General features: G+C 59.7%; 48 protein-coding genes and 4 pseudogenes (1 of these 52 running past the window's edge). 25 read left to right on the forward strand and 27 right to left on the reverse strand.

Annotated features, from left to right (window positions below):
- Window positions 1-114, forward strand: a pseudogene (locus AB4Y40_RS38645) (IS5/IS1182 family transposase); the annotation flags it as partial.
- A gap of 622 nt (window positions 115-736) precedes the next feature.
- Here AB4Y40_RS38645 and AB4Y40_RS38650 read toward each other — a convergent pair.
- On the reverse strand, window positions 737-2065 hold the full coding sequence (locus tag AB4Y40_RS38650; protein WP_368692335.1) for an IS4 family transposase: 1329 nt from the start codon (window positions 2063-2065) through the stop codon (window positions 737-739).
- An 852-nt stretch (window positions 2066-2917) separates the two neighbouring features.
- On the opposite strand from AB4Y40_RS38650, the gene AB4Y40_RS38655 reads away from it, so the two are divergent.
- The 4 genes from AB4Y40_RS38655 (at window position 2918) to AB4Y40_RS38670 (ending at window position 6454) form a co-directional block, all read left to right on the forward strand.
- On the forward strand, window positions 2918-3571 hold the full coding sequence (locus AB4Y40_RS38655; RefSeq protein WP_368692388.1) for a YfiR/HmsC family protein: 654 nt from the start codon (window positions 2918-2920) through the stop codon (window positions 3569-3571).
- On the forward strand, window positions 3568-4836 hold the full coding sequence (locus AB4Y40_RS38660; protein ID WP_368692336.1) for a diguanylate cyclase: 1269 nt from the start codon (window positions 3568-3570) through the stop codon (window positions 4834-4836). The genes AB4Y40_RS38655 and AB4Y40_RS38660 overlap by 4 nt, the downstream gene beginning before the upstream one ends.
- A gap of 89 nt (window positions 4837-4925) precedes the next feature.
- A complete protein-coding gene (locus AB4Y40_RS38665) occupies window positions 4926-5432 on the forward strand; it encodes an OmpA family protein (protein ID WP_368692389.1) in 507 nt (168 codons plus the stop codon).
- A gap of 209 nt (window positions 5433-5641) precedes the next feature.
- Complete coding sequence (locus tag AB4Y40_RS38670; protein WP_368692390.1) at window positions 5642-6454, forward strand: class I SAM-dependent methyltransferase; 813 nt, start codon at window positions 5642-5644, stop codon at window positions 6452-6454.
- 177 nt (window positions 6455-6631) lie between these two features.
- Here the strand turns inward: AB4Y40_RS38670 and AB4Y40_RS38675 are convergent, their stop codons facing one another.
- Window positions 6632-7144, reverse strand: a complete 513-nt coding sequence (locus AB4Y40_RS38675; RefSeq protein ID WP_368692337.1) for a hypothetical protein — start codon at window positions 7142-7144, stop codon at window positions 6632-6634.
- Window positions 7145-8346: 1202 nt separating this feature from the next.
- Here AB4Y40_RS38675 and AB4Y40_RS38680 point away from each other — a divergent pair.
- The 7 genes and pseudogenes from AB4Y40_RS38680 (at window position 8347) to AB4Y40_RS38710 (ending at window position 15697) form a co-directional block, all read left to right on the forward strand.
- The gene (locus tag AB4Y40_RS38680) at window positions 8347-9006 is read left to right on the forward strand and encodes a hypothetical protein (RefSeq protein ID WP_368692338.1); all 660 of its coding nucleotides are present in this window, start codon (window positions 8347-8349) and stop codon (window positions 9004-9006) included.
- 224 nt (window positions 9007-9230) lie between these two features.
- The gene (locus AB4Y40_RS38685; RefSeq protein WP_368692391.1) at window positions 9231-9950 is read left to right on the forward strand and encodes an IS6 family transposase; all 720 of its coding nucleotides are present in this window, start codon (window positions 9231-9233) and stop codon (window positions 9948-9950) included.
- Between the two features lie 413 nt (window positions 9951-10363).
- The gene (locus AB4Y40_RS38690; protein WP_368692339.1) at window positions 10364-10933 is read left to right on the forward strand and encodes a plasmid pRiA4b ORF-3 family protein; all 570 of its coding nucleotides are present in this window, start codon (window positions 10364-10366) and stop codon (window positions 10931-10933) included.
- Between the two features lie 37 nt (window positions 10934-10970).
- Window positions 10971-12329 (forward strand): annotated as a pseudogene (locus AB4Y40_RS38695) (ISKra4 family transposase).
- 189 nt (window positions 12330-12518) lie between these two features.
- A complete protein-coding gene (locus AB4Y40_RS38700) occupies window positions 12519-13739 on the forward strand; it encodes a porin (protein WP_368692340.1) in 1221 nt (406 codons plus the stop codon).
- Window positions 13740-14003: 264 nt separating this feature from the next.
- Complete coding sequence (locus AB4Y40_RS38705; RefSeq protein ID WP_368692341.1) at window positions 14004-14822, forward strand: molybdenum cofactor biosynthesis F family protein; 819 nt, start codon at window positions 14004-14006, stop codon at window positions 14820-14822.
- A gap of 206 nt (window positions 14823-15028) precedes the next feature.
- Window positions 15029-15697, forward strand: coding sequence for a response regulator transcription factor (locus AB4Y40_RS38710; protein WP_368692342.1), 669 nt, complete (start codon window positions 15029-15031; stop codon window positions 15695-15697).
- Here AB4Y40_RS38710 and AB4Y40_RS38715 read toward each other — a convergent pair.
- From AB4Y40_RS38715 to AB4Y40_RS38730, 4 genes are all read right to left on the reverse strand, one after another.
- Window positions 15675-16364 carry a TetR/AcrR family transcriptional regulator gene (locus AB4Y40_RS38715; protein WP_368692343.1) on the reverse strand — a complete coding sequence of 230 codons (690 nt, stop codon included), beginning with the start codon at window positions 16362-16364 and terminating at the stop codon, window positions 15675-15677. The genes AB4Y40_RS38710 and AB4Y40_RS38715 overlap by 23 nt on opposite strands.
- A gap of 99 nt (window positions 16365-16463) precedes the next feature.
- Window positions 16464-17765: an NAD(P)/FAD-dependent oxidoreductase gene (locus tag AB4Y40_RS38720; RefSeq protein ID WP_368692344.1), complete on the reverse strand. Its 1302-nt coding sequence runs from the start codon at window positions 17763-17765 to the stop codon at window positions 16464-16466.
- A 125-nt stretch (window positions 17766-17890) separates the two neighbouring features.
- On the reverse strand, window positions 17891-18703 hold the full coding sequence (locus AB4Y40_RS38725; protein ID WP_368692345.1) for an SDR family NAD(P)-dependent oxidoreductase: 813 nt from the start codon (window positions 18701-18703) through the stop codon (window positions 17891-17893).
- Between the two features lie 69 nt (window positions 18704-18772).
- Window positions 18773-19531, reverse strand: a complete 759-nt coding sequence (locus AB4Y40_RS38730; protein WP_368692392.1) for an SDR family NAD(P)-dependent oxidoreductase — start codon at window positions 19529-19531, stop codon at window positions 18773-18775.
- A 326-nt stretch (window positions 19532-19857) separates the two neighbouring features.
- Between AB4Y40_RS38730 and AB4Y40_RS38735 the strand changes: the two genes are divergently transcribed.
- Both AB4Y40_RS38735 and AB4Y40_RS38740 read left to right on the forward strand, forming a co-directional pair.
- Window positions 19858-21366: an aldehyde dehydrogenase gene (locus AB4Y40_RS38735; RefSeq protein ID WP_368692346.1), complete on the forward strand. Its 1509-nt coding sequence runs from the start codon at window positions 19858-19860 to the stop codon at window positions 21364-21366.
- 60 nt (window positions 21367-21426) lie between these two features.
- Entirely contained in the window at window positions 21427-22866 is a 1440-nt protein-coding gene (locus tag AB4Y40_RS38740) for an APC family permease (RefSeq protein WP_368692347.1), read from the forward strand.
- 40 nt (window positions 22867-22906) lie between these two features.
- On the opposite strand, the gene AB4Y40_RS38745 is transcribed toward AB4Y40_RS38740, so the two are convergent.
- Window positions 22907-23629 carry a TetR/AcrR family transcriptional regulator gene (locus AB4Y40_RS38745; RefSeq protein ID WP_368692348.1) on the reverse strand — a complete coding sequence of 241 codons (723 nt, stop codon included), beginning with the start codon at window positions 23627-23629 and terminating at the stop codon, window positions 22907-22909.
- 1151 nt (window positions 23630-24780) lie between these two features.
- Between AB4Y40_RS38745 and AB4Y40_RS38750 the strand changes: the two genes are divergently transcribed.
- The gene (locus AB4Y40_RS38750; protein WP_368692349.1) at window positions 24781-26043 is read left to right on the forward strand and encodes an adenylate/guanylate cyclase domain-containing protein; all 1263 of its coding nucleotides are present in this window, start codon (window positions 24781-24783) and stop codon (window positions 26041-26043) included.
- 225 nt (window positions 26044-26268) lie between these two features.
- On the opposite strand, the gene catA is transcribed toward AB4Y40_RS38750, so the two are convergent.
- Genes catA through AB4Y40_RS38765 form a run of 3 tightly spaced genes read right to left on the reverse strand, consistent with a single transcriptional unit; the run spans window position 26269 to window position 28701 of the window.
- Complete coding sequence (catA, locus tag AB4Y40_RS38755; RefSeq protein ID WP_368692350.1) at window positions 26269-27204, reverse strand: catechol 1,2-dioxygenase; 936 nt, start codon at window positions 27202-27204, stop codon at window positions 26269-26271.
- A gap of 41 nt (window positions 27205-27245) precedes the next feature.
- Window positions 27246-27536, reverse strand: a complete 291-nt coding sequence (gene catC, locus AB4Y40_RS38760) for a muconolactone Delta-isomerase (protein ID WP_254317753.1) — start codon at window positions 27534-27536, stop codon at window positions 27246-27248.
- 28 nt (window positions 27537-27564) lie between these two features.
- A complete protein-coding gene (locus AB4Y40_RS38765; RefSeq protein WP_368692351.1) occupies window positions 27565-28701 on the reverse strand; it encodes a muconate/chloromuconate family cycloisomerase in 1137 nt (378 codons plus the stop codon).
- Window positions 28702-29068: 367 nt separating this feature from the next.
- Between AB4Y40_RS38765 and antA the strand changes: the two genes are divergently transcribed.
- From antA to AB4Y40_RS38785, 4 genes are all read left to right on the forward strand, one after another.
- Window positions 29069-30457: an anthranilate 1,2-dioxygenase large subunit gene (antA, locus tag AB4Y40_RS38770; RefSeq protein ID WP_368692352.1), complete on the forward strand. Its 1389-nt coding sequence runs from the start codon at window positions 29069-29071 to the stop codon at window positions 30455-30457.
- A 3-nt stretch (window positions 30458-30460) separates the two neighbouring features.
- A complete protein-coding gene (gene antB, locus AB4Y40_RS38775) occupies window positions 30461-30952 on the forward strand; it encodes an anthranilate 1,2-dioxygenase small subunit (protein ID WP_368692353.1) in 492 nt (163 codons plus the stop codon).
- Window positions 30953-30968: 16 nt separating this feature from the next.
- A complete protein-coding gene (antC, locus tag AB4Y40_RS38780) occupies window positions 30969-32006 on the forward strand; it encodes an anthranilate 1,2-dioxygenase electron transfer component AntC (RefSeq protein ID WP_368692354.1) in 1038 nt (345 codons plus the stop codon).
- 96 nt (window positions 32007-32102) lie between these two features.
- Window positions 32103-33101: a helix-turn-helix domain-containing protein gene (locus tag AB4Y40_RS38785; RefSeq protein WP_368692355.1), complete on the forward strand. Its 999-nt coding sequence runs from the start codon at window positions 32103-32105 to the stop codon at window positions 33099-33101.
- Between the two features lie 284 nt (window positions 33102-33385).
- Here AB4Y40_RS38785 and AB4Y40_RS38790 read toward each other — a convergent pair whose 3' ends face one another.
- The 5 genes from AB4Y40_RS38790 to AB4Y40_RS38810 are packed head-to-tail and all read right to left on the reverse strand — an operon-like array spanning window position 33386 to window position 38300.
- Window positions 33386-34339, reverse strand: a complete 954-nt coding sequence (locus AB4Y40_RS38790) for a transporter (protein ID WP_368692356.1) — start codon at window positions 34337-34339, stop codon at window positions 33386-33388.
- 40 nt (window positions 34340-34379) lie between these two features.
- On the reverse strand, window positions 34380-34913 hold the full coding sequence (locus tag AB4Y40_RS38795; RefSeq protein ID WP_368692357.1) for a flavin reductase family protein: 534 nt from the start codon (window positions 34911-34913) through the stop codon (window positions 34380-34382).
- Window positions 34914-34936: 23 nt separating this feature from the next.
- Entirely contained in the window at window positions 34937-36175 is a 1239-nt protein-coding gene (locus AB4Y40_RS38800; RefSeq protein WP_368692358.1) for a styrene monooxygenase/indole monooxygenase family protein, read from the reverse strand.
- 55 nt (window positions 36176-36230) lie between these two features.
- Window positions 36231-37019, reverse strand: coding sequence for an SDR family oxidoreductase (locus AB4Y40_RS38805; RefSeq protein ID WP_368692359.1), 789 nt, complete (start codon window positions 37017-37019; stop codon window positions 36231-36233).
- Window positions 37020-37055: 36 nt separating this feature from the next.
- The gene (locus AB4Y40_RS38810) at window positions 37056-38300 is read right to left on the reverse strand and encodes a dienelactone hydrolase family protein (RefSeq protein WP_368692360.1); all 1245 of its coding nucleotides are present in this window, start codon (window positions 38298-38300) and stop codon (window positions 37056-37058) included.
- A gap of 365 nt (window positions 38301-38665) precedes the next feature.
- Between AB4Y40_RS38810 and AB4Y40_RS38815 the strand changes: the two genes are divergently transcribed.
- The 3 genes from AB4Y40_RS38815 (at window position 38666) to AB4Y40_RS38825 (ending at window position 41701) form a co-directional block, all read left to right on the forward strand.
- Window positions 38666-39679, forward strand: a complete 1014-nt coding sequence (locus AB4Y40_RS38815; protein WP_368692361.1) for an AraC family transcriptional regulator — start codon at window positions 38666-38668, stop codon at window positions 39677-39679.
- Between the two features lie 183 nt (window positions 39680-39862).
- Complete coding sequence (locus AB4Y40_RS38820) at window positions 39863-40912, forward strand: YhcG family protein (protein ID WP_368692362.1); 1050 nt, start codon at window positions 39863-39865, stop codon at window positions 40910-40912.
- Window positions 40913-41398: 486 nt separating this feature from the next.
- Window positions 41399-41701 carry an acylphosphatase gene (locus AB4Y40_RS38825; protein ID WP_368692363.1) on the forward strand — a complete coding sequence of 101 codons (303 nt, stop codon included), beginning with the start codon at window positions 41399-41401 and terminating at the stop codon, window positions 41699-41701.
- Between the two features lie 284 nt (window positions 41702-41985).
- On the opposite strand, the gene AB4Y40_RS38830 is transcribed toward AB4Y40_RS38825, so the two are convergent.
- The 9 genes and pseudogenes from AB4Y40_RS38830 to AB4Y40_RS38870 all read right to left on the reverse strand — a co-directional run bounded on the left by AB4Y40_RS38830 (window position 41986) and on the right by AB4Y40_RS38870 (window position 52198).
- The gene (locus tag AB4Y40_RS38830) at window positions 41986-42180 is read right to left on the reverse strand and encodes a hypothetical protein (protein ID WP_368692364.1); all 195 of its coding nucleotides are present in this window, start codon (window positions 42178-42180) and stop codon (window positions 41986-41988) included.
- Window positions 42181-43119: 939 nt separating this feature from the next.
- Window positions 43120-44586, reverse strand: coding sequence for a UvrD-helicase domain-containing protein (locus AB4Y40_RS38835; RefSeq protein WP_368692365.1), 1467 nt, complete (start codon window positions 44584-44586; stop codon window positions 43120-43122).
- A 245-nt stretch (window positions 44587-44831) separates the two neighbouring features.
- Entirely contained in the window at window positions 44832-45152 is a 321-nt protein-coding gene (locus AB4Y40_RS38840; RefSeq protein WP_368692366.1) for a hypothetical protein, read from the reverse strand.
- Between the two features lie 104 nt (window positions 45153-45256).
- The gene (locus tag AB4Y40_RS38845; protein ID WP_368692367.1) at window positions 45257-45832 is read right to left on the reverse strand and encodes a hypothetical protein; all 576 of its coding nucleotides are present in this window, start codon (window positions 45830-45832) and stop codon (window positions 45257-45259) included.
- A 1288-nt stretch (window positions 45833-47120) separates the two neighbouring features.
- Window positions 47121-47979, reverse strand: a pseudogene (locus AB4Y40_RS38850) (DMT family transporter); the annotation flags it as partial.
- 34 nt (window positions 47980-48013) lie between these two features.
- Complete coding sequence (locus AB4Y40_RS38855; protein ID WP_368692368.1) at window positions 48014-48781, reverse strand: SDR family oxidoreductase; 768 nt, start codon at window positions 48779-48781, stop codon at window positions 48014-48016.
- A 64-nt stretch (window positions 48782-48845) separates the two neighbouring features.
- Window positions 48846-49970 carry a succinylglutamate desuccinylase/aspartoacylase family protein gene (locus AB4Y40_RS38860; protein WP_368692369.1) on the reverse strand — a complete coding sequence of 375 codons (1125 nt, stop codon included), beginning with the start codon at window positions 49968-49970 and terminating at the stop codon, window positions 48846-48848.
- 46 nt (window positions 49971-50016) lie between these two features.
- On the reverse strand, window positions 50017-51162 hold the full coding sequence (locus AB4Y40_RS38865; RefSeq protein WP_368692370.1) for a succinylglutamate desuccinylase/aspartoacylase family protein: 1146 nt from the start codon (window positions 51160-51162) through the stop codon (window positions 50017-50019).
- Between the two features lie 64 nt (window positions 51163-51226).
- Window positions 51227-52198, reverse strand: a complete 972-nt coding sequence (locus AB4Y40_RS38870; protein ID WP_368692371.1) for an ornithine cyclodeaminase family protein — start codon at window positions 52196-52198, stop codon at window positions 51227-51229.
- A 206-nt stretch (window positions 52199-52404) separates the two neighbouring features.
- Between AB4Y40_RS38870 and AB4Y40_RS38875 the strand changes: the two genes are divergently transcribed.
- Both AB4Y40_RS38875 and AB4Y40_RS38880 read left to right on the forward strand, forming a co-directional pair.
- Window positions 52405-53187, forward strand: coding sequence for a transporter substrate-binding domain-containing protein (locus AB4Y40_RS38875; protein ID WP_368692372.1), 783 nt, complete (start codon window positions 52405-52407; stop codon window positions 53185-53187).
- A 91-nt stretch (window positions 53188-53278) separates the two neighbouring features.
- The gene (locus AB4Y40_RS38880; protein ID WP_368692373.1) at window positions 53279-54403 is read left to right on the forward strand and encodes an aminotransferase; all 1125 of its coding nucleotides are present in this window, start codon (window positions 53279-53281) and stop codon (window positions 54401-54403) included.
- Window positions 54404-54516: 113 nt separating this feature from the next.
- Here AB4Y40_RS38880 and AB4Y40_RS38885 read toward each other — a convergent pair whose 3' ends face one another.
- From AB4Y40_RS38885 to AB4Y40_RS38895, 3 genes are all read right to left on the reverse strand, one after another.
- Window positions 54517-55164, reverse strand: coding sequence for a transcriptional regulator (locus AB4Y40_RS38885; protein ID WP_368692374.1), 648 nt, complete (start codon window positions 55162-55164; stop codon window positions 54517-54519).
- Window positions 55165-55795: 631 nt separating this feature from the next.
- On the reverse strand, window positions 55796-56140 hold the full coding sequence (locus tag AB4Y40_RS38890) for a response regulator transcription factor (RefSeq protein ID WP_368692375.1): 345 nt from the start codon (window positions 56138-56140) through the stop codon (window positions 55796-55798).
- Window positions 56141-56436: 296 nt separating this feature from the next.
- Window positions 56437-57111 carry a response regulator transcription factor gene (locus tag AB4Y40_RS38895; protein ID WP_368692376.1) on the reverse strand — a complete coding sequence of 225 codons (675 nt, stop codon included), beginning with the start codon at window positions 57109-57111 and terminating at the stop codon, window positions 56437-56439.
- A 160-nt stretch (window positions 57112-57271) separates the two neighbouring features.
- On the opposite strand from AB4Y40_RS38895, the pseudogene AB4Y40_RS38900 reads away from it, so the two are divergent.
- Window positions 57272-57671, forward strand: a pseudogene (locus AB4Y40_RS38900) (Tn3 family transposase); its annotated part runs 214 nt beyond the window's last position; the annotation flags it as partial.

Genomic DNA, 57671 nt, shown 5'->3' on the forward strand with positions numbered 1-57671 from the left:
CGTCGGCTTCGCATTCGCTTCGATCGCCGTAGCGACATTCACGAAGCATTCCTCAAATTCGCTTGCTCGCTCGTGTGCTGGAATATATTCAAACGAGCGCAGTCGGCTTTTTGAACTGGCCTCTTAACGTTCGTGCGAAATCGTCCAACACCAGTTCGAGATGCGCGGTAGGGTGGGCCAGCAATTTGCGTTCGGTGATTGCCCAGATGCGACCATACCTGTGACTATCGGCCGAAACCAGCGCACCATGTTTTTTGATTCCTGTCCACGCCCGCTCCCGGACTATCCAAAAGAGAACCCGCGCATGGCGGGCCAGAGGTTGAGGAGACCAAGGGCGAGTGACACCCTCACTATCGAATCTGGAGCATATCAGGCTAGCGGGCACCTATCTGAACGGGCAGGGTAGGCGCTGCGCACCTGGCCTGCGGTACCGTGTTCATTGCACAATGCGGATCGGAGCAATATGGCCAGCTCCGCCTACCGGATTATCGAACACAACACGCCGGACGGTGAGCACCTATGCCGGGTCCACGAAATCAGCTTTGACGATGAAGCGCGGCCGAGCGCGTATGTAGCAATCCCCATCGAGATTGGGTGGCACCTGAAGGGGGGGGCGGGGCGGGACTGGAAATGCTCGACCGTATCCGAGAGGCGTTCAGGGGCACGTGCAGCACGCGTCGGATTATGGCGTGAGCGTGCTGGATGAAAAAAAGCCCGCATAAGGCGGTAATGCCGTTCAGTTAAGGTCTTTTTTAAGGTACCGAACGGAGTAACGCGAAGGGCGGGACTTGACGACCCGGTCGCATGCGCGGCCGGGTCGTTTTTCGTTGGGAAGAGACTTCAGCCGCTCCCGCAGGCGCTGAAGGCAGGCGGGTAGTTTTGCGTAGGCCGGCGGGAGGGGGGCCCACATCATTTCGTGCTGAATTGTATGGAGCGCTCGAACGAAGCTGATATCGGTCGGTGCGAGCTTCGCTTCCCATGCGGCGCTGGCGATCTCACGGCGAATCAGGTTGTAGGCGATCAGCGCACCCCAGATCTCCTGATACACCCCTTCGACTGTGCGACTGCGCAAGGTCAACTCCGAACCCAGCATCGATTGCTTGAGCTCCCCGAAACTGGTTTCGATTTGCCAGCGGCGCTCGTAGCAGCCAACGATATCGGCGGGTTTTAAACGTCGGCGATCCGTCAATGAAGTCAGCAGGACGCGTTCGCGTCCGCGCGCGTCGATGGTCCGGATAGCTCGCGCATTCCAGAATTCAGGCAAGGCCGCACACTTCTTGCGCGCCTGCGGCGAGACGCGCATGCGCACCATCGCATCGTCTGCCGTGCCGGCGGTGACTTCCCAGCAGGTATTGGATTTGGCGGGAATCAGGAAGGGACGATTACGTCCGTTCATCGTCAGGCCGCACAGGATCTCCGCGGCCAGAAAGCCCTTGTCGAACACCGTCAGCGAATCGTCCGGTATCTGCGGCAGAAGGCTTTTGGCATACACCATTTCGTTGGTGTCGTAGCAGCCAAAGTTGATGTCGGCCACCAGATGCGTGGGGATCGCAGTCAGCGTGACCGCCCGCACCTGCGGATAGCTGGCCACCTTGCCACTGGCATAGCCCTGCGCGCCAAAGTGCTCACGGTTGGCCGCACTGTCGGGCGTGCGCAGCGTGGTGCCGTCCATCGCCCACAGACTTAACCCCTTGTACGCATGGTGAGGCGCATCCTGAGTCGTCCACGCCCGCGCCGTCTGCTCGAACAGCCAGGCCATCGGCGCCTCGCCAATGCGTTGGCGTGCCTGCACCACCGCGCTCTTGCTGACAAACGGCGCGGCCTCGTTGGGCAATGCCAGATCGAGACTGTCGAGCACCTCGCTAATCGACCAGTGCCGGTACATCGCCAGCGCGATTACCAGCCAGACCACCTGCTCAGCAGGCAAACGCCGGCGCCGAATACTGGCCGCCCCGGTAGCCTGCACCGCCCGCTCGATCCATTCATAGGGCAGATGCTCAGCCAGCCGGCTGAGGTCGGCCGGCTGTTGCGCTTCGAGCAGAAAGGTCAGGTGACTGGAAAGCATCGCGCCGAAAAGTTAACAGTTCGGCGCGTCGTTTACAACACCTTCTCGCCATCAAAACAACAATGCCGTTCAGGTCTTAACTGAACGGCATTACGCATAAGGCGGGCGAGTTCGCTGCTCGGGGTTGCCGGGCCGTGCCACCTACCTGGCGGACCTATCGTAACCCGAATGAATTGTTGGCAGCGTTGCCCCGAACCCTAGGCCGACAAGGCCCCGCTGATTCACCCTGGGTCAAATAGCCATCAGACTACGCGTAATCGTAAGCGCAAGATGGGGTATCCGTACCTTTCGTGGAATTTCTGGCGCTTGCGACCTCTGGCACCCTACACGACGGGGCTTTACTGGCAAGTCATTCGCGCTACACTCACCGGTATTCAGCGTGGCAAAATTGCTGACGCATTCGACTTGATCAATAAGGTGTCTTAAGCGATTTTCATGGAATCCGTGATTCGGCATGCGAGCCATCGTTCGCGGATTGACGCGTGTGCCAACGACAAGACCAATCCAGTCCACGTAACGCTGACGATAGAAAGCGCGCGCGCTGCGCACTTCGATACGCTCTGCCTTTCCTTGCAGCCTGCCCGGGGGCCCCAGGCCTGCACCGACGGTTTTGACGCGTCAATATTCAGATGAATCTGCTGCAAGGCGGCAATCGTCGATAGCTACAACGAAAACAGGTGTTTCCGACTGGTTGATTGTGCGACTTTGCGCCTAAGATGAATTTCGATGCGCACAAGCTGGTGCCGGCCCTCAATTGGCGGGAGCCGGATGGCAGCGCGCGGATCGACGCCAACAAGTGGTTTCATCATGGATGCGAGCGTGCGCGGGGCGGGCGCCTGTCGTGCGACTACAATGACGCACGGGTGCGCGAAGGAGATCATTGTGCTGGCGACGTCTGGCCGGCCTGGCTGGTCGGCCTTGCTTCGCCGTGTCTTGCTCGCAGTGGCTTGCGCGCTAGGCGCGGCAACGGCCTCGCACGCCGACGCGCACGCCAATACTGTCGATCCAGCCAACACGGCGCACGCCGTTACCGCAGCGAGCCGGACCGATCCCGCCATTTCGCCACGCGACGCCGCCGTGCGTCAGGTCGTGCTGGGCATCATCAGCTTTACACGCTGGCCGACGCCGCCCGCACACCTGCACCTGTGCGTGACGGGCCGGCCCGACTATGCGCAGGGCCTCGTCGACACGCTGCAGGCCGGGTCGACGCCGCTCGAGGTACAGCACGTCCAGTTTGATGATTCCACCCTCGGCACAACCTGCCAAGTCGTCTATCTAGGCGACCTGAGCGCCTCCGAGCGACAGCAGGTCAGCGCCGCCCTGGCTGGCCATCCGGTCCTGACGATCGCAGAACACGATCCGTCCTGCACCGTGGGCAGCATGTTCTGCCTCAATTTCGATGTCGAACGCGTCACGTTCGAAATCAATCTCGATGCGGTGGCGCGCAGCGGCGTACGAGTCCACCCGAATGTGCTCAACCTCGCGCGGAGGCCGGTGACGCCATGACGCAGCCCGCGCCCCCCGTTTCCCCTCCGCCTACGCCGCGCCTGACGCTGCAAAGCGTATTGCGCCGCGCGCACCTGCGTCTGGCGTTCGTCGCTGTCACAATGGCCGCGGTGTCGTTGATCGTGGTCGCCGTGATCGCGTTGCGGGCCTACGCCGGCAACAACCTGAACCTGTTGGCCCGCTCGCTCGGGTATACAGTCGAGGCGGCGCTGGTGTTCGGCGACCGCGTCGCAGCGACCCAGGCGATCGAACTGATCGCCAAAGAAGAGGACGTGGCTGAGATCGTCGTCGCGGATAGCAGGGGGCGGCCGTTCGCGGCATGGCGCTCGCCTGCCGCCAGTGCGATCGCCAGACTCGAGAGGGCAGTCGCCGACATTGCGCTGCCCGGGCCCGTGACCGTACGGGTGCTGCACGACGGCGTCGTAGTCGGTTACGTCAAAGTACGCGGCCAGGGGCACCAGTTCTTCGGCTTCCTTCTCGGCGGCGTTGGCGGTATCCTGGCCTGCCTCGCGGTTAGCGTGCTTGGCGCCTATGTCAGCTCGAAGCGCGTGGTGCGCAACATCGTCGCTCCGCTGCGCGCGCTGGCCGGCGTCGCCCACGCGGTGCGGCGCGAACGCGCGTTCGAGCGACGTGTCGAGCCCGCTGCAATTGCCGAACTCAACCAGCTAGGCGACGATTTCAACGCCTTGCTCGATGAATTCGAAGACTGGCAAAACAACCTGCGCGACGAGAACGCGTCGCTCGAACACAAGGCAACCCACGATGCGCTCACTGGCCTGCCCAACCGTTTGCAGTTCGAGGCTCGCCTCAAGCGCGCCCTGTGCGAGGCCATGGTGACGGAGCAGCGGGTCGCCGTCCTCTATCTCGACTGTGACCGTTTCAAGGAGATCAACGACTGCCTCGGCCATGACGCCGGCGACGCGGTGCTGATCGGCATTGCGGCGCGACTGCGCACGCAGTTGTGCGAGGTCGATCTGGTTGCGCGCCTGGGCGGCGACGAATTCGCCGTGATGCTGGCGCCGATCCGCGAACTGGCCAGCGCCACCCGTATCGCCGAGGACATACTGTCCGGCATGATGACGTCTATCACGTTGTCCGACGGCCGCACGGTGGCCACCATGTTGAGCATCGGGATTGCGCTGTATCCCGATCACGCGAGCGACGCGACCGGCTTGCTGCGCGCTGCAGATACAGCGATGTACCGGGCCAAGCGTGCGCGGCCGGGCTCGTGGCAGTTTGCCGAAGGTGTCGCCGGGCCGGCTTGACGTGATGGCATGGCACAGCAGATGGCCCCGTCACTGGAATTCGAATGAGTGCGCGCCTGGCCGGCGTGCTCGAGGGGAATGCGATGAAGATGCACTCGTTTGCTGCAAGTATCTGGCGAACAGGCGTGGGGAGCGCGCTGCTCCTGTGTCTGCTGCTTGGGGGCTGCAAAACGCCGCAGCTTTACCGCGGTCTGACGCATACGCAGGTTCAGGCACTCACATCGGCGGGGTTCCAGGAGACCGAGCAGGGTTTCGAGTTCGGCTTGACCGGACCCATCCTGTTCGACTTCGACCGTTACAACCTGAAGCCCGACGCCCGCCGGATTGTCGAGCGCGTTGGCCACACGCTTAGCGCGGCGGGGCTTAACAGCGTGCGCGTCTATGGCTACAGCGACGGGGAGGGTTCGAACACGTATGACTTCGAGTTGTCCAGACGCCGTGCGGAGGTCGTGGCGCTCGAACTCGTCGACACCGGCCTTTCTGCCGAACACATTGAAATCATCGGGAAGGGCAAGCGCGATCCGGTTGGCGACAACCGCACGGAAGCCGGCCGCGCACAAAACCGCCGGGTCGCAATTGTTGTCTCGCCGCGCTGAACCGGCACAGCGTTCCGTCTCTGGGCACCTTGATCTGCAATGAGGTCGATTCGCTGTGGCGCCAGGGCGCTCAGAAAGCTTGTATCGTATGGCAAGCCAAACACGACGACACGCCAATGATCGAGATCCGCCGGCGCCCGGCACCGTTGAGTTATTTATGCAGGCTACTAATGGCCGTTCTTTCCATCACCACGGTATCCGCTGCGGTGATGACCGCGGGCTGCACCGCGTCCTCGCAAGCGGTTTCTCGCGACTCGCAAGCGTCCTCGTCGGAGGCGGCGTCGCTGACTGCGGCCATCGACGGCCCCCAGCGCAGCGAAAAGGCGAGGGCGCGAGATGTCTATCGGCATCCGCAGGAAACACTGCAGTTCTTCGAGATCGGTTCGACGCAGACGGTCCTGGAGGTCGCGCCGGGCGGCGGTTGGTACACGGACATACTCGCCCCGTATCTGCACGGCCATGGGCATCTTTACGAAGCGCAATACATCAGTACGTCGGCCGCTCTGGCGGATGAGGACCGCCCAACGGACGCGGCATATCTGCGCAAGCTGGCGGGGGCGCCGGCTATTTACGGCAATGTCGTGGTCGGAACGTTACGCGCCGGGGAATTCTCGGGTTTCGACGCGGATGGTCAGTTTGATCGTGTGCTCACGTTTCGCAACATCCACAACTGGATGAAGGACGGTCAGTTCGACGCGAATCTCCGGGCCTTTTATCGCGCACTCAAGCCCGGCGGAATACTGGGTGTCGAGGAACATCGCGCGCGGCCGGGGACAACCCTGCAGCAAATGATCGACACCGGTTACGTAACGGAGGACTACGTGATCGAACATGCGAAAGCGGTTGGCTTCACGCTCGCCGGACGTAGTGAAATCAACGCGAACGCCCGAGATACCAAGGACTATCCGCACGGTGTCTGGTCGCTTCCGCCGACATACGCGGGCGGCGACGTCGATAGGGCACGCTACGCTGCGATCGGCGAATCGGATCGCATGACGCTCAAGTTCGTCAAGGCGCAATAGCCTGCCGTACACAAGGCAGCAGGTCAACGTTTCCAGTCTAGGTAATGCGGTCGACTCCCCCTGGTTTCGTCCGCTCCCGGAAATTGCGAGCTGCAACACCAGTAGCACGGCGTGCACGAGCGTGCCCCGCACGCTCCATGCGAAAGCGTTCGAATTGGCTTGCGTATCCGTCTTCGTTCAGAACCTGTTGCGCTGGCTAGGATCGTATTTCGGGTCTGGCTGCTTCTGCGTTTGCCTGAGTATGCCCTGCGGATCGAAATAGAAATTGAAGATCATGTGGAAGACGTTGCTCTCCATGTATCGATACGACCACACCTCTCGGTCCATTCGCTTGAAATATGCCGTCTCGAATGGGCGCCCGAATGCGACCAGCAAGTCGTTGCGGGTCCACTTGTTGACTTCGGCGCGGTAAAATTCAGTTTCCTTAAGCACTTGCCGCACACTGGTCGAATTTCCCGATGCATCGAGATCGACGGCGGTGGTGGTCGCCCCCGCGGGTTGCGTGGGCCACATAAGACGCTTGCCGCCGTTGGGCAGGTCGTACGTCTCCTTTGGCGGACCGAGCTTCGCGATAATCGCCTGCTCATTCATGCCTGTTTGCACGCGCTGCTCGGGCTGTGCGCAAGCGCCGAGCACGAGCACGACGACGCACGCGCCAGATTTCAACGCGAGTGCGATGCTTTTTCTCATTGGTCTCTCCCACGGATATCGCGAACGCATCCTTGGCGACTGTGTTCGCCTGATAATCCCACTTTACCCGCTTCAGGCGTTCAGGATCCGGCGTGTGCAAATTCTCCCTCTCGCCGCGTGACCTGCAAAACGTGACGGGCGTCACGTGTGGCTTGACGGTGGCGGCATCGGCGATGGTCATCGCTTCACAGCCGACCTCGCCGCCCAGGTCGCGCCCTATGGTGCACGCCTGGCCGCTTCTCTCTACGTGCGACACCTGCGTCGTCTGGTCGAACAATCTCAATGTGGGTGATTCGCGGTACCGCGCCGTAACCACATTGCGAAGCTGCCGACGCGATACAGGATCACCTGAATTGCTGTAGCGTAACGTGTAACGTAGCGATAACGCAGTTCGGGGTTTCTGAGCGTGTGTCGGCACCGCTTAATCATTTCCCGCCTCGACAGTACGACTTTGGTCCCATTGTGCGACTGCACAATAGCCAACACGCTCGCCCTGACCGACCCGCCAAAAGCGCGAAATCCGGATGTTCGGAGCCGCGCCATTGCTGGTTTGCAACCGCAGCCGCTATCTATCGGTCGCCATACCGGATCGGCCGTTGACCGGACTCGCTCCCTGCTGCGATGCGGTTATCGACGCGGCCGCTTTTAACGGCCGGTATCGGCGGGCATGCGCATGAGATAAGCGCACGTCGTGCGGCACGCCGGCTGGCCTGGCCCTCAGATCGACTCGGTCGCGAAGGAGGTCGGTGAGCCGGATCTGGTGCAAATAGGTGGCGTGCCGGCGATGCCTCTTATAGATTTGGATACCTTATCGATTGAAAAGGACAGAATTCCAGGCAGCGGAAGCAGTGATATCCGCAAGCGCGAGAGAAGTGAGGTCGAATTGCCCCTTGCGAATGCGCTGCATAAAATCGATGCCTGAGATCGTGACCGCGGCAGCCCTGAATCGTTTGAAGCCGAGCATCACGTTCGTTCTGGAATGAGGGGCTGCCTCCCGTCTGGGAAGGTCGCGCAGAAAGTGGCCCGGATAAAAACCGGTCCGGTGATGGAGCCAGCCACGGAGGTGCGGCCCAAACTCGCAGCGCCGGTTCGCTGACAGACATACAGGCGCGGCGCATTCGAACAGAATGCGGCTCACACCCAATACAGACCCGCCTGCCAATGCGCAAGTCGGGCGCTATCAGCACACCGGGGGAAAGCACATGCACACCATTCGTTTTCGGCCATCCGCTCTGGGTGGTCTGCTCGCGGCGTTCACGTTTGCTGCTGCACTCGCAGCTTCAGCCCATACCAACGCGCCTGGCAGCGAGCCCGCCGGGACGGCCATCTATGGCATCGCCCTGTACAAACCGTTCACCGCGATGCCAGAGTGCCTCTTCAAGCCGAACAGCTATCCGGGCGCCGACAACTCCTACACAGACGCCCCCCCGCACCCGTGCTTTGAGCACGCCGACCGCTCGCGGATTGGCATGGCCCCAACAGGTACGGAGATGCTCGATGTCATGTACCCCGTGGACAAGTCTCCCGAGATGTACACCAGCTTGCGCATCAGCCTCATCGAGGGCATTGTGCCCGGCGTCTACCTGTTGACGCCGGGCGTCGACACGCAGGTACGTGACTATGCATTCCTGGAGTACAAGTTCGGCAAGCCCCAGGTCAAACGCTCCGTCACCGTGCAAGACCGGATGCGCGGCACCTACCAGGTCATCAAGGCAAGCTGGCAACGATCGGGCGGCGTCTCACTGTCGTTCACCGGCGCGGCCGACGCACCTAACGCCGGAGAATTCACGGCAACGACGCCGCAGGAGGGTGCGCGGCAGCAGGCGCAGGACGACCAGCAGCAAGGTCTGGCAAAGCTGTAACGCCGCGGCCAGGCGGGCACGCGCCGATGACGCTGCACGCCGGGGCAGCAGGCCATGCAATGGCTCCCGTTGCGGCCAGAAAGAAGCGAGTCGAAACCGTACTCGGTTCAATGTAGTTCGCAGCACATCCAGCAATGACCACCAACGTAGAAGAAAGGGTTGTGGTGCAAATAGCGACCTACGAATCGGTTAGAGTCGCGGGCTGCGCGATTTTGGGGCCCGCTATGAGCAAACTGAAGAATCTGGACGGGCTGTTCGCTGGCCGTCACTTTGACCGCGACGTGATCATTCTTTGTGTGCGCTGGTATCTGCGCTACAAACTCAGCCTGCGCGATCTCGTCGAGATGATGGCTGAGCGAGGGCTCTCGCTTGCCCACACGACGATCCTGCGCTGGGTGCGGCGCTATACGCCTGAGTTCGTTAAGCGCTGGAACCACTTCGCCATGTCTGCGGGGCGGTCCTGGCGGGTTGACGAGACGTATCTCAAGATCCGGGGCAAATGGGTTTATCTATATCGGGCGGTGGATCGGAGCGGCCAGACGGTAGACTTCATGCTCAGGGCAAAGCGCGATGTGGCTGCAGCGAAGGCCTTTTTCAGCAAGGCAATCAAGCATCAGGGCCGACCACCGGAGACGGTTACGCTTGATGGGTATGCCGCGTCGCATCGAGCCGTGCGTGAGATGAAAATTGATGGCCTGCTTCCCGAGGGCACGAAGGTGCGCTCTTCGAAGTACCTCAACAACCTGATCGAGCAGGACCATCGCCACATCAAGTCCAGAATGAACGTGATGCTTGGGTTCAAACGGTTCAGAACTGCCGCGACCACGATATCAGGCATCGAGTTGATGCATCGCATTCGCAAGGGGCAGTTCGACCTATCCGCTCTCGCGCTTGAGGACATCACTGCTTCCTCTGTCTGGAGCGCTGTCCTTTTCAATCGATAAGGTATCCATATTTATAAGAGACATCGCGGACTCGCCATCTATTTGCACCAGATCCGTGTGAGCCACCTCGCTCCAGCCTGATCATCGATGGTTCATGCTTCGCCGCTTCTGCGCCGGCCGTCACCTTCGGAACGCCGGACGCAAAAGAAGCGCGTGGTTCGGGTGCCGTTTCCCGCCGAGTCAACCAACGGCGAAATAGTGCTTGGCGAAGCGGTCGGAATGCACTTCCCACGAGATCGGCGTGCCTTATTCAATGAACCAGCTGTCGCCTGCCTTGTACCGGACGGTTTGACCCGTGTGTTGGAGACCGCGCAAAAGCGGGGGCTGAAGCCGGGTCCCAGCGAATATGGACGAAGGAAGGTTTATAGTGGGTCAATGGACTCCGCCCTTCCGATCCGCCTTCCGTCCTCCAGTTGCGAATCAGTCTGCGCGGCGTCAGCCCGCCGGTCTGGCGGCGGGTGTTGATTCCCGAGCAGATCACGATTGCGCAACTGCATCAGGTGATGCAGCTCGCCATGGGCTGGAACGACGAACACCTGCACCGGTTCATCATCCGCGGATGGCGTTACGGTGGACATCGCGACGGCGCGTTCCAATTCTTTGACGGCCCAGACACCCTGTCGCTGTCGGTGTTTGACCTGCACGACCATGAGCGTTTTGCCTACCTGTACGACTTCACCTCGTGGTGGTTACATGACGCGCGCGTCGAGCGGCGCACGTGCAACCAGCGGTCAGGGCCGCTACCATGCTGCATCGCGGGCTCCGGGCGTTGTCCGCAAGAAGACAGCGGAGGCCCCGAGAGATGCATGAACGCTCTGGAAGTTCATGGCGAGCACGAATTTCTCGAGTGGATCGAGACTTTGCGCGAAGGCCGGATTGACGTGAACGATCTGCGCGTTAAGGCCGACGAATGGCTGATGTGGCTGGATCGGGGTTTCGACCGGCGTGCAACGAATGAGTGGCTGCAGATCCTTGCGCGGTAAGCTCATCGTGCGAGCTACGCCGCCGCGGGAGACTGCGATGCAAATCAGCGTGCAGATTGTGGTTCATACCGAAGTCGACGAACAGGCGAACATTACGGAGATAGCCCGATTCGAACGGGACGGATTCGATGCTGGTTCTCTCGGCTTACATCTTGAGGAGGCAAAGGCGCTGCTGGGCCGGCTGCAGCGTTCGATGATCGATGCCCAGGCCGCCGAAGCGATCGCCCGAGTGAGCGTGTGTACGAAATGCGGCTCCCGTCTGACCGTCAAGGGCCACCATCGCCTGGTCTACCGCTCGGTCTTCGGTCGGCTATCGATCGACAGCCCGCGGTTGTACCAATGCAGGTGCTGCGCAAGCGGGCGCCGATCCGTCAGCCCGCTGGCCGGCTGCCTGCGTGAGCGGACCAGTCCCGAACTGCAGTTCCGGGTGCTCGAAGAGGTGTTACCGCTTAAGCATGTGCTCGCCGCTACCACGATCCGCAGACGCGTCGACGCACTGGGCCGTCGCCTTGACAGCTCTATGGCAACGATCGCTGTCGAGCAACGGCGATACGTCGATCTGCCTGCCGGCCGGTGTGCTATACCACAGCTAAGTTCAGTGCGCGCCGTGGGAATCGACGGCGGGTATATCCGCCTGGCCGGACACAGCAGCCGGCAGGACGGCTGGTTCGAAGTCACCGTCGGAAAATCACTGCGCGACGACGGTCGCGGACACAGCTTCGCTTACGTTCACGCACTCGAGCACTAGCCTGCCGATCGAATGCTGGCCTTTCTCGCGCAGGAAGGCGTCGGCGCCGACCAGCCGGTAACTTTCCTGTCCGACGGCGGCGACACCGTGCGGCGCGCCCAGTTGGACTTAGGCGATTGTGGCGAGAGGGTACTCGACTGGTTTCACGTCGCCATGCGTGTGCAGAATCTCGAACAAATGATCAAGGGGTTGCCGGACCGCGACGAACGGCCATCCGTCGACGCGCTGGTCGATGGGCTGCGCAGCGCAAAGTGGCACCTCTGGCACGGTTGCCCTTATCCGGCGCTGCAGCGGCTTGAAAGCCTGGGCTGGGAACTCGCTGCGGATGGCAGTCGCGAGGAGGCCAGGCTGCTGGCCAAACTGGAGGAGTTCGTCGGTTACCTCGAGAACAACCAGCGCTTTATAGTGAACTACGGAGACCGCTACCGTCATGGCGAGCCGATCACCTCGAGCTTCGTCGAGTCGGCTGTCAACCAGGTGGTCAGCAAGCGCTTCGTGAAGCGGCAGCAAATGGCGTGGCGACCGGCTCATGCGCAGGGCCTTCTGCAGGCGGGGACAGCAGTTCTGAATGAGCAGTTGCGCTCATGCTTCGAGCGATGGCTTCCGGCGCTCGCTGTCAACGATCATGCTCACGCTATCACGGGATAGAGCCCCCGCTTTGGCGCGGTCTCCGTGTTGGTAGTTTCCCTCAGGCCATCGTGAAATCAGTCTAACGGTTGATTTCAGCAATAAATCGTCCAATAAGAATATCCGCACTCCCGTCGGTAGTGCCGCGATCTGCGGCACTCCGTGCGAGCGATTTTTTCTGCACAAACTGGTTGCGAGGAGTCGGAAGTGATGGATCAGAAGAAGACGAAGAGGGCGGGTTGGCTTCTTGGCGTGATGGCCGCAGCGTGTTCACCACTAGCTCATGCGCAGAGTAGCGTAACGCTTTACGGAACGATCGACACGGGCCTCACATATGTGAGCAATCAGCAGGTTTCGACGTCGGGCGGCCAGGTGTCTGGAAAAAGTTCAGTGTCGGTGACGACCGGAAACCTGGCGCCTGCGTCTTTCGGCTTTCGCGGCACGGAGGACCTGGGTGACGGCACCAGTGCGATATTCAATTTGCAGAATTACTATCTATCGAACAACGGTGCAATGTTTCAGGCAAATAACCTGTTTGATGCTACGGCGATGGTTGGACTGAAATCGGACAGATGGGGTCAACTGACGCTCGGGCGCCAGTTCGACTCATACACCAATGCACTCGCACCGTTTGCAGTCAGCAACAACTGGGCGGGGCCATTCGGTGCGCACTTCGGAGATATCGACAACCTGAACGCCGCATTCAACCTGAACAACAGCATCCAATATTCGAGCCCGGCTTTTCACGGACTGAGCCTGAGCGGAACCTTCAGCCTGGGGGGGCAACCCGGAGCCTTTGCCACCAACCGCGCATGGGCTATGGGCGCCAGCTATACCGACGGCGCTCTCTCGCTGGGAGCGGGCTATCTGTCATTGCGCGATCCCCTCACAGCTGCGCTGGGTGGCAGTTCAGGGTATATCGGCGAATTGAGCTGCGGGCAGAGTCCTTCCAGCTATTGCGAATTGCATGACGCCGACGAACTGCGGACGTTTGGACTGGGTGGCAATTACACGGTGGGTAATCTGACTATTAGCGGCACGCTGACGCGCGCGATGCTGCTGGGAAGCCGGTATCTGATATCCACGGGCGGGCCCGTCAGCGATTTCCGGTTCGATACTGCGGAACTGGGCGGATTGTATAGCGTCACGCCAGCTCTTCAGGTAGGACTCGCCTACAGTTACACGCGTGCGAAAATTCAGGTGCTCGACTCGAATACGAACATCAACAAGATTTCGCTTGGCGGCATTTATTCGCTGTCGAAGCGGACCCAACTCTATGCAACGGGCAATTTCGAAAAGATGAGCGGTGCGGGCCTCGGCATTAACCCCGTGACAGGTGCTTTCGAAAACTACGCCCAGCTAGCGTATCTGGGTACCTCAAATTCTTCGTCCCAGCTCGAGATATCGGTGGGGATCAAGCATAATTTCTGACGTCGAAATGTGCCGGAAAGCGCAGATCACGAGGAGAGCGGGTTGCCGACGGAGTTCCTCAGTAACCATCCCGCGGGCAGCGCCAGTCCCCCGGATCCGTTCGGGGTTCCGCTAAAAAATCAGCCATGAGGTTGACGTCGGCAAAGATAATATTCCGCAGAATCAACCTCTGTATGCCCCACCTGGAATCAGGTGGAGTATTGAACGATCGGCTTGTTTCTAAACAAGAAACATCGAGACATCTTCAATTGATAGGAGCACATTATGGACTACAGCATCGATCAAACGATTCAGAACCACAAATATGTCCCCGAAAGCGAGTGGGTGACGCTCGAGGAGATGGCGGATGGCTTTTCCGAGCACAAATATCCGAACACGTCGTTGCTCGCGGGGGTTCGGGAAGTTTTTCGTTTCGACAACGGCTGGCTGATCGAGCATCACTTCATCGACGAAAAAACGCTGACCTGGAAGATTATCGAGGGTGACGGCGTTGGAATGACCGGCACGCACACCTATGAAGCCATGGAGCTGCGGCGGGGGATCGTTTTCGTCGAATTTCTCAAGGAAGAATTCGAGGAATCGGTGACGCTGGTCTGGAAGCTGGAAAGCGGCAATATCTTCGTGGCGGCGTCGAGCTTTTACGACCGCGATGGCGAGAAGCGGACCAAGACCGATTTCCTGAACGCTACCGTTCAAGGCAAACCGGGCGATCAGCCCATCAGGCAGTCCTCGTCCCTGGTCGGCAAGCGTGTCCTGTACCGGTATAGCTCCGATGACTGGTACGAGCACGTGTACTTTGGCCGGGAAGTGATGGCCTGGCATTGCGTCAACGGTGCCGAACGAGGTGTGGCCGATGTCGAGAAATGCGCCTATTTCGATGTGGCCCCGGATTTGACGATCCTCTTCTGGAGCGAAACCGTCATGCCGGTGGAATCGATCGTGGTGGTCGATATGCAGCGCATGCGCTCGACGGGCCGCTTTTTCTGCTGGGATCCGAAGCCCAGCAAGCTGGTGCATCTGACGTTCGGTTCGAAAGCGACGCTCCTCAACGAAACGACGTATCCGTCATCGTTCCAGGATTGAGAGGGGACCCACGCGATCCCGGTCACCGATGGGGTTATCTCCGACCCCATCGATTCGTCCCCAAGCAAGCGCTAGATGAGGGTTAGCGCTAATGCAATGTCGAGCGTTCCCGGCTAATAATAGGTCGTATGGCCTAGTTGTGCCGGGTCGATTGCATACGTAATTGGGGGTGGGATGTCATGGAGCAGGGAAAACATCGACCGTCGATGGAGCAGTTCATCGACGAGACGCTGAATTGCTTCACTCGCGTGACTGGCGCGCAAGCGCTGGCGTTTTATACCTGCGGTGGGCATCAGGAGATCCGCTATTTCGAACGAAGGGGATTGCCGGACGCGTTTCATCGCTTGTATGTGGACGAAATGTATCGTCTCGATCCGTTTGACGAGCACATGGTCGATTTCCCGGACGTCGACGTGGCGCTGCTTTCAAATCATCTCGGGATGCACGAATCGCACCGGGAGTACCGGCAATTTCTGTCGATGTTTCGGATCAGCAATATTATCGAACTGGTATTCCGGTCTGAGGGGCATCCGCAGGCAGGCATGAGTGTATGTCTGCCGGAGGCTTGCGACGATCAGGCTGCTGCTTCGATTCTGGCGGCGGCTCGCGCGCTGCACCCGTATATTGGGTTCAACCTCGCCGCATCATCGGCGATCGCAGAGGACGACGCTCGGCCCAATACGGGCGGTCGATATGGTTTGTCGAAGCGCGAGGCACAGGTAGCAGAACTGGTTTGTCGTGGGTTCAGCAACGGCGATGTCGCGTCGTCGCTCCACGTCAGTGTGGCAACCGTCAAAACCCATCTGCTGCATATTTTCGACAAGGCTGGCGTCACGAGCCGCACGGCCCTGGTCAGCCGGTTGTTGGCGAGCTAGTAGGTGCACTGGCAAGTGCCATCATGGCTCGTATCACCTCGGTTTCGAGTCCTTTCAAATCACGCGGAAAGCTCTTGCGTTGAGGAATCAGGATCATCAGCCCCTCCATCTGGCACGAGATCAGTGCCGCCCGAAGTGCGCATTCATGTTCGGTGAGCGCCGGATTAATCTGTGCAATAAAGCGAGCAAGGATAGCTCGCTGCGCTTTGTAGATCCGGTCGACAATCTCGCGCGCAAAGTCCTGCGTCTGGGCGAGCGCCCAGATATTGAAGAAAATTGATTGCACGCGCGGCTTTTTGTCTTCAGTCAGCGTGTGTCGCAAGAGCACTTCCAGACGGTCCTCCGGGCTGAGACGGGCATCCTGCGCGAACACTTCATATTGCTCGAGATATCGAGCCGTCAGCTGAATAATGACTTCGCCAAGCAGATCTTCACGCGTTTTGAAATGGAACTGCAGATTGGAGAGACTGATACCCACGCTGTTCGCAACTTTGCGCATGGTGAGTTCGCCGTAGCCTTCCTCGCATAGCATGTCGGTTGCTACGGAGAGAATCCGGGCAATCGCGTCCCGGCCGCGTTGGGTCGGGGCGCGTCGTCGGCTTGCCTCGGTGGTGCCAAGATCGGATACTTCGCTATCCAGTCGGGCGGTAGATGCACTGCGGGGCATGCGCTACTCCATGCGTTGGGAGAAATACACATTCTCTCGCAGTTTTGCGCTCTCCGGGTCATTCTCAAATATCGAAATCGACCCGGAGCGGCCAATATCTTATCGCCGACCGTTGACGTAGCCGTGCAGCTGATGCGTCACTTTCCCTAGCGTGCAAATGACATTTCGGAAATTTTCCTTACCAATTACTCTGGCCCGAGGAATCGAACTCATCACGTCCCATTCATAAGATCCCTCCAGCATGCCATCCACCACGACGCGGCTGACGACATGGCTTGGGGTCACGCCGAATCCTGAATAGCCCTGGACGAAAAAAGCATTGGGTTGACCCGGAAGCGTACCGATCTGCGGGAAAAGCGTTGCGGAGCACTCCATCGGACCGCCCCATCCCAGGTCGACCTTCACGTCCTGCAAATACGGGAAGATCCGAAGCATGGCGTTTCGGTTGTATTCCTTGAAGTCCTTCGGGATATATTCCAGAAAATGCGTGACGGTGCCGAAGAGCAGCCGATTCTCATTGGTGACGCGGTAGTAATCGATCGCCGGGCGCACATCCGTGAATGCTCCCCGGATTGGGCTGATTCTCTGAATGAGGTCGTCGGAAAGGGGCTCAGTGACGAGCTGAAACGAATAGGTGCTGATGATTGTCTTATCAAGCTTGGGTTCAAGCCGATTGATGAATGCACCGCATGCGAAGCAGACCTTATCTGCAGTGACTGAACCCCTGGCGGTGCGCACCTTGATCTTCTTGCCATACGTCACTTCCACCACCGGCGTGCTTTCGTAAATTCGCCCGCCGAGCTCGACGACGGCGCGTGCTTCGCCAAGCAGGAGATTGAGCGAATGAATGTGGCCATTGCCCATATGCATCAGCCCAGACCTATAGGCGTCTGAGCCAAGGATGTTTCTCAGCTCAGCCCCTTCCAGGTAAGCAATGTCTTGCCCCGGATTCAACTCCTTGAATTCCCTTTCCCATTGCTGAAGAAGTTTTCCCTGGCGACCATTGAAGGCGAGATACCCGTACCCTCGGCGGAAATCCGCATCAATGCCATAGCGATCAATGCGCCGTTGAATCGTGCTGGCGCCTTGATCGCTTATATTGAAAATGGCCTTGACACCGTCATCGCCGACGTACTTTCGGATCTTCTCCAGATCGTGACCGATGCCGGCCATTACGTGCCCGCCGTTGCGCCCCGAACCACCGAACCCGAGATAGTTTGCCTCGAGCACGACCGTATTGGTGATGCCTCGTTCGGCAAGCTCCAGCGCAATATTCACCCCCGAGAATCCTCCACCGATGACCACGACGTCCGCCTCGATATCTTTTTCGAGCGGCTCGTACCGATCGTGATACTTGCGCGTCATCGTGTAATAGGTGGTGGGGCTTTCGACTGACAACATGTTCGCTCCTGGTCACAAATGCTGGGGATCAGACCATTCCTTAAATACTAGGTCATATGACATAGTATCGAGGGTGCGGACGCACTTTGGCATTAGCGTTTACGCGTGCCGCACGAGCCCTGACGTCAGTCGCGATGACGCTGGGCGAAGGTGACGCGTGGATCCAGGGCAAGGGTTCCCGGGTCGCCAGCGACCATCCCGCCATCGACCGGTATGACTGCCGCGTTGATATAGGACGCCTGTTCGGATAGCAGCCAGGCAATCAGATGGGCCACTTCAACAGCATCCGCCGCTCTGCGGGCCGGGACGAACGAGGTTGCGATGTCGTACGCTTCCTGATACCCGACCCCAAGTCCTGTGCCGATCTCGCGCATCTCCATATCGGCCATCTCGGTTCTGATCCAGCCTGGGCACACGGTATTAGCGCGCACGCCTTGCGGGCCATAATCCACCGCAACGGACTGCATCAGCATGGCGAGCGCGGCTTTGGTCGCGTTGTAGCCGGGAATTCCCCCTGTCGCTCTCAGCGCGGCAGCCGAACTGACGCCGACGACCGCTCCTTTTGCTGCCACAAGATGAGGTAGTGCGGCCCGCAGCAATCGGAACGGCCCGGTCAGATTGGTGCGAACCATGTCATCCCAGGCGTCGTCCGCGAGCTCGCTTACCAGTCCGGCCCGGACGATTCCGGCGTTCAACACGAGGCCATCGAGAGATCCAAAATTATCCAGCGTGCTTCCCACCAGACGCTCGAGATCATCTGCCGATGCTGCGTCTGCGACAAACGGGATGGCACCGGTGGACTCCGCGACGCGCTGAAGCGGCTCGGGGCGGCGACCGCAGATAACGACTTCCCATCCGCTGGATCGGAGAACTTTGGCCGTTGCGGCGCCAATACCTGTGCCTCCGCCAGTGATGACGGCGACTGACCGATTGCTCATCTTTAATCCTCTATAGAGACGGTTACTACCTGTGGAGATTGCCTTAATCGAGGAACTGCGCTGATAGGCTTACTTGAAATCGAGCGCGGGAAGGGCGGATCGTGCTACGTATCCGAAATCGGTAATCAGACTGGTCCCGTTCATGGGCGCGCTCACCGGGGAAGCCAGAAATACTGCGTGTCGTGCAATCTGCGAGGGCGACATGATAGGCAAGTCCGTACCGGCAAAGCCTTCGGGTCGTCCGAGGTCGGCGCGTGACATCGGGGTGTCGACGATGCCGGGGCACAGACAATTCACCCTGATTCGGGGATGGTCCACAGAAAGTGACTTCGCGAGCATTAGTACCGCGCCTTTGGATGTGCTGTAAGGAGCCATACCTTCGAATGCGACCAGCGCTGCGTCGGAAGCGAGGAACACCAGCGTTCCGACCTCACTTGCGCCGAGCAGTGCCAGGGTGTGCTTGGCGATAAGGAAGTTACCCTTGACGTTGACAGCCATGACGCGGTCCCAGTCCTCCGTGGAAATGTCAGGCGCGGTCGATCCGACAGGGCCGGAGATTCCAGCGCAGGCGATCACCGCGTCAAGCTGACCGAAGCGGTCCTTAGCTTGCTTTACGGCTCTGCGGATATCCGTCTCGAGGGTCGTGTCGGCCTGCGCGAACTCAACGCAATATCCCTGCTGTCGAAAGCTGCCGGCGACTTTAGCCCCGCTTGGGTCTCTATCGACGATCAGGACGCTGGCGCTCTCGGCAAGTACGGCCTGAACACACGCACGGCCGATACCCGAGGCGCCACCAGTAATCAAAACCACACGGTCGCGTAAATGCATGTCCACGATACCTGTCTCCTGTAAATGATCAGATGTGTCGAATGATGTGATGCCTCGGAACCTGGCAATTTCTGCGCATTTTCAGCAGCGCATTTTTTCCGGTCAATCCTGCTTACGGCTGAATTTTTGAACGACCAGCGATGCGGATAAAGATCCAACTTTCGGTGGATGCGCGACCGGACTCGGGCCAGTAGCCTTGCACGTGCCTTCTTCCGTCGCGAAGGAGGGCATTGACATCGGGATTCGGGTTCAGGCGCTCTTGCAATCGACCGGATTCTGCATTAAAAAATAGGTCGATAGACCTAGTTAAAATTGGAGGCGGTGCTGTGGAGCGAAACCTGGGATCCCGGTTGGTCGAGATTCTTCCCGAAGTCAGGGCATTTCTCGATCGGGCGCATGGTGCCTTCATCGACGGAAAGTCGGTCCCGTCGACTACGGATCGATACATTGATGTTCATAACCCGGCGGATGGCTCTGTCATCAGCAGAACCATCGAGGGCTCGCGTCATGAGGTCGATCTGGCAGTCGATAGCGCCCAGCGCGCCCTGGGTGTCTGGCGCGCCATGAGGCCCGCCGACCGGGAGCGGTGCCTGGTCCGGTTCTCTGAAGTCATCGAGGCTCATGCCGAAGAACTGGCGCAAATCGAAACGCTGAATCAAGGCAAGTCGATCAATCTTGCGCGCGCCGTCGACGTTGCTGGATCAGTCGAATATGTTCGCTACATGGCAGGCTGGGCGACCAAGATTGAGGGTTCGACGCTCGATCTGTCGATACCGATTCCGCCGGGAACCAGGAATCTCGGTTTTACATTGCGCGAACCGGTCGGCGTGGTAGGGGCCATCGTGCCCTGGAATTTTCCGATGATGATCGCGTTGTGGAAGATCGCGCCGGCACTGGCGTCGGGATGTACGATTGTCGTCAAACCGTCGGAAGACACACCGCTTACCGCATTGCGGGTGGCTGAACTGGCGCTCGAGGCTGGCATTCCGCCAGGTGCGGTCAATGTTGTCCCAGGATACGGGCGGGATGCGGGCGCGGCGCTGGTCGAGCACGCCGGCGTCAACAAGGTGACGTTTACCGGCTCGACCGAAACTGGCCGTCATATTGGCATGTCGGCGCTGAAGAACATGACACGCTTCTCTCTGGAACTCGGCGGCAAGAATCCGTTGATCGTCCTGCCCGACGTCGACGTTGATCAGATCATGCCGGGCATCATGGGCGCGTGTCTCCTCAATCAGGGGCAGGTGTGCGCGGCGGCGTCGCGGCTTTATGTGCATCGCTCAATCTATGACCGGGTCGTAAGCGGGATGAGCGACGCCATGAAGCGCTTACGTATGGGTCCGGGCATGGACCTGAGTGCGGATCTGCAACCGCTGGTGTCGCGCGCGCACGTCGAAAAAGTCGCCGCGCTGGTCGGGCAGGCGGCCAAGACGGCGGACATCGTCACGGGCGGCAATCGTCCGGATTCCAGAGGCTTCTATTTTGAGCCGACATTGATCGTCAATGCCGACGCCAATAACCCTGCAATGCGCGATGAGATCTTCGGGCCAGTGATCAGCGTCACGCCGATCGAGTCACTGGATGACGCAGTGACCCTGGCGAACGCTTCTCGAAATGGTCTGGCCGCGAGCGTGTGGACCAATGACCTCAACTCGGCATTGCGCGGCATTTGGGCACTGGAAGCCGGCACTGTCTGGGTCAACAGCCATATTCCGGTGGATCCTAACTTGCCGTTCGGCGGCTACAAGCAATCGGGTATCGGCAGGGAGCACGGCCGGCAGATGATCGAGCAGTACACGGAGATCAAGTCGGTGTGTATTCCGGTTCCGCTGTGAGAGATGCCCAGGAATCCATATTAGTCGGAACAGTTGATAAGCTAAATATTGGAGACGTCAATGAAAACGATGGAGAGTAACCAAACCTCGCTGCGCAAGGACGCGCTGGGTTGGTTGAATATTGTGTTTCTGGTGATTGCGACCAACGGTCCTCTGACGGCCCTGGTTGGCGGCGCGCCACTTGCGATCGGCATGGGTAACGGGGCCGGCGCTGCGGGTACGTATGTCGTGGTTGGCTTGCTGTATCTCGTCTTCAGCATTGGCTTTTGCGCAATGAGCCGCTACGTGAAGAATGCCGGTGCATTCTATGCGTATATCGCCCAGGGGTTGGGACGCCCGTGGGGGATCGGTGGAGCATTTATGGCAATCCTCGCGTATAACGCCATGCTGATCGCCTGCTATGCGATGATCGGCTTTTTCATCAGTTATGGCGTCCAGTTACATTTTGGTGTTGCAGTTCCATGGTGGATGTGCACATTGGCCTCGATGGTGGTCGTGTTTTTCTTTGGCTACAAGAACATCGCATTTAGCGGTCGTGTGTTGTTCGTACTGATGCTTGCCGAAGTCTCCATCATCCTGATTCTTAACGGAGCCATTCTCGGGAAGAGTGGTGCGAGTGCGGTTGCCTTGACGCCGTTTATGCCGTCGAATGTGTTTGGTCACGGGTTTGGCGCCTCGTTCGTGTTCGTCGTCAGTTGCTACATGGGTTTCGAGACGACGGCCATCTATGCGGAGGAAGCACGCAACCCGGAACGTTCGATTCCCCGCGCCACGTATGCGGCGGTCATCCTGATCATGGCTCTGTATGCAGTTTCCGTGTGGCTGGTGATGAATGCCTACGGTATTCCCGAAGCGGTAGCGCAGGCCTCGAAGGACCCGGGCAACATGTGGTTCATCATCACGCAGCGGTATCTGGGTGCCACTGCGGCCGATATCACCAATATGCTGATGATCACGAGCCTGTTGGCGGCACTGATTAGCTTCCACAATGCCTCGGCGCGATATCTGTTTGCCCTCGGACGCGAGGGTGTGCTGTGGTCGCGCTTCGCCAAACTGCATCCGGTTCAACAGACGCCTCACGTTGCCGGTATATTCCAGATTCTGGTCGGCGTCGCGGTCATCGTGCTGGCTGCGATCTATAAGGCCGACGCCATGCTCGTCGTGGTTCCGCTGTCCAGCGTTCCGGCGGCGGTCGGTATCGTTGCGGTGCAGGCGCTGACTGCGCTTGCGGTGATCGGGTTCTTTGCGCGTAATACCCACGGAGTGTCGATCTGGCAACGTCTGATCGCGCCGACGATCAGCGGCGTGGGTCTCGTGCTTTGCGTCTATGAAATCACCAGCAACGTGTCGCTGCTCACGGGTACGAATTCGTGGTTCTCGGAAGCGCTTCCGTGGATAACGCTTGCGGTTGGTGTCTTTGGCGCAGGCTTCGCCTATTGGCTGAAAGCTGCCCGTCCTGAACTCTACAAGGGTATGGGGCGGCTGCTCGACGAAGCGTAGGCCGTGTAGCGGTTGCGATATTCGCCCTCACCAAGTACGCTTAGTGAGGGCGAATTGCGTTGGCTGAGGAGGGCGCGGCAGCGAGAGCAAGCATCGTCCGCACGGCTTCCTCTTCGATACCATCGAGGCCGTGAGGATAGGCTTCGCGCTGGGGAATCAAGCTCATCAGGCCTTCTATCTGGCACGAGATCAGCGCGGCGCGCAGCGAGCAATCATGCGCGCTGAGGCGCGGATTGGCCTCTCCGATAAAACGCGAAAGTTCTGCGCGCTGCGCCACGTAAATCTGCTCGACGATCGAACGAGCAGATTCCTGGGTCTGTGCGATCGCCCACATATTGAAGAAAATCGCCTGTGTGCGGGGCTCCCGATTGCCAGCCAGCGTATGACGGAGCGCCGCTTCCAGCCGTCCTTCTGAACTCAAGTGCGCATTGCCAGCCAGGGTGCGGTACTGTTCGAGGTATCTTGATGCCAGCAGCGTCATGACTGCACCGAGGAGATCTTCGCGGGTCCTGAAATGAAACTGCAGATTGGACAGGCTGATACCCGCTTTGCTTGCGATCTTCCGCATCGAGAGTTCGCCATAGCCCTCGTCGACGATGATGTCGATGGCGATGCGCAAAATTCGTTCGATGGTATTTCGACCACGCTGCGTGGCTGCCGATGTGTTTTCAGTCGTCGCGGCAATTTTTGTGGCGACGCTATTGGTGTCGGCATCTACTGACATGTCTTGAACTGCATGAGTGGCATGCACACTGAGGGACATTCGCGTTGGCTCCAAAGAATATTATCCGCTTTCATTTTCACACAATTCGCGTGGGAGAGAATTTTAAAATTCACTGCGATTTTTGTGAAATAATCCGAATGGCTGATTTCGGTGAAGAGTTTCCAAAAAAATGATTTTATTCCAGAGCGCCACGCGGTGAAGCGGCGTTGGAATTCGTGTGAACGTGTACATTTTCATCTTGAAATCGCGACGAAAGCGCGGTGGAATTTTGCGCGATGGCGGCATTCTATTCACCCGTCAGTCATGCCTAGAGAATGAAAGAGACGGGGACGTCCCTTTCATTCTCTAGATGGCGCTAAGCAGCGTGGCTGGCATGGCGTGTCATAAGGAAGGACGACCCCTTGCAGGCAAGTTCGGCTGTCGTCGAGATGGGACTGTGGTCACGCGATCTCACGGCGAAAATCGGCTGCGACTTGCCGAACGCGATAAAGCGCCGCTATCACATGCACTATTCCGTGATAAAAGGGGCAAAACTGAACCAGCCCGTTCTCGACGCGGAGGCGGGCTTCCTGATTCCCCCGATGCTGCGCGGCGTCCGCCTGACGAGAGGTGTCGAACTGGGTTATCGCCATACGGCCAGGACCCCGGTTCAGCTCGAAGCCGACGAGGCGCTCTCATGCGGCCTTTTTCGGCCCAGCGCGCGGGCGGATCCCGCGCCGTGGTGCGGTTGCCGCCCCTGCACGCCCGCATGTTGCCGGTCATTGTGCCAGCGCCGACGCACGACAACCTCTGTTTCGCATTCGGACACGCCCACTACGATCTGGCGCTCTGGCCGATTACCGTCCGGCTAATCGCAGAGATGATGGCAGGTGTGCCGACGTCGTGGGTCTGAGACCATTTCACGCCTGGCTCTGAACCGAAACAACTGTGTGGACTGGGCTTTGGAATCAGTGAGGCTCTCAAACTGGTCACCAACAAACTCAATGCCCAGTACGGTGCCGGTGGCTTAAAGATAATGTTGAGCTGGATTTGGAGCGCGCGCCGCGCATGCATTGTATTTGTATGAAAATATCAATGCTCGCATCTTCTGTGTGCGACTGGGTACACTGGGAGCATCAGATCGATAGCATGCTGAAGGCAATGGGGTGAGCAAGCGCCGCACCGGATGCCGGAGGCGCAAGAGGTGAAGCATGGCCGCGATCCATCTCCAGTGTTTCTCTACAGTCGCAGAATTTCGGGTGGGCGACGTGACGCTCTCTGCAGGCGATGACCTCCAGACACAGCGGAATAAGTTAGCGCGCATCATGTTTGACTCGATGTATCAGTTCGTAGGTCTACTGGATACGGACGGGACAATGCTCGAGATCAACCATGCTGCGCTTGAAGCCGCCGGGATACGAATGGATGACATTCGTGGTAAACCGTTCTGGGAGGCGCGTTGGTGGGTCGTTTCGGGGCAGACCCAGGCCCTGCTCCGGGAACTGATTCACCGCGCTGGCGAAGGCGAGTTCGTCCGCTGCGATTTCGAAGTCTACGGTCACTTAGCGGGTGCGGGGACGATCGTCGTCGATTTTTCGATTTTGCCGATCAAAGATTCAAACGGTGACGTCGTATTCCTGCTTCCTGAGGGCCGCAATATCACTGAGAAAAAACGGGCGGAAGTCGAGATTACGCGTAAGAACGAGGAATTGCGGGCGAGCTGGGAGCTAATCCAGCGCCAACGCGACGAACTCCAATGCCTCTATGACAAGCTCGCTGTCGAGCAAAAAATGTCGGAGCGGCTACTGCTCAATCTGCTGCCCTATCCGATCGCTGAGCGGCTGAAAGCGCGCCCGGACCTGATCGCCGACAGTATTCCTGAAATCATCGCGGATAGTTTTACGGATGTCACGGTTCTATTCGCTGATATTGTGGCGTTTACACAGTTTTCGGCGCTCATGGAGCCGGAGCAACTAGTCGCTTTACTCAACGAGATTTTCGCCGAATTCGATAACATCGCCGACCACTGGGGCCTTGAAAAGATCAAGACTATCGGTGATTCGTACATGGCAGCATGTGGGCTGCCAGACCCAGCTCCTGACCATGCAGAGAGGGCAGCTCATATGTCACTGGATATGATCGATGCGCTTGCGCGATTCAATCGGCGCCACGGCTACAGCCTCCAAATGCGTATTGGCATCAATAGCGGGCCTGTGGTCGCCGGTGTCATCGGCAGGCGAAAGTTCATCTATGACTTGTGGGGCGCTGCAGTCATCACCGCCAGTCGAATGGAGTCACACAGCGTGGCGGGGCGTGTGCAGGTTACCGACGCCACGCGGGGCCTTCTTGGTGATCGTTTTCTGTTTGAGGAGCGAGGCGAGATTGAAGCGAAAGGCATAGGTACGCTGCACACCTGGTTCCTGACGGGCACAAACCCGCTATACGCGGAAACGGGCGACAAGTCAGCGCAATAGCCGTTTCATCTTTTGACGCGGCTGGATTAGACGCTTGGTTCGTGGACGTTGCGCATATCAGCGCTTCTGGACAGCTAGCCACATATTCGGCATTTAGCCGATGTCACGTCTTCTACGGTCGATCTTCGTACGTGGGTTTATATAGCACGCGTCGCGCGGGTAGCAGCGGCCAGTTCACTATACTGACCGGCGGCAGCGTTGCGGCGCCGCCACCGGCTCGGGCAACTACGCTGTGGCTGAAGCGCGAAGGCGATTGACGATATGGTTATCCTTGCCCTGGACCAGCGGCGTGAGCGTGAAGTTGAACTCGATGTCCTTGTACGTATCGGCTTTCAGGCCGAGCGCCGTGCCGCCGGTCTTCTCGACCACCGGCGGAATCAGTTCTTCACGCGTCGCGTAGGCGAAGTCATCCCAGATCAGCGGGTCGCCTTCAATATTGAACTGCGTGGTGAGCTTGCGGCTGTTGTCGGCCGAGACGAAGAAGTGCACGTGCGCCGGGCGGTTGCCGTGGCGCCCGAGGCCGTCCAGCAGGCGCTGGGTCGAGCCCTGCGGCGGGCAGCCGTAGCCGACCGGCATGAGCGTGCGGAATTCGTACTTGCCGTCCGCGCCGGTCTTCACCGCGCCGCGCAGGTTGAAGTCGTCCTGTGCGCCGGTCGGGTCGAAGTGCGAATAGAAGCCCTTCGAATTGGCGTGCCAGCATTCGACCAGGGCGCCGGCGAGCGGCTTGCCGTCGAGGCCGGTGACCGTGCCGTGAATGACGAGCGGCCCGGCATCGGCGTCGGCGTTGAGGTCGATGCGCGAAACGCTCTCGCGCACCGGCGCGCCCGCCACATACAGCGGGCCTTCGATCGTGCGCGGCGTGCCGCCTTCGAGACCCACCGCCTTGTCGGCGGCGTCCATGCGGACGTCGAGGTACTTCTCGAGGCCGAGACCGGCGGCGAGCAGCGCCGCTTCGCCGTCCTGGCCGAGCTTGTTCAGATAGTTCACGCCGGCCCAGACTTCATCGGGCGTGATGTCGAGATCGTCGATGGCCTTGAACAGGTCGCCCAGCAGTCGATAGACGATCTGCTGGAAACGCGCGTTGCCGCTGCCGCCGTTGAGATTCGCAGCGGCCTTCAGCAGGTCCTGCACTTCCTTCGTGTCGAATACTTTTGCGCTCATCTTTGTCTCCTGGTGCTTGCTGGTATTGAGGGGGAATCAGCTCAGGCGTCGTTGTCCCTGACGGAGGACGGGTGGCGACACAACGGCGTGACCGTTATCTTCATGTACGGAAAAAGTGGCAAGGCGGTGAGAATGTCGTGCAGCTCTGCATTGCTCTCGACATCGAAGATGCTGTAGTTCGCGTACTCGCCCACCAGTCGCCAGATATGGCGCCACTTGCCGCTGCGCTGCAGCTCCTGCGAGTACTCCTTTTCACGCGCCTTGATTTCGTTGGCGACATTGGCCGGCATGTCGGCCGGGATGTTCACATCCATGCGTACGTGGAAAAGCATCGTCTTGTCCGTTTATCAGGTGTCCGGATTACTTCGTGACTTTCATCAGGCCGTCTCGGGTGAAGCGCCTGACCTTCGCTTCGTCCAGTTCGATGCCCAGGCCCGGGCCGTTCGGCACCGTCAGCTCGAAGTTGCTGTAGTCCAGCGGGGTCGTCAGAATTTCTTCGGTGATCAGCAAGGGACCAAACAGTTCGGTGCCCCACTGCAGGTTGGCGAAGCTCGCGAACAGGTGCGCCGACGCCGCCGTGCTGAACGCGCCCTCGAGCATCGTGCCGCCATACAGCTCGATACCCGCGGCGTCCGCAATCGTGGCCACGCGCTGCGCAGCGAACAGTCCGCCGCTTTGTTCGATCTTGATGGCGAACACATCGGCGCCCTCGTTCTTCGCGATCTCGAACGCGCTTTCCGGCCCCTGGAGGATTTCATCGGCCATCAACGCCACCGGGAACCGGCGCATGAGGCGCGCCAGCGCCGCAGGCGAAGCCACCGGCTGCTCGACCAGTTCGCAGCCGGCATCCGCCAGCGCCGGAATCGCCCAGGCCGCCTGCGTCTCGCTCCAGGCCATGTTGACGTCCACGCGCACGGCGGCGCGATCGCCTACCGCCTTCTTGATGTCGGCCACGTGCTTGATGTCGGTCTTGAGGTCCTTCGCGCCGATCTTCAGCTTGAAGATCTTGTGGCGGCGCACTTCGAGCATGGTCTCGGCTTCGGCGATGTCCTTGGCGGTATCGCCCGAAGCGAGCGTCCATGCCACCGGCAGGCGTTCTCGGCGACGGCCGCCCAGCAGTTCGCTCACCGGCACGCCGAGGCGCTTGCCCTGCGCGTCGAGCAGCGCGGTTTCCAGCGCGCACTTGGCGAAATGATTGACCTTCACGAGCTTGCCCAGGTGCGCCATGAGCGCCTGGATTCGCGTGGCGTCCTGGCCGATCATCGCCGGGGCGAAGTACGCGTCGATCGCCAGCTTCATCGCTTCCGGGCTTTCGGGACCGTAGGCCATGCCGCCAATCGTCGTACCTTCACCGATGCCGGTTACGCCATCGCTGCAATACACCTTCACCAGCATCAGGGTTTGCCCGTACATCGTGGCGACGGACAGCTTGTGAGGGCGAATCGTCGGCAGATCGACGAGGCGGGTTTCGATGCGTTCAATCGTCGGTGCGGTCATGGCAGAAGCTCAATGATGTACGTGGAATCCAGTGGACATGAGCCCGCGGGCGCTTGAGCTCGGTGTCTGTTGCTCCGAAGAGCATCTTGGGGCATTGACGGCATTAGATATCCAGGCCCGCGCGAGCGCTATCCGTCTACTGGACACTCACTATCCGTTTATTCCGGCGCGGTCGTGAAACGCCAGGCGCCGGGCCGGTTGTGCGGCGTCGCGAAGACGCGCCCAGCAAAGCGGACAAAAATCGCTGCAAAAAAAGCGGATAGCGAATGCCGACCAGGCGGATAGCGCCCGCACCGCATCGGGTATTCAATCCAGCTCATCAAGAACCCGGTCGCAAGACCGCTCAACGGCAGGAGGAGAACCCATCGTGAGTGCAGACAAAAACACGTCGCAATGGCAAGAATTCATTGGCGGATGCCTAGATTTCCGTCCGGCAGAGGGTGTCTATCGCATTGCGCGGGAGATGTTCACGGAGCCGCAACTGTTCGACCTGGAGATGGAGTTCATCTTCGAGAAGAGCTGGATCTACGCGTGCCACGAGAGTGAGATCCCCAAGCCCCACGACTTCATGACGATGCGCGCAGGGCGCCAACCGATGATCATCTCGCGCGACGGCAACGGTCAGCTCAACGCGATGATCAACGCATGCCAGCATCGCGGCGCGACCCTCACGCGTATGGGCAAAGGCAATCAGTCGACCTTCACCTGCCCCTTTCATGCGTGGTGCTACAAGAGCGACGGACGCCTGGTCAAGGTCAAGGCGCCAGGTGAATACTGCGACGACTTCGACAAATCCACGCGCGGCCTGAAAAAAGCGCGCATTGCAAGCTACAAGGGCTTCGTGTTCATCAGCCTTGACGCCGATGCGACCGACACGCTAGAGGACTACCTCGGCGATGCGCGCATCTTCTTCGACATGATGGTCGCGCAATCGCCCACGGGCGAGCTCGAGGTGCTGCCGGGCAAGTCCACGTACACCTACGAAGGCAACTGGAAGCTGCAGAACGAAAACGGCCTCGACGGGTACCACGTGAGCACGGTGCACTACAACTACGTCGCCACGGTGCAGCACCGCCACGAATCGAACGCCCAGAAGGGCGGTGCGACGAGCGGAACGCTCGACTACAGCAAGCTTGGCGCGGGCGATTCCGAGACCGACGACGGCTGGTTCGCATTCAGGAACGGCCATAGCGTGCTGTTCAGCGACATGCCGAACCCCAGTGTGCGTCCGGGCTACGGCAGCGTCATGCCGCGCCTCGTCGAGGCACAGGGGCAGCAGAAGGCTGAATGGATGATGCATCGTCTGCGCAACCTGAACATCTATCCGAGCCTCTTTTTCATGGATCAGATCAGCTCCCAGCTTCGCATCGTGCGCCCGGTCGCCTGGAACAAGACTGAGGTCATCAGCCAGTGCATCGGTGTGAAGGGCGAAACGGATCAGGATCGCGAGAGCCGTATTCGGCAGTTCGAAGACTTCTTCAACGTTTCAGGAATGGGTACGCCGGACGATCTGGTGGAGTTCCGTGAGCAGCAACGCGGCTTCCAGGCGCGCCTCGAGCGCTGGAGCGACATCTCTCGCGGGCACCACAAGTGGGTGGCAGGCGAAACGGCGAATACGCGCCTGCTCGGCATCGAACCTGTGCTGTGCGGCACGGAGCTGACCCACGAGGGGCTTTACGTCAACCAGCACGGTGCGTGGCAGACGTACCTCATGAAGGGGCTCGCACAGAAGTCGAACGTCACGAAGGAGGCCTGAACCATGTCTGTCACCCTGCAACAATCGGTCGAGCAGTTTCTCTATCGCAAGGCCGAGCTCTGCGACACGCAGAGCTGGGACGAGTACCTCGCCCTCTTCGACGAGAACAGCGAATTCCACGTACCCCAGTGGGACTCCGAGCATGTGTACACGACCGACCCGAAGCGCGGCATGTCGCTCATCTACTATGCGAACCGCACGGGGCTCGAGGATCGCGTGTTCCGCCTGCGCACGGGAAAGTCGGCGGCGTCGACGCCGCTGCCGCGCACGTTGCACCAGATCACCAACGTCCGCATTTCGGAGAGCGATCGCGGCGAGCTGGAAGTCAAGGCCAACTGGGCCACGTTCTACGCCCGGCATGGCGTTGCCGAACACTTCTTCGGACACGTCACCTACCAGCTGCGCCCAGCCGGCGAGACGTGGAAAATCGCTCGCAAGCACGTGCTCCTGCTGAACGACACGATCAACGCAGTGCTCGATTTCTACCATCTGTAAGCGGGAGTGCCACGAGATGAGCCACAAGGTTGCCTTCAGTTTCGCCGATGGCAAGACGGCGTTCTTCGATGTCCGAGCGGATGAGCTCCTGCTCGACGCCGCGCTGCGCAATGGCGTCAACATCCCGCTCGACTGCCGTGAGGGCGTGTGTGGAACTTGCCAGGGGCGCTGCGAATCGGGCAGCTATACGCAGGACTATGTCGACGAAGAGACGCTGTCTGCCGACGACCTCGCTGCGCGCAAGATCCTGTCCTGCCAGACGCGCGTGCAATCCGATGCGTCCTTCTACTTCGACTTCGATTCGAGCCTTTGTGGCGCGAGCCGGACTACTTTGCTAACTGGCAAGGTCACCGCCGTGAAGCAGGTTTCAGAAACGACGGCGATCCTGCATCTGGACGCGAGTGCCCATCCCGGGCGGCTCGATTTTCTGCCGGGCCAGTACGCCCGCGTGAAGGTGCCGGGCGCGGACGTTTGGCGATCCTATTCGTTCGCGCACCGGCCCGAGGACGGAAACCAGCTCCAGTTCCTGATCCGTCTGCTGCCCGACGGCGCGATGAGCAACTATATGCGCGAGCGCTGCCAGCCGGGCCAGACGGTCGAGTTCGAGGCGCCGCTGGGCACGTTCTATCTACGCGAGGTGGAGCGGCCGCTGGTGATGGTCGCAGGCGGTACGGGTCTGTCCGCATTTCTGGGCATGCTCGACGATCTCGCGCACAAGGGCGGCTGTGGCCAGAGGGTCCATCTGTACTATGGTGTGACGAACGCGCGGGATCTATGCGAGCTCGATCGTTTGAAGTCCTACGAGCAGCGCATCCCGAACTTCGCGTGCGATATCGTTGTGATGAATCCCTCTGAGGCATGGCAGGGCAAGACGGGGCTCATTCCCGAACATTTCGACCGCGGGATGCTGGAAGCGAACCCGTTCGACATGTATGTCTGCGGACCGCCGCCGATGGTCGAGGCAATCAAGACGTGGCTTGCAAGCGAACGACTGGAAGGCCGTCTTTACTACGAAAAATTCGGGGACAGTAACAGCGCGCAGTCGTCCTCCTGACGCTGCTGATGCCGGGGCGCCTTGGGGTGTTTCGGTATTTTGTCTGGCCACGGGTTGGTTTACCATTGAGTATTCGCCAACCTCCCGTGAAACGCCATGCCTTCCCCCGCTTTCAACGACAGTCGAGGTATTGACGCGCTGAGTCGAGATCTTCAGGGCGCGCGGGACTGGATGGCGTCGATTTGCGGACCCCATGGGCTGCAGGTACGCAGCCCTAAGGAACTGCAATTCCATCATTCTGGAACGGTGATGCGTTCCATGGCCAGCACGCTGGGGTATGTGGAGTACGGCACCGATGTCACCGTCTCGGTGCACAATGATGCGCCGCTCAACAGCTATAGCGTCAGCCTGCCTCTCACCGGCCACCAGGAGCTCGCGGCGCAGGGCCGCCTGTGGCTGTCGGACCAGGACAGGGGCCTCGTTCTGTCGCCGCATGAGACGCAGGACCTTGCGATCATGGGAAACTGTCGCAAGATCATCGTTTCGATTCCGATTCCGGCCCTGCGTCAGGTGCTCGAGGGACTTCTGCAACGCCCGCTCGACGCTGCGTTGACCTTCGCGCCCCAGATGAATGCCGCCGAAGGCGATCAGGCGGCCTGGTGGCGCATGGTCAAGTTCTTGCTGGCCGAGATGGGACAGGCGGGGCCGTTGCTCAATCATCAGCAAATGGCAGGGGATCTCGAGCAGGCGCTGATCAAAGGGTTGCTGCTTGCTCAGCCGCATAACTACTCGAATGCGCTTGCCGAGGCGATGCGGCCTTCATGTCCGCACTACCTGTTGCGAGCGAAACAGTTCATTCACGACAACGCACGTGAAAATATCGCACTCGAAGACATCGAGCGTGCTGCGGGCGTGTCGCGCTACAAGTTGTTCGAAGGCTTCCGGCAGCACTTCGGGCTTGCGCCCATGGCCTGGCTGAAGAGGCACCGGCTCGAAGCGGTACGGCGCGAGATGCTCTCGGACTGCTCGGAGCGCAACGTTTCGTCAATCGCGATGAACTGGGGATTTTCACATCTCGGCCGTTTTTCCAACGACTACAAGCAACTCTTCGGCGAAACGCCATCGCAGACACTGAAGCGTGCTTCAGGACGTTAGATCGCCCGGCTTCGAGACAGGCGAAGGCTGTGTGGACGAAGTGCTCGCGCTCGGGCATCAAGGCGACGTGCGCCGCTTGACGAGGCAAGCTTTGCGCCGTGGCGTGCAGGCAGTTTCAGGACATGCGGGCAGGATTCTGTGAACTGTCAATGCAGCACGGCACTGAGCAGCAGGGAAGGGATTCACCGTGTGGGGACTAACGAATGCCTCTACACATTCGCGTGCGCCATACCGGCGGACTCGACTTGAGCCGGCGTGCATGGCGCGAACGCTCAATCAGCGTGTCACTGGAAATGATGCACGTAGCGCAGCACCAGGCGCGTTCCCTCGGGCCGGTTGCGCGCATCCGCCTCGAAATAGGCATTGAACATCAGGTGGTCGTGCTGGGAGAAGCTGTACATTGCCCCCGGGCCGATCGCCCACACCGCTTCACGCTGCCCCGGCACATTCTGGCCATTCACCTTCATGTCGGTGATCTGGCGCAGCCAGTAACCATTGAGGCCGATTCGCAAGCCTGGCATCACCTCGTATTCCGTGGCGATGTTGGCGTGCAGCGCCTGTCCGGCCTGCGATGAAGTCGCGCCGTCCCCCAAGGCCTGATTCGGCCGATTGTTCGTGGCGTTCCAGAGATAGTGCAGCCGCCAGGAAACCGTCCACTTCGGATTGATCCAGACTGTCGCGGCCCAGTATGGGTCGATTGACCAGAAGCCGCTGCCCGGGTTGATCGCTTTTCCCGGGTCATAGGCACCCGTTGGCGCAATGATCTGGAGTTCGAAGCGGTGCGCAAAGCGCGGTCCGTCCGGGCCCATTACCGGATCGAACTGGATGAAGGGCCCAACAAGCAGATCGCCGAACTCCGTGCGTGCATTAAGCGCCACGTCGCCCATGCCGTCGTCGGTGTGGGCCGATGCCACCCACGGCAGGATCACGTCGACGCCCGGATGCGCGCCGGCAATCTTGAAGGGCGACTGATAGACGAGTTGCGTCAGGCCCGCGAAGATATCGACGTTCTGCTTCGGCAAGGCGACCCTGTTTCCGGCGTTGTCGTTGATACGGTCTGCCGTGTAGTACTCGAGGTACTGCGTTGCATACCAGCCGGACCCCGCCGGCGGTGCACCATCGAGGAAGCTCGTGAAGCCGAGGTTGACGTTGGGCAGGTCGCCCGCTATTGCCGATCCTGTGCTAAGGACTCCAGACAGAGCGAAGCAGAGCAGCATACGGGACGTGGAGTGCTTCATGGCGGTAAACCTTATAAATAAGTAATACTAAATAATATGATTAAATTAATGCTGGATTATTGGTTACCGCGCCGTACTGCCCGGAATGGAAGACCAGCGGAGCGTGGCCCTCTGCTTCGAAATGCTCGATCTGCCCGATAAAGATCAGGTGATCGCCGCCTTCGTGCTGCGCCAGGTTGCGACACACGAAGTGCGCGCTGCAGCCGTCGAGCACCATGGTGCCACCAAGGCTTTCACGGCAGGCGACGCCGACGTACTTGTCGGGCGACGGTTTCGAAAAGCGGCGCGACAGGTCGGTCTGGTCTTCGGCCAGCACGTTGATCGCGAAGTAGCCCGCATGGACGAAATCCGCGCAACTGGGTGAAGTCTTGCCGATACTCCAGATCACGAGTGGTGGATCGAGCGACAGTGACGCGAACGAGTTTGCGGTCAGACCGATCTTGCGGCCATCCCGCGCGGCGGCTGTGATGACAGTAACGCCCGTCGGATACTGCCCGAAGGCGTTGCGCAATTGCCGCATTGCATTGAGCTGTTCATCGGGTTTTGCGGCAGTGGGTTCGAGCGTGCTGCACATGAGCTTTCTCCTTTTCGTGTTCATTACGCGGCACGCGCAGCGTGTTCGTCGATCAGCGCCATGCAGGAGGTCGGATCAAACCACCACGGCGAGAACGTGCGCGGGTCGTCGAAGCCGTTGGCAATCGTCGAGGCGAGCGTTGGAAACTGACCGGCTGCGCCGAGCAACTCGAGAATGTGCGGCGGCGGTGGCGTGAGCAGTGAGTTCGTCCACCTGACGACCTCTTTCGCGTACGACCAGTAACGGTCGAAAGTCTGCTGCATCCAGTCCTCGCTGAAGGCAGCGCCGTTGCGCTCGAGAATGGCATCGAGATAGACCTTCGTGCACTTGGCAGCATTGTTCGAACCCTGGCCTGTAATCGGATCGTTCACGACGATCGCGTCGGCCATGCCGAACACCGTCTTGCCGGAAGGCAACCTGAAGTAGGGATTGCGCACAGTCGGTGCGAAACGCCCGCTCAACACGCCGTTGGGGTCGGTCAGTTCTACGTTTGCGCAGCGCTCGGCTTCCCACGGCAGATATTGGCGGAGAAAGGCCAGACTGGTCTCGAGATGCTGTTCGGGTGTCTTGACGCCTGCCCAGCAATCGAGCTGGCCGCCGGGAATGCCTTCGAACACCATGATTTCGCACGGACCATTCGTGGTCAGAGCGGGGAACGCAAAGTACTCGCCCACGCCCGGAACCAGATTGAAACGTACGCGCGAGTAGGGCGTCGACGGCATCATGCCCTTCACGTAAGTCAGCGCCAGCGCGCGCTGCGGCTTGTCGAAGGGGCTGCGTTCGGCGTTGCGGCCCAGCAGATTTACGATCTCCCCCTTGCCGGCTGCCAGCAGCACGAGGTCATGGCTCCTTGCGAGTTCTTCCATTTCGGGTACGCCGACCTCGCAGATTCGCACGTCGGCGCCACGTTGGACGACGGCTTCGAGCCAGGCCGACATCTTGACGCGCTGATCGACGGATTGTGCCGGTTGAGTCAGGCGCGCGGACCAGTCGATGAGCTTGCGGCCCGGCAGGTCCGGATGCGGGACCGCGAAGCCAATCCCCTCCACGGGAGGGCAGGACGCGTCCCACCAGTTCAGGCCGAGATCGCGCTCGATCTGCAAAGAGGCGTTGAACATGCACTGACTCGACATGACCTTGCCGGTGCGGATTTGCTGTGCATCGCGATTGGTCGCGAGCGTGACTTCATAGCCGCGTTCGAGCAGGGCGAGCGCCAGTTGCAGACCAGACTGGCCGGCGCCGACGATGGCAATTTTTCTCATAACAAATACCTCGAAGTCGATAGAACAGAGAAGAGTGTTTGCGAAGCGACGGGGCCTACTCAGCCAGTCTCGGAATGGCCGGCACGGCCTGTTCGGGGCCCATCGCCGAATATCCGCCATCGACGGCGTAATCGGCCCCGGTCACGAAGCTGGCTGCATCGCTGCACAGGAAGGTGACGACATGCGCGATTTCCTCGGGGTTACCGACGCGTCCAAGCAGATGAAAGGGCGCGGCCACGCGGTCGGTCTTTGCGCGATCGCCATGCGTGAGTTCGTCCATCACACGCGACCAGGTCCAGCCGGGCGAAACTGAATTCACGCGGATCCGGTCCTGGGACAGGTCCATCGCCATGTTGCGCGTGAGTGCCTTGAGCGCGGCTTTCGAGGTCGGGTAGAGCCAGCGTCCCGTTTGAGCGCACTCGGCCGAAATCGAGCTGAAGTTGACGATCGATCCGCCGCCGCGCTTGACCATATACGGATGCACGGCCTTGACCAGCATGACCGCCGAGATCACGTTTACGTTCATCGCGGAGAGCCAGTCGTTTCGGCCTGCCTGGATGCCGTTGTCCACATAGCTGCAGGCCAGATTGACGAGGATGTCGATGCCGCCGAATTGCCGCGCGGTTCTCGCAACCGCTTGCTCCAGCGCGCTGTCGCTGGTGATGTCGGTTTCGATGAAGAGCCCGTTGGCGCCGAGTGTCTCGGCTACGCGTCTGCCGTGCTGAACGTCGATATCGAGCACGACCACGCTGGCGCCGGCGGCAGCGAGATCCCGGGCGACAGCCGCGCCGATCAGCGTGGCGCCACCCGTCACGATGGCGGTTTTGCCTGCGAGTGAGGTCATGATGGCTTGCTCCGTATTCATGAGAGGATGATTCGGTCAGATCGCGTCGTTGGCGGGGACGCTGTCCTGCCAGCGCTTCATCAGCGTGTTCGATGGGAGCGTTTCGTCGAGCAGTTTGCGGGCGGTATCAGCGCCTGTTGTGGGCAGTCCCGTCGGGTCGAGCAGGCCGATCTGCACCAGCACGCTGGCCTGGTCCCAATAGATGTGCTCGTGGTAGAGCTTGTCGCCGCGGAATTTCACCACGGCAAGCAGCGGAATCTCGACGCGCTTGCCCGTCGGCGCAATGCCGGGCAGCATCCAGTCGATCTCGGTGGTATGCGTGAAGCAGAACAGCGTTTCGTCGACGATCTGCGTTGCGCCGATGGTGCGCGAAACCGGGATGATCGTCGTATCGGGCGGATTGGCGTGCACGAAGTGGTGGCGATAGAAGCGCTTCAACTCGGTGTAGCCGACGCCGCCCGTGAGCGTCGGAATATGGTTGACGTAGGGCTCGGCCACCATCGTCGCCATCGTGGCATCCACGTCGCGCGTCGCGAACTCGTGGGCGAGGTGTGCCTCCCACAGTGCAGAAAGATCGTATTGCGGCCCTATCGTCTTGCGAAACGCGGCTACCGCGCGCTCGTGCGCCATCATTGCAGAGGACTTGTCAAAGTGGTCGCCCCCCTTACGGGCGAACGCGTGATCGACGCCCGGATAGACATACACTTCGACATTTTCTTTGTGGCCCAGCGCGGCCGTGATCTGCTGCTGCGCGTCGGCCGGGCAGAAGCGATCGAGCGCCGCGATATTCAGGACGACGCGCCCCTTGATGTTCGCCGCTTCGTCCAGCGCCTTTTCAATACCCACGCCGTAGTAGCTGACCGCGCAAGCCACGGGAAGACGGCAGGCCGCGAGCCAGGCCAGTTTGCCGCCCAGGCAGAATCCGAGCACACCAGCCTCGCCGCGGCATTCGGGCAATGTCCGGAGTACGGCGAGCGTCGCGGCGATATCTTCGACACCCTGGTTTTCGTCGTATTGCTGATAGAGTTCGAACGCACGCGCAAAGCCGGCCTCCGTATAACCGAGTTCGATGCCCGGTTCGACGCGCCAGAACAGGTCGGGCACGAGCACCGTGTAGCCTTCCTCGGCGTAGTAGTCGGCCACGTCGCGCATGGTCGCGTTGACGCCGAAGATCTCCTGGCACAGCACAATACCCGGCCCGGTGCCACTTGCAGGAGTTGCGAGGTAGGCCCGGAATGCGCCGCCTTCCGGTGCGGGTATATCGATGTATCTTCCTTTCATTGCGGGCTCTCCATCAGGGTTGTGTCTCGAATGCGCCCAGTGTTCTGCGACAAAACAATGGGCTCTATCCGTTTCATCCGATGGGTATCCGCGGAATCCAAAAACGTGCGGAACGAGGGAAAACCCCTGCCCAAGCGGGCGAGGGTAATTGAGGATGGCTGCCGCAGCAGGGCAGGCCTACAGTACGCAGCGCCCGGCAGAGGGCCAGTTCCTGTGTCTTTTGCGTCGCCCGGCTTGCTGGAGGCTGCCGGAACGAGGAAACTATCCGAATCTCCCACGCAACTATCCGCTTCCTTCAGACGGTTCGTGGAGTCGGGAAAATCGCGCACGGATCAGGTGCGCGCGAACGTTCTTGGAGCGCTTCTATGGAGCATCTTCCCGCTGCGAATATGCTGGTCGGCGCGGCCTGCTTCAACAGCGACACCCTGTTGCTCGAATCGGGCGACCTCAACGAGGTGCGCGAGTGCGTCGGCTCAGTGTTCAAGCCTCACAAGCTCGCGCTGCCGGGCGCTTCACACCAGTTGCCGAGCCGCATGTACCACGCCCGGCACGGTAGCCTGTCGCTTAATCTGCTCCACTATGACGGCGACGTGACGATCGATCCCGAACGTCTCGACAGCTTCTTCCTGTTGCAGATTCCCGTGAGCGGCGGCGCTGAAATCGAATGTGGGGATCGCCGTTTCGATTCGTCGCCGGCCGTTGCATCGCTCGTGTCGCCGACGCTGCCTTTGCGGATGCGCTGGATTCGTTGTCCGCAGGTCGTGCTGCGCATCGAGCGCGAAGCGATCGAGCGCCACTGCGCGCGCCATTTCGGCACTGAAGAGCGCGGAGCGGTGGAGTTCGAGCCTGCATTCGAACTAGCTTCACCATCGGGCATGTGCCTGTTGCCACTGCTTTCGGTGCTGGGGAATGCTTTGAGTGATCCGGGGCACCCGCTGCGTCATCCACTGGCCTACGAGCAGTTCGAGTCGACCTTGCTCAACGCGCTCGTCTATGGTCAGCCCAATACGGCGCGCAGCGGCGCGCGGTCGTCGCGCGGACCGCTTGCGCCGTTCTACGTGAAGCGGGTCGAGGAATACGTCCGCGCGCATCTGCATGAACCCCTGACCATTGAGCGGCTTGCCGAGTTCGCAGGCGTAAGTGCAAGCACGCTGTTTTCCGGCTTCCGCAATTGCCACGGCGTGAGCCCGATGGCCTGGGTGCGTCAGCTGCGTCTTGAGCGTGTGCGCGATGAACTACGTGGCGCGGCGGCTGAACCGATGTCCGTTACAGACGTCGCGCTCAAATGGGGGTTCGCCCACCTGGGCCGGTTCGCAATGGAGTACAAACGGGTGTTTGGCGAATCTCCATCGGTTTCGTTACGAAACCGTTCCGGCTAAGCGAGCGGCGGCGGATAGTCTGCGAAGGCCCTCATATTTAACATAATCTTAATTATCGCATTTTTTGATGGGGTCCGATGCTATAATCGGAACGACTCCGGGCCAGCTCCGCTTGTCGGTTTCCGGTTCCCCCATGATAATTTCCAATCCGGACGCGCTCACCGGCGCCCAACGACTGAACGCATGACCAAAGACCTGGGCTCGCCCGCATGGGCTGAGGATTATCGCCACTGGTTTGCCGAGCTCAAGCAGCGCGTCGAGCGCGCACGGCAGCGCGCCGTGGCCAGCGCAAATCGCGAGCTGGTCACCCTGTACTGGCAGATCGGCCGCGACATTCTCGACAGGCAGCAACAACAAGGCTGGGGGGCCGGCGTTGTCGACCAGCTCGCGCGCGACCTCAAGGCAGCGTTTCCCGACATGCGCGGATTCTCGCCGCGCAACCTCAAGTACATGCGCGCGCTGGCGCAAGCCTTTCCGCAGCCGGAATTTGTGCAACAGCCCGTTGCACAATTACCGTGGTCGCATGTCGTAACCCTGCTCGACAAGCTCGACAACGACGTCCAGCGGCTGTGGTATGCGGAAAAATCGCTCGAGCACGGCTGGTCGCGCAGCGTGCTGACCATGCAGATCGAGGCGGCCGCCCATGTGCGCGCCGGTAATGCGGTCACCAACTTTGCGGAGCGGTTGCCGCCGCCGCAATCCGATCTCGCGCGCGACGCGCTCAAGGATCCATACATCTTCGACTTCCTCGGCCTGACCGAGAACGCCCAGGAGCGCGACATCGAGCGCGCGTTGACCCGGCACATTACACAATTCCTGCTCGAGCTGGGCGCGGGGTTCGCATTCGTCGGACGCCAATACAGGCTGGAAGTCGGCGGCGACGAGTTTTTCATTGACCTGCTTTTCTACCATCTGAAGCTTCGCTGCTATGTCGTCGTTGAGCTGAAAACGACGCCGTTCAAGCCTGAATATGCGGGCCAGCTGAACTTCTACCTCTCGGCCATCGATGCGCAGGTCAAGGCGCCTGAGGACCAGCCGACCATCGGGCTGCTGCTGTGCAAGGAAAAGAACCGGCTCGTGGCGGAATATGCGCTGCGCGGGGTGGCTAACCCGATGGGCGTCGCCGAATATCAGCTTCTGCGCCATGTACCTGAATCGCTGGAAAGCGGTCTGCCATCAATCGACCAGATCGAGGCGGAACTCAGGCCAGATTTGCCCGACGCACAGGGGTAGTGATCGACCCGGCTAATTCAACGATTGCCCGATCGCGGGGTCTGCGACGACGCCCTGGCCTGCCAGGGCGTGCATGCGCCGACCTGACCTGTCTTGTCTTGAGGAGCCATTGCTGCGTCGTCGGATGACGGCGTCGTGGTGACGCGAACGGTCAGCGCTTGCGCGTTCTGCTCCGGCAGTTCGTGCCAGGTGATCTCGATGTCGACCGCCGGCAGGTGAGCGGTCAGCTTCGTTTGGCCTCGTGTCGGTCAGCTCTTTCTCGAAGTCTTCGGTACAAATGTTGTAGGCAGATGTTGAACCTGTTAGCTCCCGCACTTGGGGCACCTTTCCCGGCAATTTTCGCAGCGGTATTGGTAGGTCGGCATGGCACTCCTCCGATATCGATTCAAGGTGCGGATTATCAGTATGACTCGTGGTGTCGCGAACTCAACTTTGCAGTGGACCCGCGCTGATGCGATTCTGGGAGCTTGTCCGGGAGGAACGCGCATGGCGTCCGATCACAACGTGCTCGAAACCCGACTGGTACGCATGCGCGGCCAGGTGCAGGGGATTGGCTACCGCGAAGCGTGCGTGCGGCGCGCGAGAGAGATGGGGATTACCGGCTGGGTGCGTAACCTTATGGACGGCTCGGTGGAGGTATTGGTGCAGGGTTCGCCAAAGCAGCTCGTCGACATGTGCATATGGCTAAGAGAGGGCATGCCCGCCGCCCTCATCGACGAATTCGAGGTAACCGAACTGCCGCCCCCTTTTGCGCGCTTCGACGCCTTCGATCGGTTACCCACGCTGTGACGCCCTCAACTCGGTCGCCTGCGCGGACACAACTGGGGTCGTAGCCGGACGATATGCGGTCGGCCCCTGGCCGGGCGTGTGGGTGCCGCGCTGCAGTCTTCCCGCATGGAGGCCGCGCCCCCCGAGCATCAATCAAATTGAGGTTGAACTGCGCTCCCGACCTGCCGGAGGGCGCCTCGTAGATTTCATCGCGTCGCGTCATCAAAGTCGGCCCAGCTGACCGGCCATCGGATGATGGGCGCACAAGCGCGTAGATGTGAGGGTCCTTCAGTGCTTCGCACTTCTCAATGGATGCGAGTGAGGTTACGAAGGAGCGAATCGCCGTCCTGCGTCACACGAGGTCGCACAACCCCGCCGGCAAGCCTCTCCATGGTGACAAGCTGACGTTCAAGCAACGTATCAAGTTCTTCCCGTTCGGCAATGTGGTCGGCTGAATCCCTGACCAGCATCAATGTCGCAAATTCATGAGCGCTGAGCATTCTTGCCTCCTGATAGCTTGAGTAGGTGCTGTACGGATTGCGTCGGCTAAGGCGCTCGCTTTTGGCGTCGCTTGCCGGTGGTGTCATTCGCTGCAATGGCGCGGGGAGTTGATGGTAGGGGGAACGCAGCGACGCGGCAATCCAGGGGCGTCCCGCATATCGGGCCGATTGGAGCGTGCCGCGCTGCAACGGATGCGGTGGCGATCACACTGGGGCGTGCCGTATCGCTGGCGTGACCAAAAGTCAGACGAGACCATTTCGCGGCGCGGTGGAAGGTTCGGGCGCCCTCATACGCCGACTCGATGAAGGTTTCGGCGCGCCGGAAATTGGGCGGATCGCTGATGGCGTCGTTCGGCCCGTAACCCGTTTCAGCCAGCTTGGATCTTCCGCTACGCGCCCTATACTAGATGTGAGCCGCGCGGAAGCCGGCCCTGAAGCAGCAAAGGACGGGAATCTCCGTTCAATGGGGCGCGGCAGCGGGGCCACGGAAACGCCTGCGTGAACAACGTGGGCGTTTTCTTTGGGCGGTTTTTTAATGAAAAATCACATAAAGACGGAAAACGATCCATCCTCACCTGGAGATACGATTTCGCGCACGTCATCAATCCGTTTGCTGCCTCACCTGCTGCGGTAAAACGTACAAATCGCTCGAATGATCGTCGGTCCTCGTAGAACTGAGCTTGCATGAACTGAACAGAGATCGTTAAGTTCCCGCCGCACCGAACCCGTCCAGCATTCCGCGGCTGTGAAGAAAGTCAGGAGTTCCTCTATTTCGCGATCCGAGATGCGTCGGGCCGCCGGTCGGCCGTCTGGTTTGACCGAAAAATGTACCCATTTCTGGGGCAAGCGAAATTGTCGAGTTGCGGAAGGAAAATTCACACTTTCGCGACACATCGGGGACGCCACCCTGCAATATCCTTCGTGGCAGGCCCGCGAGCGCTAACTTCGAAGACTGAAGAGCCGAAGCAACTCGTCGCGCAATCCGGAAATGTCGAGGACATGCTGTGCGCGGGTCGCGGCCACGTAGAGCAGGCGGAGCTCATCGTCGTCCGGCATCGGGCTGCCGTCAGCCCCGCGCAGCCGGAAGTCGTTCGCAACCTTGACCCGCTTCCATTCGAGGCCCTTGGCACGGTGGACGGTCGATATCACATAGTCGGCGGCGCCTTCCTCCGCCGAGTGCTGCGCCAGGGCCCGGAGATAACCGGTCCCCAGCTCGTCGACGATGCGCACAACCGGCAGCAGGTCCTGACCGAATGCACTGCGCGCAAACGCCTGTGCGTCGCTCCAGGTCTCGAACAGCGAAAACGCCGCCGGGCGGAACGCCCGCTGGCCGGCCAGCAGCCGGTCTGCACCGTCGGCATAGGCGAGGATCTCGGCCGGACTCATCCGGATCGCCGGTCGGCGTCCCGCCTCGAGTCCCGCGGAGAACTGCCAGATAGCCGTGACGTTTTTCCGGCACAGGATCGCGTCGACCGGTGGCGCCAGCGCGGGATCTTCCACCATGATCGAGCCGATGGCTTCCTGTCCCCGGATGGGCGTGCGTTCACCGAGCAGTGCGAGCAGGCGGCTGGCGAGCGCCGCGAACGTGGCGCCAAAACGGAACGACTCCGTGAGCGCACGTTCGGGCGCGTCGATCTGCGCCATCGCATTGACCGCGCCCCGCCACTCGTAGATTTGCTGGTATGGATCACCCACATAGATGATCTGCGCGTGGCTCTGTCGACCGAGGACCGACAGCATGACACCGTCGCTGTCCTGCGCCTCGTCGAACAGGAGGTAATCAGCTTCGATGCGCGGCTTCGAGAACGCCCAGAGCTTCAGGAGCACATCAGGCGAGATGGCACTCGCGGCGCGCGCCGCGGTGCCCTCTTCCCACAGCCGCCCGACGTAAGGCAGCAGGTAGGTGCGCAGTTGCGCGGCCACCGCTTCGTCGATCTTCTCGTCGACGACAATATGCTGAGTCGCCGGCAGGATGTCAGCGGACCGGCAGAACCGGTCCCGACCATCGGCAATCATGCGCCCGATCTCGAACGGGGCAATCTCGACAGCCTTGCCGGTCACTGTGCGCACTCCCAGGGGGCCAAGCCCGTAGCGTGCGGCAAGTTCGTGCGGCGGCTCGCCCTGAAGGCTCACCCGGCTTCTGAGCGACGGGCTGACAGAGGCCCACGCCATCGAATGCATCGTCCGTGCGCCGACGTGAGGTGGAAAGCGCCGCGCTGCACTCGCCGCGATTTCCCGGTTGAACGCGAGGTACATGCCGCGCCGCTGGCCGAAATGCTCGGCCACGAGCTGAAGCGTGGAGGTCTTGCCAGCGCCGGCAAAAGCCTTGATCTTCAGGTCTCCGGTGCTACTCGCCGCCTCGATCACAGCCTGCTGCTCTGCCGTTGGAGTAAAGGTCCTCTTCACGCGATATCCGACCTCATGTGCGTTCGCTCCTGGCGATGTGGGGTCGCTGATTTTCGCATGGCCCACAGCCGGTCGAACGCCCCGGCTCTGGACGCGTCATCGAATCACTGCTGCGTATGACCGTCGGTGACAGCACACCTGGCGGAGCGAAACGCTGAAAGCACCGGTCAAGTCCGAACAAGCTCAAGCCCGTTTTCGGCACACCATTGCCTCAACGCGCTTTCGACAGTGTCGGCTTCAAACGCTTACCAGCGCTCGAGAACGCCTTCGCCCTCCAGCAAATCCTTGAAACGCGCATAAGCCCCTTGCCGCCGGAAAAAGCCTTCGACCTGGCCGTAACGTCCAGGCAACTCCTGTGCGGCAAAGCGCAAGGCGAGACGTCTTCCGAGATCGAGCTCGTTCTTGTGCGGTATCGCAAGGTAGCGATCGGACGTTTCAAGGTCGTCAGGGATCTCCTCGTCGAACGCATCATTCGAATCGGAAGTCCACCAGATCTTGCCCGTCTCGAGCGAGACAAACGCGCTATGTTCCATTGGCGCCGCGTAGCTGACGAAGTCGAACGCCATGGAAAGATCATCGTGCCTGACTGCGACCATGGCTCTACTCCGATAGGGTTGTAACGTTCGATCGGCCAGGTTGGCCGCCCGTATCGCTGTGTCGGCGCAGCGACTCAAAGCTCTTCGCTCGGGTCAGCGATATCGAGCCGGAACTGCCATCCTTCCATGCTCATGAGCATTTGCCCAAGATCGTCCCACGAGACCTCCTTGCCGTCGACCACCACGAGTGGCAGGTGTCCTGCCTGCGAATCGTCCCATTCGATGCGCCCGCGCACCGTGCTGTCAATGATCCGGCGCTTCCGAAAATCGATGTGCCTGACTGACAGCGCGCGGCGCATCTTCTCGACGAGTCGCCCGAGCAGCACGAGCACGTCTTCGTCGGCCTCGCCGATCAGCTGGAACCGGTAGCCGGCGGGACGTTCTCCGCGTAGCTCAAAGGCGTCCAGGGCAATCCGGTCGCCCAGGAGCCGGAGCTGGAAATGGAACTGGTGGGACTCCCCGTGGCAGTCGATCATCCGGATGGGGTCAAGCCGGACGTTCTCGAAATCGGTGAATCCGGTGGACCCAGCAATCCTGGCATTGAAACACAGGGTGCAAAGCAACTCATAGCTGCCGTCGCCGGAGCCGCAATGTATGGTGTCCCAGGGCGGCGTCTCGTTGCCGCATTGTTCGCATCGCTCGTGTGCCATATCGTGCCTGCCGTAACGGTTCTTCCTGCGATCGCTCGGAGGTCGGATTCCGGTTGCCGTCTTCGAGATTGTTCGTCGTCGTTGACGGCGAAAGGCCGCCCAACGAACCCGTAGTCGTACGCGTGGGAACTGGCGAAAGCCATGCTGCCATTTTGACAGGAACTGCGAGCGCCTGCCGGGCTACAGGGCGAGCAGCACCGGACTTGCGTCCAATGTCTTTACACGAAAGCGAAACATCCTTGGACGGGGCCCACCGCATCACCCGCTTCCCTGCAGACGCAGTAGATGTCCTGAATTCCGAGGTCGGCCCCTCTGATGTCAACAATGAAGGAATGCGAATCAAATTTCGATAATTATATTTATGTAAAATAGCCAGCTTCCGCGCTGTGTCGGGCATTTACGCTCGTCCAGCGCGGCAAACGACTTCCCCGCCGACAGGTCTCGACTGAAAAAGAACGAAAGTGCTCGCTTCTCCATATGTTCCGATAGTTCTGGCCTCCAAAATTTCTCACTCGGCTCGGGTTGCCTGTCCGGTTCGGCATTGCTGAATCGGGGAAGCTCCAAGGCATTTGTAACTCCCACGATCCGCTCCTTCGCCGAAGCATAACGTCATCATGAAGCACGGCAATTCACGTTTAGACAGTGCGGTTCGGGTCAAGTCCCCTGAGACAGAGGGCGCTTCGCGCTCAGGTGTGGAAGAACGATATCAGCGAATGGACATGCTTATATATCCACCAAAATGAGATTGATAGGTCCACTTTTAGCGCCGGATGGTCTGCACATTCTCGTGCATTGCGGCTCTGTTTTTGACTGCTATACCTCAGAGCATCGTCCGAACTGGGGTTTGGTCCGGGGCGGTTTGTACGTTGCATCAAAGGCGCTGTCGTCGAAACTGATGTTGAAATTTGCGTGTCTGAAAGTGCCTGATAAATGAACGTCAAAATCCGCTGCATATGGACGTTGGTGCCGCGAGTTGCCGGGGGCTCTCCGCTTTGTTCAGGACGAAACTCGGCCCCTAGTGACAGGACGTTCTATCGGAACAATAGACTCGCGCGCGATCGGGCATTGCCACACCTGCCGCAACTCGATCGCGTCTCCCACCAGAACAAAAATTCCGCCCCCGAGCTCTGCGAGCCGGTTGTTGATTGCCCCCACTCCCTGCGCTGCGTGTCGCACAGCTTCGCGCGCTCCGGATCCATAGTTTCTGGCGGACCGGATATACACGTGAAGCCTCCGCAGCCCTCACTGTTCGCACGTATGACTGCACTTCCACATCGCCGTTACATTTCATTAGGAACATTTCACCCAACTGGAGGACACCCAATGGCTGGCCTAACACCATGAATCCGGCCAGTGCACCGATTGCCGGCTCGACACTCATCAAGAGGCCGAAAGACGACGCAGGCAGACGGCGCAGTGTAGTCATTTCCAGCATACGGCAGCAACGGAACGAGTAGCGCAAGACCGGCAGTCAAGACCAGTTCCTGCGGTGCTACATGCATACCGCTTTGCGCGAATCCGAATGGTACGGCGACAACGGCCGCAAAAATCAGCGAAACAGACAATCCTTCGAGCCCCGCAAACATCGCACCGACTTTTTTCATCAGCAGAATGTAACTACCCCAGCCTATGCCCGCGCCGAACGCGAGTGCCATTCCGAGCGGCTCGCCGATCCAGCCGGCACCATTCCGCGATAACATCAGCACACCCGCTGCCGCGACGAACGGCCAAACGAGCGCGCGCCCACGTCGCGCACCGAAAGTCGCCACGGTAAGCGGACCGAGAAACTCGATGGCAACGTCAAGGGCGAGCGGAATTCGTTCGATCGCTCCGAAGAAGCACAATGTCATGCCAGCCATCGCAAGTCCAAGCGCGCCGGCGGCAAGCCAATGCGCGCGTGAAAATCGGCTAAATGCCGGGCGGGCGACCAAAGTCATGACCAGGGCAGCCCACACAAGGCGCCACGCGGTGACGGAGAGCGAGCCGTAGGCATCCATTGCTTGCCCGGAAAGCGCAGCACCGAACTGTATGCACGACATCGACAACAACGTAAGCAACGTTGCGCTGCCCGACGTATGACTTACCGGGACCACCGGGGGCGTTGATGTCACCCGCCTTGAAGAACAAGCGAGCAGTTTTTCAGACATAATTGAACTCTGCAAATCTCGACGTTGCATCACTTCAGTTGCGTAACAAGCCACCGTCGACAGCGATTCGTGCGCCATTGACGTAACTGGCCCGCTCACTGGCAAGAAATGCAACGACGGCGCCCAGCTCGTCCGCCGTGCCGTAGCGCCTCACCGGAATCTCTGCCTGAGACGCAGCAGCGATCCGCTCGACATTGCGCCCCGTCCGCTTCGCTTCGGCCTCGTCCAGCCCTTGTGTACGGTCCGTCGCAATTCTTCCCGGCATGACTGTATTGACCGTGATGCCGTCGCACGCAACTTCGCCCGCGAGGGTTTTCGCCCAGCCATGAAGACCCGCTCGCAGCGCGTTTGACAACACAAGGCCCGGAATCGGCTCGACGATACTGGTGGAAGCGATAAGAATGATGCGGCCAAATCTGCGGTCACGCATTGACGGGATCAACGCACCGGCGATGCTGATCGACGACACGAGCATCGTCTCGAACTGCGAGCGCCATACCGCCGCTGAAAAATCTGATGCGTCCAGGGGGGGCGGTCCCGCTCCATTCAAGACCACCACGTCAACGTGGCCCATTGCAGACATCGCTGCATGGGGGAGCACTTCGACCTCTGGCGGACTGGACAGGTCACATGCCATCGCGTGGGAACCGAGACTTTTGGCGGCGGCATCCAGTCGCTGACCCGTTCGAGCGACCAATGCGACCGTTGCACCTTCGCCTGCCAGCGCTTTCCCTGCACCAAATCCGAGCCCCGTACTGCCGCCCAGGACCAGTGCGCGCTTGCCCCTCAATCCAAGATCCACGATCTGATTCCTCCAATCATCGACGAGAGGACAGGACAGCTCGTTGAATGAGCCAGTCCAACCACTAGTCGGGTAGAAGCGCACCTGCAACGCGACCGGGAACAGTCTCGCTGCCTGCAATCATGGCGATTCGCTGCCCGGCAAGCACGAAATGGACATGCATCCGTGCGACGAGAATCCCGTTCGACCGCGCCCGGACTTCCACGCGGCGCACAGCGTGACATGGCGTTACCCCTACAATTTCCGCGATCACGGAATCGCGCTCGACGTACTCCCCTAGGCCCACCTGCCAACTGACGATCCCTGACTGCGTCGCCTTCACATGATCGACCGCTTCGAGCGCTGCGATAACCGGCGCAGAGCGTTGCGCAACTGCCGCCCGGTCAACGACCAAACCCTCGATACGCAGGAAGTCGAGCAACGCGTCGGCATCGCCAATCGCCAGTTCATCAGATACATCGCGTTGTCCGCGCAACTCGATAACGGCCGAAAACCCCTGCCGGGATTCACACGGCAGACCGCCTCGTCGCAATGCGAGCCACGTGTCGTGGAATGCCTGGTCGAAAGTGCCGCCGCCGGCATGTTCCTCAAGAAGCAACACCGGAGATTTCAGGCACCTCGCCAGCGCAGTAGCGCGTTCTTCCTGTGCCCAATTGCTGTACACATGGATGATCGCCGTCTTGTCGCAATGCAGGTCGAGCGCCATGTCGTGCGCAAATGCGCGGCATAGAAGCGTCGCTTTCAGGTAGTCGACCGGGTCTGCACCTTTGGTGTCAGGCGCCGCAATCGCCATCAGCCACGCCTTCACTTCGTGGAGCGTTTGGGGGCGATCGCCGGCCTCAATCCGCCGCAGAATCTCCAAACGGGTATCCGGAAAGCGCCGATCGAAGTTGCCGCTTCCCGCGCAATCAAAGCGCCCGGTGAGCGTTCCGCCAATGACCTGCTGCATGCCGATGGGATTCGCCCAGGTCATGACGGCAATACGACCAGTCAGAGCCCCCAGGCGCTCCAGCGTCACGAGGCGTTCGAGCAGATGCTGGATCAGAAGCAGTCCAGGTACCTCGCCGGCGTGCAATGCGGCTTGAACGTAAAGCGAACAGTCGGCGTCTTTCGGCCCGAATGCATATTCACGCAGCGACAGGCTTATCCCCGACGCAGTTCCAGGCAGCGGTATATCCTCTATTTCCATGACTCGGTCTTTACCCGCGATCGGTTAGAACTGCGTGAGAAAGCGCTTAAAAATCGAGCAGTAAATTGCCGGGATCGCGCCCTTCGAGCGCCAAATCTCCCGCGATCAAAGCCGCACGCTGGCCAGGCCGCACAAGCTTTTGCAATTGACGCACGACCATCACGCCGTCAATCGGACTAACGACTGGAATGCGCGAATTGATTCCTTCGCCATCGAGACGGACGATCTCTGCGAACGTCTCTCCAGCCACGATATGCTCTCCGGGCGCGCGTCGATAAACGATCACGCCAGCACACGCGCACCGTACGTGGGCAGCCCCCTGGAGTGGAAATACGTCGGGCGACGCCTTCAAACGTTGGGCATTATCCGCCTCTGGCAAGGACAAGATGCCTTCGGATTCGGCGAAATGAAGCAGACGTTTCGCATCATCGATCGCGAGTTCATCGTTGACGTCCGTCTGGCCACGCAACTCGATCGTCGCCGAGAAGCCGCTCTCGTTCACACCGAATACGCCAGCCTGCTGCAACGCCCCCCACGCGCTCGAGTGCGTCTGATCGAATGCTCCTCCACCGCTCTGGGACGGCTCGAGCAGCACGACCGGTGCTCCGATTTGGCGAGCCAATCTCACAGCCCGCTCACGTTGCAGGGCTGACGCATACACATGAGCGACTGCGTCGGTATCGCAATGCAGATCGAGAACGATGTCGTGTTCTAATGCCAGCCTTGCCAGTTCAAGCTTCATCGCCGCAGTGGGACTCAGATCGTCACGCCCGCCCAGCAAACTGCGGAAATAGTGCTTCCACCCGGATCGATTGAGGCTGCGCGCATCCGCTTCGCGCATACGATTCGCCACGGCTTGATCCAGCAACGGGAAGTTGCGGTTGAAATTTTCCCCATTCTCAAAATCGAATCGCCCAACCACCGGGCCGAACAGTCTTTGTGAAAGACCGATCGGGTTGGCGTACGGCACGACAGTAATACAGCCATGGATCCGGCCGGCGCTATCGAGTACGTGCAGCAACTCGACCAGGTGTTGCAGAACCAGCAGACCGGGATGCTCGTCGGCATGCATGCCCGCATGCAGATACAGGCTGCGCCCGCTATCGGCTTCGCCGAACCGATGCGCCGTCAGATGGAGTGCGACGCCCGGTGCGGGTGATGGGAGAGGAATCTCGATGCGTTGATAGGTCACGTGTTGCCTCCTCAAACGAATCCCGACGACGAACGTCCGCGCCACCGGTTACCCGACTTGTGAATTAATGTCCAGCTGTACCGGCGACGATCCGATAGAGCTCCGCCGCGACGGCGATGTCCTCCAGTCCGAGCCCGATCGAACGGAAGAAGACGTTCCGATCATACGATGGCAAACGGGCGCGGCCGGCAACCAGCTCAGGCAGGTCTGCGACGATGGCGTTTGCGCTCCAGTCGAATTCGGCCGCTGCAATCTTCATTTCGCCAGCACTTGCAGGCGTTGTTGCGCGATAGTCGCAATAGACATCCATGCCCGGCAACCATGTGGGCGGAATTTCGTGGGCGTTCGCAACGTTTGTGCTGATCGAAGTTACGAGTGCCGGGCGTGTCAGCATGCCGTCCGTCAACACGGGCTTGCCGGAAGATGTGCAGAGCGAAACGACGTCCGCATCGCGCACGCATGCGTCGAGACTGTCAATAACGACGACTCGCGAGTCGATCGATTTCACCAGATCGCGCTTACCCCCGTCCGTGGCGAGTTCCGGCGAATACACCTGAATGGTTTGCCATGCGCGCGTCCCCTTGAGATGGCGCAGATGAGCCAGTCCCAATGCCCCGGTCCCGATCAGCGCAAGGCGGCGTGCATCGCGAGGAGCAAGGTGCTCAACCGCCAGTGCAGTCGCGCCCGCGGTCCGTTCAGCCGTCAGCAGGCCGGAGTCGCACCACATGAGTGGACGCCCGGTTTCCATCGACATCAGCGCAGTCCATGCCGTGACGATGGGACCAGTGCTAGTCGGCACATAGGGGGACAGTTTCGCGCCGAACACCCGCTCATCCGCCAGGGTGCCCAGATAGGTAATGAAATCGCCAGCGTTTTCGGGAAAAAGCGTTAGCGTCTGCGGTGGCTGCACCGCACGACCGTTCGCCAGGGAATGAAACATCCGCGCCAAGGCGCCGCGAGTATCCAGTTCCGGCAATGCAGCACGAACCCGCGCCTCATCCAACACGCAGGGCAAATTGTTCAGTTGAGCGCTCATCTAGTGATTCCGGGCCGCACCCGTTCCATCCAATAAAATAGATTTTTTAGTCTACTATGGACATTGTGTTTTTGGAAGCGGATACTTGTCGAAGTTGTCTCTCATGGACAATTCGTCTACCTCTTCTCGTAACGCGAGGTAGTCCGCCGAGGTCCGCGGACCAATATCAGGTTACGGCCCCGCACTCGATCATCACCGGAGTTGGTATGAATATGAAGCATCTTGTTTGCGCCGTCGCCCTGGCGTTGGGGACGGCAGGATTCGCGTTTGCAGAAGGTAACGCAACACTCAGAATCGGCATCGAAGCCGCCTACCCCCCATTTGAAAGCAAAACGGCGGCCGGTCAGCTACAGGGTTTTGATATCGACGTCGGCAACGCGGTTTGCGCAAAGATGCAGGTCAAGTGCATCTGGGTAGAAAATGCCTTTGACGGTCTGTTGCCAGCCCTGCAGGCACGCAAGTTCGATCTCGTCAACTCGGCCATGAACATCACGGCAAAACGGGAGCAGATCGTCGACTTCACGCCCGCGATCTATGTCGTCCCGATGGTCCTCGTCGCGCGAAAGAACTCCGGGCTCCTTCCTCAGGCTGACTCGCTGAAGGGTAAGCGCATCGGCGTTCTGCAAGGAGCAGTTCAGGATGATTTTGCCCAGCGCAACTGGAAACCGCACGGCGTAGAGATCGCGGAGTATTCGGACCAGAATCAGGTTTACGCTGACCTGGCGGCGGGCCGTCTCGACGGCTCGGTTCAGGAATATCAGACAGCACGTGAGGGCTTTCTGGACAAGCCGGAGGGGCGTGACTATGCGATCGTTGGCGCGCCACTGGAAGACCCTGTGACTCTCGGGAACGGCGTTGGTTGGGCATTCAGAAAGCAGGACGCAGCGCTGCGCAGCCGTGTTTCCAACGCCCTGGCTAAACTGAAAGCAGATGGGACGCTGAGCAGCCTGTCAAACAAGTACTTCAACCGGGACATCATCGCCAAGTAACATCCGCAACGAAGTCTACACAGAACGCGTCGCTTTATTCAGTCAGCGGCCTCGGTCTGGCCGCTCAATCCAAAGTCAAGAGGGAACAGTCATGAAGATCAAGGAATTCGCCGTCGAGCGCTGGATGGATCAATACGAGAACCAGTGTACGTATAACCTCGCAGAGACCTGCGTCGAATCTATGACGGTCGATGAACTTCTCACTATGACCGGCCGCCAGACATCCGTGCTCGATGAATTGCGGCCGATGAAGCTGACCTATGGTGCGATCGAAGGCACGCAACGCCTGCGCGAAGCCATTGCCGCCACGTACGCGCGACAATCTGCTACCAACATAATCGTGACGCACGGCGCAATCGGCGGTAACGCTCTCATCTATGAGACGCTGGTCGAACCCGGCGATACCGTGATTTCGGTTCTGCCGACCTATCAGCAACACTATTCGATTCCGGCAAGCTACGGCGCAAACGTGAAGACCTTGAAGCTTCGAGAGGAAAACGCGTTCTTGCCGGATCTCAACGAACTTGAGTCGCTCGTCGACGACAAGACGCGCCTCATCGCGATCAACAACCCGAATAATCCGACCGGATCGCTGATGGACGAAGCGTTCCTCGGCAAGATCGTCGAGATCGCGCGGCGCTGCGGCGCGTACGTGCTCTGCGACGAAGTCTATCGCGGGACCGACCAGGTTGGCAGCGGCTACACCGCGTCGATTGCAGACATGTACGAGCGCGGCATCAGTACGGCGAGCATGTCGAAGACTTACTCGCTCGCCGGGCTGCGTCTGGGCTGGATCGCCGGCCCGATCGAACTGATTCACGCAGTCGCCGTGCATCGCGACTACAACACGATCAGCGTCGGCATGATTGACGACTACTTCGCGACGCTCGCGCTCGAACATCGCGACGCGATCCTGAAGCGCAACCACGATATCGTGCGCACCAATCTTGCCATTTTGGAAGCGTGGGTCGAACGCGAGCCGATGATTTCGTGGATCAAGCCGAAGTCCGGCACGACAGCGTTACTCAAATACGCGTTCGACATGCCGTCGCGCCAGTTCTGCACGGACTTGCTCGACGCAACGGGTGTCATGTTTACGCCGGGTAGCGCACTCGATATGGAAGGCTATGTGCGCATCGGGTATGCGAACAACCGGACGGTCCTGGAGGAAGGTCTCGCGCGCGTGTCCGACTTCCTGCGCCGCAAAGTTAGCTGATTTGATTCAACAGATCGTTCGGGCAGGCCCGACCGCCGCCCGAATCGACCTCCCACACCGCGGGGTGTCGTGACGCTTGGGTCCGACCCGCGGTGCCGCTTGCCCAAAGTGCGTCACACATCCTCGCGCATTTGCTTCAGGTGCTTATAAACAGTCGCCCGCCCCATATCAAGGACATTGGCGATATAGTTCGCCGCACTCTTTCCGTTGAATGCCCCTTCGGCATACAAGGCTTCCACGAGCTCGCGCTTGTGGTCACGCGAAAGCGAATTGAGTGCGAGCTGCCGCTCGCGCAACCAACCATGCAGGAAGGAGTTAATCCGCTCCTGCCAATCGTCCTTGAACAGTTCCTCCGGCGGTCGCACCAGCCCGGCGCCCGTGATGAACAAGTCGAGTACCTTTTTGACGTCGTCGAACGCCGCGACATTGAAGTTAATGCACATAACGCCGACGGCGTCCGACGACTCACTGGGCAGCAGCATACTCACACATCGCATCCGGCGGCCGTCCCAGTTCATCTTCTCATACGGCCCCATCACTTCTTCGTCTGCGGTTCCTTCGATTTCCTCCAGAGCAGAATCGTCGCCAACCGCGCGCTTTGACAGGTTGTTGGCAATGTACGCGATTGACTGGCTCGTCAAGTCATGGATGACCACTTCCGCATAGGGAAAAAACAGTGCAGCGACGCCGTCGGCAATACTCCGGTATCGACTGAGCAGCAGTTGATCGGCGGTGGCTTTTTTCTGTTTTCGGGAAGGCATCGATCGTCGGTCTCTTGTGGCGAAACACACATGATATTACTTCGCCGACCTCAGCGCGACTCCGCGTTCCATACCGAAGCCTGTGTTCATGCCGCCTTTACACCGGCTGCCATCGGGTCCGTAATCAGGTGTCGTCCCGACTGATCCTGGAGTAAACTTACGACTCCAGTTTTGACAGCGCTTTATATAAGTAACGATGCGTCGTCGGACGGTTTGCTTTCGCTCATCTGCTCAACACGTACCTGCCACCCTCACCGGGTGACTTTTCCACGGTCGCTCACCACCACGCCTTTTGGACGCAGCAGCACCGGGCGGTTTGAAGCCTGCTCCTGAAAGCCGACTTCGGGAGGCCTGCTCCCATCTTCAGTACAGCACCGCAGGCGCTCGCCTGCGTTCGTGACACACTAAGGTATCCTTATCTATAAGCGGCACGCGGGAACGTCACATGTTTGCACACCAGATCCGGTAATTGCGACGGTGGCCGCCCGCTTACGTAAGAACTAAGAGCACCAACAATTGCAATGGCTGCAATACTGCTCTGCGTCAACTTGACGCCGATTTAGTCAACAAGGCTTTCGACGGCGTGCGTAAGTACCGCACCGCGACCGCGAGCACGAGCCGATCCAGCCTACTACGGCTTGCCCAGATTCGTATTGATGCAGTCTGCCAACACGTTTGCGTCGACAGGGTTCTCAAAAATGGCGATGACACCATCCTTGTTCAGTTTCGCAGTGAGATCGGCTGTCGGAAACGCCGTGATAAAAATTACGGGTACAACGAAGCCCTGACTTACGAGTCGGTCGTGCAGCTGCACCCCAGTTATATTCGGCATTCTCACGTCGGTAATCAGGCATGCGACGTCACTCATGATGTTCGACCGCAAGAATTCGAAACCGGAGGCAAACGGGCGCACATCCCAGCCCATCGAATTCACCAGACCAGCGATCGCGATCCTGACGGCCGCGTCATCGTCCACGACAGCAATAGTTTTTTTGGTTCGGTATGCACGTGAATTCCAGACAATGTAAGTCTTTCATCTTGCCCTGAATCGGCGAAACGCAACGACACGATGAGTAGCCTAGTCCTTAAAGACCAGTCCGGGAAGAGTACAAAGGTACGGGGTATGCTAGTCCTTTGGTAAGCGCAATGTCCGGTGACCGAGCAACGCCACAGCGCTGTCTGCAGGTAGCCAGAGATCGACCCGTGCGCTCGCAGCCAGCTGCGGAAATACTCCCCCGTGATGCAACTGCTCGCGCGATTACGCATAGGGTACTAGCCATTTTTTGCACGCGAAACAATGCCCAACGATCCGAGCTTGCTGACAAGCTCGGCAACCGAACGCACAGACAATTTTTTCATGACCTGTCCGCGCTGCATTTTCACCGTGACTTCGCTGACATTCATTTCTGTAGCAATCTGCTTGTTCAGGAAGCCGGCGAGAACGAAACCGGCAACTTCCCGCTCGCGAGGCGTGAGACTTTCGTATGCCGCACGCACCAAGTCGACGGACCGTTCGACGCTCAGCCGCTCCCGATCCTTCGCCAGAGCGTGCGATACAGCGTCAAGCACGTCCTGGTCGCGGAACGGCTTGGTCAAGAAGTCCATGGCACCAGCTTTCATCGCCTTCACTGACATTTCAATATCACCGTGACCAGTGATAAAAACAACGGGCATTCGCAAGCCGTGGCGGCCCATCGCGTCCTGAAACTCCAGACTATTTTCGCCACGCAATCTAACATCGAGGATCAGACAGCTCGGAGCATTGTGCTTCGAGGACGCCATAAAGTCCTGTGACGAAGCAAATGTCTCGACTGACAGCCCGACAGATTCAAGCAACCCGCGAAGACTCCTACGCATCGCGTCTTCGTCGTCGACGACGTACACAATCGATTCAGGGGAGTTCGCGGAGGCCTCGCATGAAACGATGACAGGTTTGACAACAGACATACGCCCCTCAGGAAATCGCGCTGTGTAAACAAGTTTAACGTCGCGTTTTTAAGCATGCAGTTACACCCGAACTGGGCCTCATGTGAGTCGCCGGGTGTATTCTGATGTGACAGAGCGAAAAGGGCGGCAGATGAATGCTACCTATGCTTACGGCCATGAAGTCCCGACGCAACTGACTGCGATCACTGACCGGGATGTCAAACTCGATCTCATTGCGGACGTATGGGACGAGTTTGTGAGGATCGCAGCATCAATCCGTTCAGGCAAATGTACCGCAGTCGACGCCATTGCCCGCTTCGGCTCGGCTGCGCGCGGGCAAGCCGTATATGAAGGCGGGGTTCACATCGGGCGCCTGTTCAGAAGCATCTTTCTGATCGACTTTTTCACCAATACCGCGTTCAGGGCAGAGCTACAACATGCCTTGAACCGCGGAGAAGCCATCCACAACGTTCAACGCGCGATCCATATCGGCAAGCTACCCGTTGAACTGGCCCGACGTCAGGAATCGCTCTCGGCGGTATCTTCCGCCCTGACACTTCTTTCGAACATCTTGATGGCGT

Origin of the sequence: Paraburkholderia sp. EG287B (genome assembly GCF_040965595.1) — a bacterium.
Lineage (GTDB): Bacteria > Pseudomonadota > Gammaproteobacteria > Burkholderiales > Burkholderiaceae > Paraburkholderia.

What these genes read in the sequence shown, in the direction of transcription:
- AB4Y40_RS38880 (WP_368692373.1), top strand. Translation starts at nt 53,279, where the DNA reads ATGAAGATCAAGGAATTCGCCGTCGAGCGCTGGATGGATCAATACGAG.
- AB4Y40_RS38715 (WP_368692343.1), bottom strand. Translation starts at nt 16,364, where the DNA reads ATGCCCCGCAGTGCATCTACCGCCCGACTGGATAGCGAAGTATCCGAT.
- AB4Y40_RS38685 (WP_368692391.1), top strand. Translation starts at nt 9,231, where the DNA reads ATGAGCAAACTGAAGAATCTGGACGGGCTGTTCGCTGGCCGTCACTTT.
- antC (WP_368692354.1), top strand. Translation starts at nt 30,969, where the DNA reads ATGAGCCACAAGGTTGCCTTCAGTTTCGCCGATGGCAAGACGGCGTTC.
- AB4Y40_RS38885 (WP_368692374.1), bottom strand. Translation starts at nt 55,164, where the DNA reads ATGCCTTCCCGAAAACAGAAAAAAGCCACCGCCGATCAACTGCTGCTC.
- AB4Y40_RS38665 (WP_368692389.1), top strand. Translation starts at nt 4,926, where the DNA reads ATGCACTCGTTTGCTGCAAGTATCTGGCGAACAGGCGTGGGGAGCGCG.
- AB4Y40_RS38725 (WP_368692345.1), bottom strand. Translation starts at nt 18,703, where the DNA reads ATGAGCAATCGGTCAGTCGCCGTCATCACTGGCGGAGGCACAGGTATT.
- AB4Y40_RS38650 (WP_368692335.1), bottom strand. Translation starts at nt 2,065, where the DNA reads ATGCTTTCCAGTCACCTGACCTTTCTGCTCGAAGCGCAACAGCCGGCC.
- AB4Y40_RS38825 (WP_368692363.1), top strand. Translation starts at nt 41,399, where the DNA reads ATGGCGTCCGATCACAACGTGCTCGAAACCCGACTGGTACGCATGCGC.
- AB4Y40_RS38815 (WP_368692361.1), top strand. Translation starts at nt 38,666, where the DNA reads ATGGAGCATCTTCCCGCTGCGAATATGCTGGTCGGCGCGGCCTGCTTC.
- AB4Y40_RS38720 (WP_368692344.1), bottom strand. Translation starts at nt 17,765, where the DNA reads ATGTTGTCAGTCGAAAGCCCCACCACCTATTACACGATGACGCGCAAG.
- AB4Y40_RS38810 (WP_368692360.1), bottom strand. Translation starts at nt 38,300, where the DNA reads ATGAAAGGAAGATACATCGATATACCCGCACCGGAAGGCGGCGCATTC.
- catA (WP_368692350.1), bottom strand. Translation starts at nt 27,204, where the DNA reads ATGAGCGCAAAAGTATTCGACACGAAGGAAGTGCAGGACCTGCTGAAG.
- antB (WP_368692353.1), top strand. Translation starts at nt 30,461, where the DNA reads ATGTCTGTCACCCTGCAACAATCGGTCGAGCAGTTTCTCTATCGCAAG.
- AB4Y40_RS38805 (WP_368692359.1), bottom strand. Translation starts at nt 37,019, where the DNA reads ATGACCTCACTCGCAGGCAAAACCGCCATCGTGACGGGTGGCGCCACG.
- AB4Y40_RS38830 (WP_368692364.1), bottom strand. Translation starts at nt 42,180, where the DNA reads ATGCTCAGCGCTCATGAATTTGCGACATTGATGCTGGTCAGGGATTCA.
- AB4Y40_RS38875 (WP_368692372.1), top strand. Translation starts at nt 52,405, where the DNA reads ATGAATATGAAGCATCTTGTTTGCGCCGTCGCCCTGGCGTTGGGGACG.
- AB4Y40_RS38820 (WP_368692362.1), top strand. Translation starts at nt 39,863, where the DNA reads ATGACCAAAGACCTGGGCTCGCCCGCATGGGCTGAGGATTATCGCCAC.
- AB4Y40_RS38655 (WP_368692388.1), top strand. Translation starts at nt 2,918, where the DNA reads ATGACGCACGGGTGCGCGAAGGAGATCATTGTGCTGGCGACGTCTGGC.
- AB4Y40_RS38840 (WP_368692366.1), bottom strand. Translation starts at nt 45,152, where the DNA reads ATGGCGTTCGACTTCGTCAGCTACGCGGCGCCAATGGAACATAGCGCG.
- AB4Y40_RS38730 (WP_368692392.1), bottom strand. Translation starts at nt 19,531, where the DNA reads ATGCATTTACGCGACCGTGTGGTTTTGATTACTGGTGGCGCCTCGGGT.
- AB4Y40_RS38700 (WP_368692340.1), top strand. Translation starts at nt 12,519, where the DNA reads ATGGATCAGAAGAAGACGAAGAGGGCGGGTTGGCTTCTTGGCGTGATG.
- AB4Y40_RS38705 (WP_368692341.1), top strand. Translation starts at nt 14,004, where the DNA reads ATGGACTACAGCATCGATCAAACGATTCAGAACCACAAATATGTCCCC.
- AB4Y40_RS38740 (WP_368692347.1), top strand. Translation starts at nt 21,427, where the DNA reads ATGAAAACGATGGAGAGTAACCAAACCTCGCTGCGCAAGGACGCGCTG.
- AB4Y40_RS38800 (WP_368692358.1), bottom strand. Translation starts at nt 36,175, where the DNA reads ATGAGAAAAATTGCCATCGTCGGCGCCGGCCAGTCTGGTCTGCAACTG.
- AB4Y40_RS38860 (WP_368692369.1), bottom strand. Translation starts at nt 49,970, where the DNA reads ATGGAAATAGAGGATATACCGCTGCCTGGAACTGCGTCGGGGATAAGC.
- AB4Y40_RS38710 (WP_368692342.1), top strand. Translation starts at nt 15,029, where the DNA reads ATGGAGCAGTTCATCGACGAGACGCTGAATTGCTTCACTCGCGTGACT.
- AB4Y40_RS38795 (WP_368692357.1), bottom strand. Translation starts at nt 34,913, where the DNA reads ATGTGCAGCACGCTCGAACCCACTGCCGCAAAACCCGATGAACAGCTC.
- AB4Y40_RS38750 (WP_368692349.1), top strand. Translation starts at nt 24,781, where the DNA reads ATGGCCGCGATCCATCTCCAGTGTTTCTCTACAGTCGCAGAATTTCGG.
- AB4Y40_RS38895 (WP_368692376.1), bottom strand. Translation starts at nt 57,111, where the DNA reads ATGTCTGTTGTCAAACCTGTCATCGTTTCATGCGAGGCCTCCGCGAAC.
- AB4Y40_RS38785 (WP_368692355.1), top strand. Translation starts at nt 32,103, where the DNA reads ATGCCTTCCCCCGCTTTCAACGACAGTCGAGGTATTGACGCGCTGAGT.
- AB4Y40_RS38675 (WP_368692337.1), bottom strand. Translation starts at nt 7,144, where the DNA reads ATGAGAAAAAGCATCGCACTCGCGTTGAAATCTGGCGCGTGCGTCGTC.
- AB4Y40_RS38765 (WP_368692351.1), bottom strand. Translation starts at nt 28,701, where the DNA reads ATGACCGCACCGACGATTGAACGCATCGAAACCCGCCTCGTCGATCTG.
- AB4Y40_RS38745 (WP_368692348.1), bottom strand. Translation starts at nt 23,629, where the DNA reads ATGTCCCTCAGTGTGCATGCCACTCATGCAGTTCAAGACATGTCAGTA.
- AB4Y40_RS38660 (WP_368692336.1), top strand. Translation starts at nt 3,568, where the DNA reads ATGACGCAGCCCGCGCCCCCCGTTTCCCCTCCGCCTACGCCGCGCCTG.
- AB4Y40_RS38845 (WP_368692367.1), bottom strand. Translation starts at nt 45,832, where the DNA reads ATGGCACACGAGCGATGCGAACAATGCGGCAACGAGACGCCGCCCTGG.
- AB4Y40_RS38670 (WP_368692390.1), top strand. Translation starts at nt 5,642, where the DNA reads ATGACCGCGGGCTGCACCGCGTCCTCGCAAGCGGTTTCTCGCGACTCG.
- AB4Y40_RS38870 (WP_368692371.1), bottom strand. Translation starts at nt 52,198, where the DNA reads ATGAGCGCTCAACTGAACAATTTGCCCTGCGTGTTGGATGAGGCGCGG.
- catC (WP_254317753.1), bottom strand. Translation starts at nt 27,536, where the DNA reads ATGCTTTTCCACGTACGCATGGATGTGAACATCCCGGCCGACATGCCG.
- AB4Y40_RS38680 (WP_368692338.1), top strand. Translation starts at nt 8,347, where the DNA reads ATGCACACCATTCGTTTTCGGCCATCCGCTCTGGGTGGTCTGCTCGCG.
- AB4Y40_RS38790 (WP_368692356.1), bottom strand. Translation starts at nt 34,339, where the DNA reads ATGAAGCACTCCACGTCCCGTATGCTGCTCTGCTTCGCTCTGTCTGGA.